We start from the raw sequence: 57671 nt of genomic DNA on the forward strand, positions 1-57671 counted from the left end.
GCTGTGCCTGCGTCCAGCCTCGGTGGTGCCGCGCGTCACGGATGAGCTTGCCGATGCGTACGAGGTAGTCGTCTGCCATGGGGTTGAGGTTATCTCAGATATGAGATGGCGCCTCTTGGGGGGTCCGTTCGGGTGACGTCCCGTCAATCACCCCTGGTCGAGCGGGTGTGGCGCCACCCGAAAGGTCCCGGCAAATCCATGGATGTCGTATTACGTCCGGTACTGCTGTGGGTGTGGCGCGGACCGTGCTTGTCGCCGGTCGTGATGGACCAGGAGTGCCGGTTGATGTTCAGCCGCACGCCGGGCAGGATCCGGAAACTCTTGCGGAACGTGAGCGGCATGTCTGCCTCCTCGATGGTCGCCGGTCTGAGTGCCGCTCAACCCGGATACCCCGTCCTGGCGTACCGATGGGCGAAGAAGACGGCCTCGTCGAAGGCGACCGTCGTCACCGGGTCCGATGCGCCCGCCGGTACGGCCGGTGCGACGGCGTAACGGTGCTGCCCCGTGTCACCCTCCGCGGTCCGCACCTCGAGCACGCCCGGCGCCGGACAGCACCACCGGAACCACGTGACCTCGTCCCCGGCGGCACTGCTCACGGTCCCGGCTCCCTGCCCGTCTCCATGGAACTCCAGCTCGGACACCTCCATGGCGCCGGCGTCGAAGGGGTGGCTGCTCCAGCTGCCGATCAGTGCGGGATCGAGATTCATGCCCGGATCCTCGTTCATGCCCGGGTCCTCGCGCGCCTGGGGCGCGAACAGGGTCCTCCGTCACATGGGGAACGAGAACAGCCGTACCGGCCCTGAGGGCCGGCGGGCGCCGTCGTGCAGGGGCGTCACCATGGTTCGGAGCGGCGTGGTCACCAGGCGGCCTTCGGGTTGTTCGACGAGTACGTCATCGTCGAGCGAGTGCCAGCCGAGACGCTGGTGGAGCGGCACGAGGGCAGGCCGACAGAACAGGAGTGCGTGCTCAGGACCCATCGTGCGGGCCTGCTCCAGGGCGGCGGTGACGACGAGCCGAGCCAGGCCCTGTGAGCCGTTGACGGATCAGTGGACACACGGAGATGCCGGCTCGGGCAGGGGGCGGCTCGGTCGTAGGACACGATCGAGTGCCGCCCGGCCTGCAGGGCCCCAGTGCGGCTTGCCGCCGGGAAGGCCCCGATCGCCGTTCTGCCCCATGAGCATCAGGAAGAGGCTCTTCATGACGGCCAGCCCGCGGGCGCGCCGGATCGCCGCCTCGTCCGCATGCGCGTACACGTCGAAGAAACGTGAGGCCGTGCCCGCGGGCAGCAGCACCCATGCGGCGGCGAGGTCCCAGGCCGGGTCACCGGCGCACAGGGCACCGAAGTCGACGATGCCCGAGAGCGTTCCGTCCGAGACGACGACGTTCGCGGGATGTAGGTCACCGTGCACCCATACCGGCGGGCCCTCCCACTCGGGGGCCGCAACGGCATCGTCCCAGACGGCCCGGACCTCGTCGGCGATGTCGCCGGGGACAACGGCGTCGAAGAAGTGGTCGAAGCCCTTCGTGCACTTCTTGGGGTGAGCGCCGAAGTCCGAACTGATCGGCGCCTCGGCGGGCGCCTCCACGTGGAGGGCCCGGAGGAAGCCCGCGAGCGTGTCGGCCGCGTGGTCGCCGCGGCTGATCGAGCCGTGGTCCAGCGGCTCCCCGGAAACCCACGTCATCACGGTCCAGTACTTGGGGAAGCGCTCGGACGGTTCACCGAACCGCACCGGAGTCGGCACCGGGAGCGGAAGGCGCGGTGCCAGCACGGGTAGCCACCGCCGCTCCTTGAGCTGGAGTTCCGGGGTGGGGTCCATGCGCTGCATGCGCACGGCCAACTCGTCCCCGAGACGCCACATCTGGTTGCCCCAGCCGCCCGCCACCTCGCGGATCGCCAGCCCCGCAAGGTCTGGATGTTGCTCCTCCAACAGGTCGCGGACCAGGTCTGCGGTGATCTCGATCTCGGAGTCGGTCATGCGAAGCCACAGTACTGGGGGTAGGCGGAGCGGCTCTCGCTCGCGTCGAAGAGGCCGGGATCGAAGTCGCCGGGAACGGGATTCCCCGTGGCCTCCCCGGACGGTCACTCGACCTTCACTGCGAGAGATCGGCAGGGCCGGGCATGACCGCCCCACGCCCCATGTACTAGAGTTATCTCGACATCGAGATATCTGCCGAAGGTGCACCGCAGCCGCCAGCTCGGTAAGGGTTACCTAACTTAGCCTTACCTTAGCGGATCGGCCCAGATGCCGAGGCGGCAGGATCGTGGTGGTACGCGCACATCAATGAAGGAGACTGTCGTGTCGGCGAACAGCTTCGACGCCCGCAGCACGCTGCAGGTGGGCGACGAGTCGTACGAGATCTTCCGGCTGGACAAGGTGGAGGGCTCGGCCCGACTGCCGTACAGCCTCAAGGTCCTGCTGGAGAACCTGCTCCGCACGGAGGACGGCGCGAACATCACCGCCGACCACATCCGCGCCCTCGGCGGCTGGGACTCCCAGGCGCAGCCCAGCCAGGAGATCCAGTTCACGCCGGCCCGCGTGATCATGCAGGACTTCACCGGCGTGCCCTGTGTCGTGGACCTCGCCACCATGCGTGAGGCCGTCAAGGAGCTCGGCGGCGACCCGGCGAAGATCAACCCGCTGGCCCCGGCCGAGCTGGTCATCGACCACTCCGTCATCGCCGACAAGTTCGGCACGAACGACGCCTTCAAGGCCAACGTCGAGCTGGAGTACGGCCGCAACAAGGAGCGCTACCAGTTCCTGCGCTGGGGCCAGACCGCCTTCGACGAGTTCAAGGTCGTCCCGCCCGGCACCGGCATCGTCCACCAGGTGAACATCGAGCACCTGGCCCGTACCGTCATGGTCCGGAACGGCCAGGCGTACCCCGACACCCTCGTCGGCACCGACTCGCACACCACCATGGTCAACGGCCTCGGCGTCCTCGGCTGGGGCGTCGGCGGCATCGAGGCCGAGGCCGCGATGCTCGGCCAGCCGGTCTCCATGCTCATCCCGCGCGTCGTCGGCTTCAAGCTCACCGGCGAGCTGCCCGCCGGCACCACCGCCACCGACCTGGTGCTGACCATCACCGAGATGCTCCGCAAGCACGGTGTCGTCGGCAAGTTCGTCGAGTTCTACGGTGAGGGCGTCGCCGCGACCTCCCTCGCCAACCGGGCCACCATCGGCAACATGTCGCCGGAGTTCGGCTCCACCGCCGCGATCTTCCCCGTAGACGACGAGACCCTGAACTACCTGCGTCTGACCGGCCGTTCCGACCAGCAGGTCGCCCTCGTCGAGGCGTACGCCAAGGAGCAGGGCCTCTGGCTGGACCCCAAGGCCGAGCCCGACTTCTCCGAGAAGCTGGAGCTCGACCTGTCGACGGTCGTCCCGTCGATCGCCGGCCCGAAGCGCCCGCAGGACCGCATCGTCCTCGCCGAGGCCGCCCAGCAGTTCGCCAAGGACGTCCTCAACTACGTCGAGGCGCCCGTCGCGCAGACCCCGGCCGCCGCCGCCTCCCCGGTCGACGAGGCCAGCGCCGAGTCCTTCCCCGCCTCCGACGCCCCGGCCTACGGCAGCCAGGAGAACGGCGCGGGCGCCCCGCAGCACGGCCAGGGCACCGGCGCCGTACCGTCCAACCCGGTCCAGGTGACCGCCCCCGACGGCACCACCTACGAGCTGGACCACGGCGCGGTGACCGTCGCCGCCATCACCTCCTGCACCAACACCTCCAACCCGTACGTCATGGTCGCCGCCGCCCTGGTGGCCAAGAAGGCGGTCGAGAAGGGCCTGACCCGCAAGCCGTGGGTCAAGACCACCCTCGCCCCGGGCTCCAAGGTCGTCACCGACTACTTCGACAAGGCGGGCCTCACCCCGTACCTCGACAAGGTCGGCTTCAACCTGGTCGGCTACGGCTGCACCACCTGCATCGGCAACTCCGGCCCGCTGCCGGAGGAGGTCTCCAAGGCCGTCAACGACAACGACCTCGCCGTCACCTCGGTCCTCTCGGGCAACCGGAACTTCGAGGGCCGTATCAACCCCGACGTCAAGATGAACTACCTGGCCTCCCCGCCGCTGGTCGTCGCGTACGCCCTCGCGGGCTCCATGAAGGTGGACATCACGCGGGACGCCCTCGGCACCGACCAGGACGGCAACCCGGTCTTCCTGAAGGACATCTGGCCGTCCGAGTCCGAGGTCAACGACGTCGTCGCCAACGCCATCGGCGAGGACATGTTCAACAAGTCCTACCAGGACGTCTTCGCGGGCGACGCCCAGTGGCAGGCGCTGCCGATCCCGACCGGCAACACCTTCGAGTGGGACGCCGAGTCGACCTACGTCCGCAAGCCCCCGTACTTCGAGGGCATGGAGATGGAGCCGGCCCCGGTCTCCGACATCTCCGGCGCGCGCGTCCTCGCCAAGCTGGGCGACTCCGTGACGACGGACCACATCTCGCCCGCCGGCGCCATCAAGGCCGACACCCCGGCCGGCAAGTACCTCACCGAGCACGGTGTCGAGCGCCGCGACTTCAACAGCTACGGCTCCCGCCGCGGCAACCACGAGGTCATGATCCGCGGTACGTTCGCCAACATCCGCCTGCGCAACCAGATCGCGCCGGGCACCGAGGGCGGCTACACCCGCGACTTCACCCAGGACGGCGGCCCGGTCTCCTTCATCTACGACGCCTCGCGCAACTACATCGAGCAGGGCATCCCGCTGGTCGTCCTGGCCGGCAAGGAGTACGGCTCCGGTTCGTCCCGCGACTGGGCGGCCAAGGGCACCGCGCTGCTCGGCGTCAAGGCCGTCATCGCCGAGTCGTACGAGCGCATCCACCGCTCGAACCTCATCGGCATGGGCGTCCTGCCGCTGCAGTTCCCGGAGGGCCAGAACGCCGAGTCCCTCGGTCTGACCGGCGAGGAGACCTTCTCCTTCGCGGGCGTCGAGGAGCTCAACAACGGCACCACCCCGCGCACGGTCAAGGTCACCACCGACACGGGCGTCGAGTTCGACGCGGTCGTCCGCATCGACACCCCCGGTGAGGCCGACTACTACCGCAACGGCGGCATCATGCAGTACGTGCTGCGCAGCCTGATCCGCAAGTAAGCGGCAGGGCAGGGCAGTCGAGGGCCGCATCCCCGGTGACGGGGGTGCGGCCCTCCGCCGTACCGGACCCGTGCCGGACCTGTACCGGGCCCGCGGCGGAACCCGCGCCAGGTCATCACCGACCCTCAGGCTGAACACAGCGTTCCCCCAGGACACCGGCACAGAATCGATACATGTCTGGCATCCCCGCGTACCGAAGCGGCCTCACCGAGTCTCCGGCGAAGGTGCTGCGCCGGGCCGTGGAGGCCGGGAGATGAGCGCCGAACCGCGCACCCGGCCGCCGGGCCGCTCACCGCGCACCTGGCCGAGGGGCCGCTCACTGCGCACCCGCATGCTGCTCCTCGTCACCGCCGCCCTGGTCGCGGTGTGCGCCGCGATGGCCCTCACCACCGTTTTCGTCCAGCGCGCCGTTCTCATGGGCAATCTGGACAACCGGGTGATCGACGCCGCCGAACACGGCGTGTGCGGCGCCGCGCTCCACCCGGGGCGCACCGCCGACCTGGCCTTCCTCGACGAGAACGGCCACCCGGCCGGCATGCTCGCCGCCCGGCCCGACGCCGGCGGCGCCATCCTCTCCGCCGCGGTCGTCCGCCAGGACGCGGCGCCGCGCCCCCTCGACTCCGCCCAGCGCGCCGCCCTCGAGGACGTCCCGGCCGACGGCTCGACGCACACCCGCACCGTCCCCGGGCTCGGCACGTACCGGGTCACCTCCCTGGACGCGGACGGAATCCGGGTCCTCACCGGCCTGCCCATGGACGACGTACGGGACACCATCGACGGCCTGGTCGAGATCGAGGCCGTGGTCGCCGGCGCGGGACTCGCGGTCGCCGGCTGCGTCTGCGCGGTGGTCATCCGCCGCCAGTTGCGCCCGCTCGGCCGGGTCGCCGCCACGGCCGTGGCGGTCTCCCGCGCACCGCTCGGCCACGGGGAGACGACCGGGCTGACCCGGGTGCCCGAACGGGACGCCGACCCCGGGAGCGAGGCCGGTCAGGTCGGCGCCGCCCTCAACCGCATGATCGACCACGTCGAGGCCTCCCTCGCCGAACGCCGGCGCGGCGAGGAGCGCATGCGGCGCTTCCTGGCCGACGCCAGCCACGAGTTGCGCACACCGCTCGCGTCCATCGCCGGATACGCCGAGCTGATGAACCGCGGCGCCGATCGGATCGAGCCGGTCCTCGCCTGGAGCCGTGTCTCGGCCGAGTCGGCACGGATGACGAGCCTCGTGGAGGACCTCCTCCTGCTCGCCCGCCTGGACGAGGGACGCCCCCTGCACTCCGCCGAGGTGGACCTCGCCGTACTGGTCGCCGAAGCGGTCTGGGACGCGCGGGCCGCGGGCGGCGACCACGTCTGGCAGCTCGAGCTGCGGTTGGACACCCCTGACGCCCCCGACGCCTCCGCCTTGGTCATCGGCGACGAGGCCCGCCTGCGCCAGGTGGTCGCCAACCTGCTCGCCAACGCGCGCGTGCACACACCGGTGGGCACGACGGTGGTGGTCCGCGTCGAGTCCACTGGCACCCACCGCGTCATCAGCGTCCAGGACAACGGCCCCGGCATCCCGCCCGACCTCCTCCCCACGGTCTTCGAACGCTTCACCCGCGCGGACACCGCCCGCACCCGCTCCTTGGCCACCGGCAGCGGGTCCGGACTGGGCCTGGCCGTGGCGGCGGCCATCACCACGGCCCACGGCGGCCACATCGAGGCCACCAGCGTCCCCGGCCGCACGGAGTTCACGCTCGCACTCCCGGCAGCCGCGGCAGGCGCGGAGCTCCGGCCCGAAGGCGAGACGGCCGGGGATTCCGCAGAGGTGCGGGTGCCGGTGCGGGACTAGCCTGGGAAGTACTCGGGCGGCCCGCACACGCCAAGGACCCGCGCAAGGCCGGCGCCCGCATCAGTCTCCTCGTTCTGCCGACCGGGCGCCGCACCGCATCGCTGACGGGCGCCCGCACCAGGCAGGAGAACCAACATGGCTTGGAATATGAACGGTACGTATGTGGAGAGCTGCAACTGCGACACCGTGTGTCCCTGCACCACCTCGGGCCTTACCGCACCCGCCGACAACGAGCGCTGCCAGGTGACCCTCGCGTTCCACGTCGCACGAGGAGAGGTCGACGGCGTGGACGTCTCGGACCACAGCGTCGTCGTCTTCGCCGACACCCCGCAGGTGATGGCCGACGGCGGCTGGCAGGTGGCGCTGTACGTCGACGCCTCGGCCGACGACAGCCAGGCGGACGCGCTGGGCAAGGTGTTCTCCGGGCGGATGGGCGGACCGATGGCGGCACTCGTGCCCCTCATCGGCGAGGTCCTCGGCGTAGAACGCGTCCCCATCGACTTCGGTGACGACGGACGCCGTCACACGGTGCGGGTGGCGGACGCCCTCGACATCGAGATCGAGGACCAGGTGGCCCCGCAGTACGGGGAGGACGGCCCGGTCATGGGACTGACCGGTATGTTCCACCCGGCGAACAGCACACTGACCGTCGCCCGGTCGACGCGGGCCCTCGGCAAGGACGTTCACGGCCGCTCATGGGACTTCACCGGCCGCAACGCGCACTCGGCGCCCTTCTCGTGGTCGGCGTGACGAGAACGACGATCACCGTCCGCCACCGGACGCGCTACACCGGGCTGGTGCTGCTCACGGCGGCTGCCGCCTGGGCCTGGGTGGTACTGCGCCGGGGCGACATGGGATCCGGGACGATGACGGGGGACCTGCTCGCCTTCATGGTCACCTGGACGGTCATGATGACCGCGATGATGCTGCCCGCCACGGCACCGGTCGCCTCCCTGTACGCACGGACGGGCCCCGTGCACGAGGCCCCGCGCATGATCGCGTTCACCGCCGGCTACGTGCTGGTCTGGGCAGCCGCCGGACTGCCGGCGTACGCCCTGGCCGTCGGCGCCGTTCAGGTCACGACCGCACACCCCGCGGCAGGGACGGCGGCGGCCGCCGCCGTCTTCGCCGTCAACGGCGTCTACCAGCTCACCCCGTTCAAGGACTTCTGCCTCACCAAGTGCCGCTCACCGATCGGCCTCCTGCTCCGCTACGCCTCGTACCACGGCCCGTCGCGCCACGTACGCGCCGGAGCGCACCACGGCGCGTTCTGCCTCGGCTGCTGCTGGTCCCTGATGCTGCTGCTCACCGCGTTCGGTGTGATGAACCTCTGGGCCATGGCGGGCCTGGCCACCGTCGTCGCCGCCGAGAAACGCCTGCCGCGGGGTCCGCTTCTCGCCCGCGCCGTCGGCCTGACCTCGCTGGCCCTCGCGATCGCCGTCTTCTGGGCGCCCTTCCTGGCCCCCAACCTCACGGGCGGCGGCATGACCGGGATGCGGGGCCTCCAGCATCTCTGAGGTCCCGACCGGGGCTGGGGGCGGTGCCGGCCCGAGGGCGTCTCCTGCCTCACGTCCGCGCTTGCTTCGGCAGGGTGAGGATCTCGGCTCCGTCGTCGGTGATGGCGATCGTGTGCTCGCTGTGTGCCGTCCGGCAGCCTGTCGCGCTTCGGAGCGTCCACCCGTCGGCATCGGTGACGAGTGTGGCGGTGTCCGCCATGACCCACGGCTCCAGCGCCAGCAGCAGCCCAGGGCGCAGTTTGTATCCCCGGCCGGGTCGTCCGGTGTTCGCGACGTGCGGGTCCTGGTGCATCGTCGATCCGATGCCATGACCGCCGAAATCGGTGTTGATCGGATACCCCGCCTCGCTGAGCACCGTGCCGATGGCGTGGGAGATGTCGCCGATGCGGACCCCAGGCCCCGCGACGGCGATCCCCGCGGCCAGCGCACGCTCGGTCGCACTGATCATCGCGACGCTCTCCGGGGGCTTCGCGTCGCCCACGATGAAGCTGATGGCGGCGTCCGCGGCGACTCCGCCCTTGGAGACGGCGAGGTCGAGCGTCAGCAGATCGCCGTCGGCGAGCGTGTAGTCGTACGGCCGCCCGTGGAGCACGGCGTCGTTGACGGCCGTGCAGATGTAGTGGCCGAACGGACCACGTCCGAAGGACGGCGCGTAGTCGACGTAGCAGGACTGCGCTCCCGCCTCGACGATCATGGCCTTGGTCCACCGGTCGATGTCCAGCAGGTTCGTGCCGACCGTGCTACGGCCCTTCAGCGTCTGCAGGATGTCGGCGACCAGGGCGCCCGTGTCCTTGGCCCGGGCCACCCGGGTGGGGTTCAGGATCTCGATCATGTGGCGACTTTCTCATGCGTCCAATAACTATACCGGCCAACTATACCGGTACGGAATCGGGGCCCCGAGGCGGGGACCGAGGCCCGGGAACTCGCCGCGCGGGTCGATCACGAGAAGGCCACCGGCCGGCCCACCCGCGGGCAGCGGCTCGCGACCGAGGCCGGGAAGGTCCTCGACCATGAAGCTCGGCGGTCCGATCGGGTGATGGCCCGCCCGCGCAGGGTGTCGGCGTTGGCGCGGCCGGGAACGTGGGCCAGTCTTGCCGTGGAAGAGAGGTCCGCCAACGTGAAGTCCCGTCAGGCGACGGCTCCCGGACCCGGCGGCCGCCCGCACCGCACCGCCACCAGCCTGCGCACGGTCGTGCGCGTGCTGGCCCAAGTGGTGACCGCGGCCGCACTGGCCGTGGACGCCTACGTGCACGCCGGCCTCGCCTCTCCGTATGACCGGGTCGGGCAGCAGATCAGCCAGGGAACGTTGTTCCGCCTCGAAGCCGCCGTGGCGTCGCTGGCCGCGCTGCTGGTTCTGCTGCTCGGCCGCCGGCGGCCGGTGTGGGTGTTCACGTTCCTGGTGTCCGTCTCCGCGCTGGGCGCCGTGCTGTTCTATGGGTATGTGAACGTGGGCGCTCTTGGTCCGCTGCCGAACATGTACGAGCCGTTCTGGGGGCCGAAGAGGACCGGCAGTGCGATCGCCGAGGCCGTCGGCGCCGTGACCTCGCTCGTGGGCTTTCTGATCACCGGCCCGCCGCGCTCCGCGTCCACTCGGTCCGACACTCCTCGGGGCGACGAGGCCGATGGCGGGGGCGGCTGATCACGTGCCAGGTGCACACCCTGGCTGCGGGCCCCGCCCGCCAACGCGTCTTGTATCCATGTGTCATATGCGAAAAACTCGGACGTACGGCACATGGTGCGAAGGCAAGCGAGAGGAGTGCCTCATGATCGCCAAGCTGCTCGCCAAGTTGTCCTTCACTCGCAACTACGGTGCGTACGGGGCCCACGACTGGGGCACGCACACCGGCGACGACAGGGTGTGACTGCACGCTCGGCGGGCGCCTCCGGGCTCCCGCCGGCTCCTGGCCACGCTGCCGACGACAACGGCCGGACCGGGACGAGAAGTCAGGGGCGATCCCATGGGCCGAGCGAATGAGCCGCCGCGGTTGCCCGGAGGCAGCTTCGCGGCCTGGAGCCGCGACCGGCTGGCACTCGCACGCCGTGGCGTCGACGAGTGCGGGGACGTGTGGCAGCTGGAGTCGGGCGTCTACGTAGCCTCTACGGCCGGGGTGTGTGAAGCGGTCCTGCGCCGCGCGCAGGACTTCCCCAAACCGTCCTCGCCTCTCTTCCCGCCGTTGAAGCGGACCGGCGGAGCGCCGATGCCCGAGGAACGGGAGCACGCCCGCGCCGCCCGCATGCGCGGACTGCGCCCGCAGGCGGTTGCGGCCCGGATCGGTGAGATCGCGCCCGGGACCGCTCGATTCGCTGATCAGTGGCCCACGGGCCGGGACGTCGAGATTCTGCCCATGGTCCGGCCCGTGCTGGCAGAGATCGGCGTGCGCTACCTCTTCTCCGAGGACGCTCCCGCCCTGCTGCCCTTCGCCTGGCAGCTCTTCGTGGCCCGGGAGGTGCTCGTACGCCCCTCGCGCTGGGTGTGGCCGCGCTGGGTCCCCACACCGGCACGGCGGTTCCGCACACGGCGGCAGGTCGCCTTCACCAACGCTTCGCGGTCCGTCGTCCGCCGGCGCCGTTCATCGGGCCGGCTCGGTGACGACGTGCTGGGACAGATGCTCCGGCCCTCCTCCCGCTACGGCCTGCTGTCGGAAGAAGCCATCCTGGACACTCTCCCCGGAATCACCGTCGCCACCTTCGAGACACCCTCCCGGGCAGCCGGATGGATCTTGCTCCACCTGGCCCGGTACGCCCAGGCCGCGGATCGCGTAGCGGCCGAAGCCGTCCTGCTGCCCGCCGACCCGGCCACGACGACCAGCACCCACCTCGACAACCTGCGGTACACCCAGGCGCTGGTACGCGAAGTGCTCCGACTGCACCCCCCGAGCTGGCTGCTCACCCGGCGCGCCCCGCGACAGACTCAGCTCGCCGACTACACCATCGACGCCGGATCCACCGTTCTCGTCTGCCCCTACACCGCCCACCGCGACGCGCGGGAACACCCCGAACCGGACCGGTTCCGGCCCGAACGCTGGCTCGACGATTCGCGCTCGTCGGCGAAGCCCGGGGTCTTCCTCGGCTTCGGTACCGGGCCGCACGGTTGCGAGGGAGCCGCTCTGGCCATGGCCATGCTCACGCTCATGACCGCGCAGACAGCCCGCCGCTACCACCTGAGCGAGCCGCCCGGCGCGGATCCCGGCTACCGGGTCACCACGTTCGAAGGTCTCGCGACCGCCGGCCTGCACCTGCGCGCCACCCTGCGCGGCTGAGGGCACGCGCTCGGATCACGGCTCATGGTTCGCTCATCGTGTGTCGCCGGTCGAACTCGTTGACGAGCATGCCCATCATGACGAGGTCGTGGTGCCGGCCGGCGAAGAAAACGTGTTCCCGCAAGCGCCCCTCCTCGGTGAAGCCGAGCCCACGGAAAAGTGCCAGCGATGCCTCGTTGTGGGCCAAGACCGCCGCCAGGCATTTGTGGTAGCGCCGCTCGGCGAACATGAAGCGCAGCAGCAGCACCACGGCTTCCGTCGCGTAGCCCTGGCGCCGGTGTGCGGCGCTGATGGTGATGTCGAACTCGAACCAGCCTGAGCGAGGGCCCGTGCGATGTGAGCCGACTGTACCGACCAGCTCTCCCGTGGCCGTCGCTTCGACCGCCAACCGGAAGCGGTCGTCATCGCACTCGGCAACGGCCTGCTCCTTGGCCCAGGCACGATAGCTCTCGGCAGACCTCGGCAGATCCAGCCGGCCCCCTTGCGGCCCGTCGTCCTCGGCGAGGCGCGCGAACGCCGTCCAGTCGTCGGGCTCGACAGCGCGCAGGCGTACCAGATGACCGGTCCAGGACGATGCCATGCCCTATTTGATCACGCTGCTGTGCGCGTGAGGCCGGCAGGCACGCCACATGTTTCCCGTCGAAACGGCAATCCAAAAGAGCGCCGCTTGCGTACCCAGAATGCAGCCACATCAGGGATATGAAGAAGCGCTCATGCACGACCCGAACCCCCACGACGCCTGGCGCGAGCAGGTGTTCCGCGCCGCGGCCGCCTGCCCGGCCCAGGTGATCCTCGTCGACCGGCTGGAGGCGCGGAACGCACCGGAGGAGGCGTCGACGTCATGACCAGCGCCGACGACCTGCAAACGTTCAAGTGTGACGGCCGCATCGTGGTCGTCGGGGCGTCCCTGGCGGGGCTGCGGGCGGCGGAGGCTCTGCGAGAAGAGGGTTTCACCGGATCGCTGACCATGATCGGTGACGAACTGGGCGAGCCCTACGACCGGCCCCCCTTGTCCAAGCAGGTACTCACCGGGTGGGTGCCGGCCGACGGCACCACACTGCCAAGACGTCGTGCCATCAATGCCGAGTGGCTGCTGGGCGTGCCCGCGAGCGGGCTGGACCTCGCGGTGAACCATGTGCGTCTCGCCGACGGACGCGAGGTTCCCTTCGACCGGGTGCTGATCTCCACAGGGGTACGGGCCCGGCCGTGGTTCGTCGAGTCCGAGGCAGCCCTGGACGGCGTGTTCGTCGTGCGGACCCGCGAACATGCCGAGGGCCTGCAGCGGGCCCTCGCCGTCGGACCGTCCCGCGTACTGGTCATCGGCGCGGGATTCACCGGCTCCGAGATCGCCTCCATCTGCCGGGAGCGGGACATCCCGGTGACCGTCGCCGAACTCGCACCGGCCCCGCTGGTCGGGGCGCTCGGCGCCATGATCGGTGAGGTCGCCGCCGACATGCAGCGCGCCCACGGCGTCGATCTGCGCTGCGGCGTCAAGGTCACCCGGCTGGAGGGCGACGCACAGGGGCGCTTTCGCCGTGCCCACTTCGACGACGGCAGCACGATCGACGCCGACGTGGCGGTGGTGGCACTCGGGAGCATCCGCAACACCGAGTGGCTGCAGGAGTCGGGACTGGCGGCGGGCGCGTGGGGAATCACCTGTGACACAGGCTGCCGCGCCCTCGACATCGATGGCCGAGCCCTCGACGACGTCTTCGTCGCGGGAGACGTGGCACGTTGCCCGAACCCCATCTACGAGGACCGGCTCATCGCGCAGGAGCACTGGGCCAACGCCGTGGAGCAGGCCGAGGTCGCGGCACACAACATGGTCAGCGCCCAGGCGGACCGCCGGCCCCACCTGTCCATTCCGCTGTTCTGGTCGATCCAGTTCGGCGTCAACATCAAGTCCGTCGGCGTGCCGACCTTCGCCGACGAGCTGGTCGTCACCCAGGGATCGCTGGACGATCGCCGTTTCGTCACCGCATATGGCTATCGGGGCCGCGTCACGGCTGCCGTGAGCTTCGACAACGGCAAGTGGCTCGACCACTACCGACGGCTGATCGAGACGGCCGCACCTTTCCCGCCTCCCTGCCCGACGCCGGACCAGCCGGCCGACACGAAGCCGGTGCCCGTCGACTTCCCCGGTCCCGTCCTGCTCGCGCAGGGTGCCACGGTGGTCGTCACAGGCTGTGACCCGGGTGAGCGCCGCGCCACGGCAGTCCACCGGCATCGGCAGGAGGAAGGCCGGACGAACACGACCGGGACGTCCGGCATACTGCGCCGGATCTTCGACTACTCCGCGCGGGCCGATCCCTACCCGCTGTATGCCGAATTGCGCCGGACGCCGGTGGCCCAGCAGGAGGACGACAGCTACGTCATCAGCACACATCGCGAGATCACGGACATGCTGAATGACCCGCATCTGAGTTCCGACCTGCGCAATCTGTCGCGTCCGCTGCCCCCTGCCGAGGAAGGGGCCACGTCGTCGTTCATCCACATGGACTCGCCCGAGCACGATCGCCTGCGCCGTATGGCGATGCGTCACTTCGGCCCCCCGCACACCCCTGGACTGGTGACCGGACTTGAAGGCTTCCTGACCGCCACCGTCGGCAGCCTGATCGACGATCTGGCGGGCAGGGAGCAGATCGACGTCGTCGACGATTTCGCCCTCCCGTTCCCCGTAACCGTGACCTGTCGCTTGCTCGGCGTGCCACGCGAGGACGAGCCGAGGTTCCACCTCTGGGTGAACGACATCATGAACTCGATCGACTACGACCCCGAGACCGACCCGAAGGAGAAACTGGACAAGGGCATTCAGGCGCGCCAGGACCTTCGCCAGTACCTCGGCGAGCTGGTCGAAGAGCGCCACGGCCGGCCAGGAGACGACCTGCTGTCACGGTTGGCCAACGACGACGGGCCCGACGGCCGGATGGCCGACGCCGACATCGTCGCCACCGCCAGACTGCTGCTCATCGCCGGCCATGAGACCGTCGTCAACCTCATCACCAACGGCATGCTGACGCTGCTGCGCCACCCGCAGGTGCTCCAGCGGCTGCGCCACGAACCGGACCTCGTCGTGCCGCTGGTCGAGGAACTGCTGCGCTACGAGCCCCCCGTGCACATCATTCCCTGGCGGGCGGCGTACAGCGACATCACCATCGCCGACACCGTCATTCCCAGGGGCTCGCGGATCATGCTCATGCTGGCCTCGGGCAGCCGCGATCCGAAGCGCTTCCACGAACCCGACCGCTTCGACCCCGACCGGCGCGACAACCAGCACCTCGGCTTCGGCAGCGGCATCCACCTGTGCTTCGGAGGCCCGCTGGCCCGGCGGGAGACGCAGATCGCGCTGACGGAGCTGGTACGCCGCCTCGACCGGCCCAGGCTGGCCGCCGACCCGCCCCCGTACCGACGAAGCCCCGTCCTCCGGGGTCCCATCCATCTGGACGTCGAGCAGGGTGACGGTTGACGCGGCAGCCGCCGAACTCGGCATCTCCTGATCGCCGCCGCCCCCGCATTCCCGGACCACGTGTGTGATTGTCTGGCCCCGGCAATCTCACCGAACGACCCGACCCCGCCAGGCCCTGTCGGCAGGAGGACTCCACAGCCATGAACAGCCCCTACGCGTACGAATACAAGGTCGTCACTTTCCGCGAGTCGTTGATCGGCGACGCGCTCGACAGCGACAAACTGGAGAAGGTCCTGAACAAGCATGCCGAGGACGGCTGGGGCCTCAAGGCCATCACCTCTGCCGACGTCAAGGGCCGCATAGGTCCCGGAGCCGTCGAGGGGCTGCTGCTGACCTTCGAGCGTCCGCGCGGATGACGGGACCGCTGTGGCCCCCGGCCGAGGTTGCGCCCGAGCGGACCTCGGCCGGGGGCCGGGCGCCTAACGGGCCGCGAGTTTCGGATGGTCGACGTCGGGGAGCCAGTCGTGCCCGGGCGCGTACTCCAGCCAGCGCCGGGTGCGGCCGGCTTCGGTGAAGCAGCGCAGCAAGGTGTCGAGCAGGGGATGGCGGGACGACTCCCGCCAGGCCAGCGACCACGCGTACAGCGGTGTCGGCTCGACGAGCGGGATACAGCGCAGGCCTGTCTGATCCGGCAGTGGCACGTCGGCGGGGAAGACGGTGAAGCCGTCCGGGTCGCCGCACAAGTGCTGGACGAGACGGTCCAGGCCCAGATTGGGGCCGTCGTGCCGCCGCGTGATCCCGAACTCGTCGGCGAAGCGGCGCAGGAAGTCCAGGCGGTCAAGTTCGGCTGGGCACCACAGGACGCTGTCGCGCAGGTCGGCCGGGCGCAGTGCGTCGGCGTCGGCCAACGGGTGGGACGGGCCGACCACCACGTCGACGGGTTCCAGTCGCACCAGCCGCTGGGTGAGTCCCGCATCCCGGCCGTCGGGCAGCGGGTGCACCCGGCCGAATCCCAGGTCCGTGTCGCCGCGCAGCAGTGCCTGCGCCACTGACGGCCAGTCACGTCCCGCACCTGGCTCCCAGCGCACCGCGCCGAGCTCCAGTACCGCCTCGGCGACGGTGCGCATCGGCGCGTACAGATGACCCCACGTGTCGATCCGTACGACCGGTCCTGCGCCCGTCACCGCCGCGATCGCCCGCTCGCCGGCTGCGAGCGCATCGCGCGCGGCCGGCAGGAACCGCACTCCCGCCTCGCTCAGCCGGATACCGCCCTGGCGTTCGAACAGCCTTGTGCCCAGCGACTCCTCCAGTCGTGCGATGCGCTTGGACAGCGCCTGCTGACTGGTCCTCAGTTCTGCGGCGGCCCGCCCGAAGTGAAGTGTCCCGGCGGTCGCGACGAAGGCGCGGACCAGGGCGAGGTCGAGGTCCATGCCGCTGACCTTATGCGACAACCCCGCGTTGTCGGCATGGCGGCTCGGTTGTTGGCCGGGCCGCCACTCCACACGGTCGGATGGTCTCGACGGCAGGCCAGCGAAGGGATGAGCACGATGAAAGCGTTCGTACCGACCGGAGATCCCGCCGAGCCGGTCGTACTCGCCGACGTCGCCGAGCCGGCGCCGCGCCCCGACGAGGCGCTGGTGAAGGTCGAGGCGTTCTCCGTCAACCGGGGGGAGACGTTCAAGCTGGAGAAGCCCGTCCCCGGCGAGCGCCCCGGCAAGGACATCGCGGGCCTGGTCGTGCAGCCGGCCGCCGACGGCAGCGGACCGTCCGGAATCACGCGGGTCGTCGGCCACCCCATGTCGGGCGGCTGGGCGGAGTACGTGGCGGTGCCGGCCGACGCGCTGGCCGAACTGCCGAACAGCGTCTCCATGGTCCACGGCGCAGCGCTGCCGCTGGCCGGGCTCACCGCGCTGCGGCTGCTGCGCGCCGCCGGACCGGTGCTGGGCCGGCGGGTCCTGCTGACCGGTGCCTCCGGGGGTGTGGGCCACTTCGTCACCGAGCTCGCGGCCGCCGCCGGGGCCCAGGTCACCGCCGTCACCCGGGACGCGGAACGCGGCGCCCGACTTGCCGCACTCGGTGCCGCCGAGATCGTCCACGACGTCAACGACGCCCGAGGTCCGTACGACATCGTGCTGGAGTCGACCGGGGGTCAGGCCCTCCCCCTCGCGCTCACACGGCTCGCCAGGCGCGGCACGCTCATCTGGTTCGGACAGGCCGGCCGCACACCGGTGACGCTCGACTTCTTCGACTTCTTCACCGGGCCCGAGTCAGCTGTCATCCGCCACTTCCACTACCTCGACGCCGACAGCCGCCTCGACGACGATCTGGCGGCACTCGTCCGGCTGACCGCCGAAGGCCGCCTGCACCCGGAGATCGGCCGCGTCACGGACTGGGCCGACACCGCGACCACCCTGACCGACCTGCGCGACCGTCGTATCCGCGGCAAGGCCGTCCTCACCCTTTCCTGAACCACCCCAGTCCTCAACCACCCCTGACCGAAGGAGCAAGAGCGTGACCGTCCCCCACGACCCCAGGGCCGTCGTCATCCGCTACGTCGAGGCCGTACGCGACGGCGACACCGACGTCATCCACGACAGCTTCTGCGAAGACGCGACCTGGCACTACCCGGGCGACCTGCCCGTCTCCCGGGTGTGGCGAGGCCGCGACGAGATCGTCGACGAATTCCTCGGCAGCATGGGAACCGTCTTCGTCCCCGGCACCCTGCAGATCGAACTGCTGGGCACGATCGCCGAGGGCGACCGCGTGGTGGCCGAATGGACCGCCAAGGCCGAGACCGTTCACGGCGGCACCTACGACAACCGCTGCATCGGCATCTACACGGTGCGCGACGGCAAGATCGCCTCCGTCGTCGAATACGCCGACACCCGGCACGTGGCCGCGACCCTCTTCCCGGCCGCCGACACCCACCAGCCCACCGGCACCGAGTGAGCCGCTCCCGTGAACTGCGGCGGTCCTCCGTACGTGTTCGTCAAGGAGTCCACACGCCGAACCACTGCTCGGCGCCCCACGCCTCGAACCGTTCCAGCTCGGTGAACCCCAGCTTCGCCGCGAGGCGCATGGAACTGGCGTTGGCGGTCTGGGTGTAGAGCACCACCGGCTCACCGGGCAGGGCGCCGGCAAACCAGTCGAGCGCCGCTGCGCACGCCTCGGTGGCGTACCCGCGGCCCCACGCCTGAGGTAGGAACAGGTAGCCGAGCTCCGTCTGCCCGGCCTCCAGACGGCCGTTACCCGGATTCTCGGGGGCGTGCTGTCTGAGCTGGACGGTGCCGATCATTGCTCCGTCGAGCTCGACCACGAACCAGCCACGGTGCCGCCCTGGCACAGCGGGCACCGTGCGCTCGAGCTCGGCGCGCGGTCGAGGGCCACCAAGGTAGGTGTTCACCTCCGGCGAGGCGCTCAGCTCGATGACCGCCGCGCGGTCCCGGGCCTCGGACTCACGGAGTACGAGCCGCTCGGTCTTTATCGGGGCAGGTGGCCAGGCCAAGGGTCTGGGGTCAGCCATGCCGGCCAACCTAGCCAGCACGCTCGGAAGCGATCAAGAAGCCCGGACCGATCAAGCCACCGGCCCGGGCCCCGCCCCCACCAACGGCAAGACGTACAACAGCCGCACGATCCGTGCCGGGGTACCGCACGCAATCGACGGCCGATGCGAGCTCCACCCCGCGTCACCGTTTACATATCGCGCCCCAGCGGCTAACTTCCGAAGGAAGTGAGGTGGGAGCGCTCCCATCGTCGGACCGGAACCCGTCGCCGGGTTCGCTCCCGCCTCGCCCAACCCCCCACGCACCAACCGGACCCCGCAGACCCCGCACGACCGTCAACCCAGAGGTAGATGTGTCATGCCTACGACATCCCCACACTCGCCACCGTCCCCGCCGCCCCCCAACGCCCGCGCGGAGCGCCCCCGGTCACCCCACCCCACCCGCCGGGGCGCCCTCTTCCTGGTCCTCCTGGCCCTCCTCACCACCGTCCCCGCCCTCGGTCTCATCCTCGCCGCCGGCGGGCGGGCTCAGGCGCACGGGACGCCGATGAAACCGGGCAGCCGTACCTTCCTGTGCTGGCAGGACGCGCTCACCAGCACCGGTGAGATCAAGCCCGTCAACCCGGCCTGCAAGGCGGCCCAGCAGGTCAGCGGCACCACGCCCTTCTACAACTGGTTCTCGGTGCTGCGCTCGGACGGCGCCGGCCGCACCCGCGGCTTCGTGCCGGACGGCCAACTGTGCAGCGGCGGCAACCCCAACTTCACGGGCTTCAACGCCGCCCGCGCCGACTGGCCGGTCACCCACCTCACCGCGGGCGCGACCGTCGACTTCTCGTACAACGCGTGGGCGGCGCACCCCGGTTGGTTCTACGTCTACGTCACCAAGGACGGCTACGACCCGACCAAGCCGCTCACCTGGAACGATATGGAGGACCAGCCCTTCCTGACCGTGGACCACCCGCCGCTGCACGGCAGCCCGGGCACGGTCGACGCCAACTACTCCTGGACCGGCAAGCTGCCGGCCAACAAGTCGGGACGCCACATCATCTACATGGTGTGGCAGCGCTCGGACAGCGCGGAGACCTTCTACTCCTGCTCCGACGTCGTCTTCGACGGCGGCCACGGCGAGGTCACGGGCATCCACGACCCGGGCAACCCGACCGAGCCCCCGCCCGGTACCTGCACGGCCACCCGCAAGACCACCGGTACCTGGCCCGGCGGTTACCAGTCCGAGGTGACCGTCACCAACAGCGGTGACGTACCGATGCTGGGCTGGATGGTCGACTGGAGCCTGCCCGGCGGCCAGTCGGTGGCCAGCCTGTGGAACGGCAACGCGACGTACAGCGGACAGGACGTGATGGTCCACAACGTCGACTGGAACGGCTCGTTGAGTCCGGGGCAGAGTACGACGTTCGGATACGTCGTCCAGGGCTCCGGCGGTGACAGTACGACGACCCTGCCCTGCCAGGTCGGCTGAACGACCGCTCCGGGCGGCCCCCGAAGGGAGAGGGGCCCGCCCGGACACAGGCGGCTGTGACGCCGACGCGGTCGTGTCGGTCAGGCCAGCAGTTCCACCTCCGCCAGCGTCGACCTCCGGTCGAGCACCAGCCGGTACTTCCGGTACGCGCCCGGCGACGCGATCGTGAACGCCCGGGTCTGGTGGTCCCACCGGAAGGCTTCACGCGAGCGGTGGTCGAGGGTCTTCCAGTGCCTGCCGTCGTCGGAGCCCTGGAGGGTCCAGCCGGCCGGGGCCCTCGTGCGGTCGGCGGACGAGGTCAGGGTGTACTGGAGCGGCTTCACCGAGCCCTCGGTCGGCAGCGCCACCGAGGTGACCGCCGCGTCCGTCGCCGAGGTGTTGTCGAACAGGGCGCCGTCGCCCTTCAGCACGTCCGCGCGGGGAGTGGGGACCTTGTCGTCCCGGGTGATGGAGACCGGGGCCGCGTTCCGGCCGGAACCCCAGGTGGAGGGCTTCGAGCCCATGTGGAAGACCAGGACCCCGCCCTTGGCGATCAGGGAGTGGGGGAGCGAAGTGGAGGACCAGGGGCGGCCGTTGACGGTCAGGCCCTGCACGTAGACGTTCCTGGAACTGTTCCTCGGCGCCCGCACCACCAGGTCCCGGCCGTTCTCCAGGTGGACGGTCGCCTTCGTGAACAGCGGGGAGCCGATGGCGTACTCGCCGCTGCCCATCACCAGCGGGTAGAAGCCGAGCGCGGAGAAGAGGTACCAGGCCGACTGCTCGCCGTTGTCCTCGTCCCCGTGGTAGCCCTGCCCGATCTCGCTGCCCGTGTAGAGGCGGGACAGTGCCTCGCGGACGGCGGCCTGCGCCTTCCAGGGCTGGCCGGCCGCGTCGTACATGTAGATCACGTGGTGCGCGACCTGGTTGGAGTGGCCGTACATGCCCATCCGTACGTCCCGTGCCTCGGTCATCTCGTGGATGACGCCGCCGTAGGAGCCCACGAAGTCGGGGGAGGCCGTCTCCGGGGTGGCGAAGTACTGGTCGAGCTTGTCGGCGAGGGCGTCACGGCCGCCGTACAGGTTGGCCAGGCCCCGGCTGTCCTGCGGGGCGGTGAAGGCGTAGCCCCAGCCGTTGGTCTCGGTGTAGTCGTAGCCCCACACGCGCGGGTCGTACTTCGAGGAGTCGACCCGCCAGTGGCCCTTCTCGTCGCGGCCCTGGAAGAAACCGGCCCTGGTGTCGAAGAGGCCGACGTAGTCCCGGGCGCGGTTGAGGAAGTACTGCGCCTCCTCCTTGTAGTGCCTCTCGCCGGTCTTCCGGTACAGGGCCTCGCCCATCTTCGCGATGCCGTAGTCGTTGACGTATCCCTCCATCGCCCACGACAGGCCCTCGTGCGTGTCGGTGCTGGTGTAGCCGAGGAACGGCGAGGTGCTCATGCCCTTGCGGCCCACGCCCGGCATCGGGGGCACGACGGTCGCGTTCTTCAGGGCCGCGTCGTACGCCGCCTTCGCGTCGAAGTCCACGCCCTTCACGTAGGCGTCGGCGAAGGCCACGTCCGAGGAGGTGCCGGTCATCAGGTCGGCGTACCCGGGGGAGGACCAGCGCGAGGTCCAGCCGCCGTCCTTGTACTGCTGGACGAAGCCGTCGACCATCCTGCCCGCCTGGGACGGTGTCAGCAGGGAGTACGCCGGCCAGGTCGTGCGGTAGGTGTCCCAGAAGCCGTTGTTGACGTACACCGTGCCGTCCACGATCTTCGCGCCGGTGTGCGTCGGGGTGTCCGGGCCAGGCATGGGGGAGAAGGGGGAGGCGTACCTGCTCCTGCCGCCGACCTTCTCGAAGCCGGAGTTGGGGTAGAGGTACAGCCGGTACATACCCGAGTAGAGCGTGGTCAGCTGGTCGGGGTTCGCGCCCTCGACCTCGACCCGGCCGAGCAGCCCGTCCCAGGTCCGCTGGGCGCGCGCCCTGACCGTGTCGAAGGAGGTGCCGTCCGGGATCTCCTGGCGCAGGTTGTCCCTCGCCTGGTCGGTGCTGATCAGCGAGGTCGCCAGGCGCAGGGTGACCGTGCGGTCGGCGCCGGCGTCGAAGCGCAGATAGCCCTTGACCCCGCTCGCGGCGCCGTCCGTGACCGGCTTGTCGAACTCGCCGTACACGAACAGCCGGGTCGCACCCGTCGAGAGGCCCGACTTGACGTCGGAGTAGCCGGTGACGGTCCCGTGCTCCTTGTCCAGGGTGAGTCCCGCCTGCTCGGTGACGTTGTCGAAGAGCACGCTCGCGTCCGCGCCCGGATAGGTGAAGCGCAGCACCGCCGCGTGATCCGTCGGCGTCATCTCCGCCTTCAGCCCGTTCTCGAACCGCACTCCGTAGTAGTACGGCCGCGCCGTCTCGTTCTCGTGCCGGAAGGGCAGCGCGCGTGCCTCGCGGCCGGTCTCCGGGGTGCCCGAGGCGGCGGAGGGCATCAGCTGGAAGGTCTGCCGGTCACCCATCCAGGGGCTCGGCTCGTGGCTCGCGCTGAACGCCTGGATCGTCGGCAGGTTGTCGTCGTCGTTGGCCCGCGCGTACTCGTACAGCCAGCTCAGCGACGATGCGTTGGTCACCGGTGTCCAGAAGTTGAAGCCGTGCGGGAGCGCGGTCGCCGGGAAGTCGTTGCCGCGGGAGAAGCTGCCGCTGGAGTTGGTGCCGCGCGTGGTCAGCGCGTAGTCGGACAGGTGGGCCCGGGGCTTTGCGGGGGCGACCGGCCTGATCGCCACGTCGTCCAGCCAGCCGCGGAACTTCGCCGGCCCGTCCGGGGAGTCGTAGGCAAGCAGTATGCGGTCGACCGTCTTCCCCGCCGCGACCGACCCGATCCGTGAGACCACGTCGTTCCACTGGTTGACGTAGAGCACCTTGGCGGCGCCCTGCCCCCGCGGCGACAGCGGGAAGCCGTGCTGGTCGCTCGCTCCCAGGTCGCTCAGATAGGTGCCGTCGGTGAAGGCGAGGTCCACGGCGACGTTGGTGGCGTCGTAGTCACGGTCGCCGTCGGCCATGGAGGGGAAGAGACGGTACGACAACTGGGTGTCGCGGCCGACCTCCACGTTCACGTCGAAGATCTTGTTGTACGAGTACGCCCGGCCGTCCGCCGTGTGGCGTCCGGCGTAGCGCAGTGCCCGCTTTCCGGTGAACCCGGCACGGGCCTTCGCGGTCGGCGAGCCGCTCGGGCCCCGGTCGACCAGCGAGAGCATGTCCTGCGGGACCGGGCCGCCCCCGCCGCCCGTGGAGAACTGCACGTCGGCGAGCTGCACGATGTCCGGGGCGCCGGCGTTCTCCGTGATCTCCAGCCGGAAGTGCTGGTACTCGGCCGGCTCGGCGAGGTCGTAGGACTTCGTCCGGAACCGTTCGGGGAAGGACTCGCCCGAGCGGGTGTCGACGGTCTTCCAGTCCTTGCCGTCGGCGGAACCCTTCAGGGTCCAGTCCTGCGGGTCCCGTTCGGCGAAGTCATTGGCCGAGGTGAGGGCATACGTCAGCAGTTTTATCGGTTTGTCCAGATCGAACTCGACCCAGCCGGTGTTCTCGAAGGTCAGCCACTTGGTGCCGGGCTCGCCGTCCACCAGGTTCTCCTTCACCTCGCCCGCGCCCGCGTTCTCGCCGCTCGCCCGCACATCGGTGACATGGTCGGTCACATTGCCCGGGATGCCGGTGCTGTAACCGCCGTCGACGCCCGAGGCGCGCTCGGCGCCGTCCGGTCCGGTGTCGACGGTGTTCAGCCAGTCCGGCGCCGGATCAGCGGATTCGAACGAGGATGCGAACTCCCGGTCGGCGGCGGGCGCCTCGGCGGGCAGCGCGACCGCGGCTCCCTGCGGGCCCACCGCCATGACGAAGGCGGCCGTGAGAACGGCCGCCGGACCCCATCTGTACCGAGTTCTCCGCTGCATCTACGGAAACCCTCCCTGCGCTCGGTCATCCGGACAACGTTGTCAACTGCGGGGCGCAGGAACCAGTAGGTAGTCAAGTGACCGGTGATGTCAAGGGTGTTGAGCGTGGCATTCAGGCCTAATGACAGAGGAATTTCCCGCATGGAACACGCAGGAGGCTCATATTTCCGCGAGGTCTCAACTCGGATAAGACCCATGGCCAACCCTGCGTCCGATCTTGCTCCGCCGGTGAGGAGTGGACTATACCTGTCGGCGTTTCCTGCATTACTCGGCGTTTCCTGCACGACCCAGCGCTACCCGACCGCGGTGCCGGGAGGATCCGGTTCACCGCCTGAGTCCTGGAGAAGGCGAGGACTTGAGCATGGGATCCACTTCCGCAGCGAACCACGGTACCGGCGGCGTCGGCCGCCGCGATCTGATCAAGCGGTCGGCCGCACTCGGTCTCATGGGCGTCCCGGCGGCGGGTTTCCTGTCCGCGTGCGCCAGCAGCGGCGGCGGCGGTCAGGACAAGACCAAGACGGGGAAGAAGACCAGCAAGAACCCGCTCGGCGTCAACGACACCGCCCAGCTGGAATTCGTGCTGTTCGACGGCGGTTTCGGCAAGGAATACGCGCAGGACGCCGTGAAGATCTACCAGAAGGACTTCCCGAAGGCGAAGGTGAAGTTCTCCGCGACCCAGGAGATCCAGACCACCCTCCAGCCCCGCTTCAACCAGGGCAACCCGCCCGACCTCATCGACAACTCGGGCGCCAAGCAGATGGACATGGGCGTCCTGGTCGGCAAGAACCAGCTCGCCGACCTCACACCGCTGCTGGACGCCCCGTCCTACGACGACCCGGGCAAGAAGGTCCGCGACACGCTGCGCCCCGGCATCGTGGAGATGGGCCAGTTCGACGGCGAGCCGGTGTGGATCCTGTACTACGCGTACACCGTCTACGGTGTCTGGTACTCCCAGAAGGCCCTGGACTCGCTGGACGAGAAGTACCCCGAGACCTGGGACGAGATGCTCGCGGTGTGCGCCAAGGCCAAGAAGAAGGGCATGGCGGGCTGGACCTACGCGGGCAAGTACCCGTACTACATCCCCTTCTCGCTGTACCCGATGATCGGCAAGGTCGGCGGCCGTGAGGTGCTCGACGCCATCGACAACCTGGAGCCGAACGCCTGGAAGCACCCGGCCGTCAAGGCCTGCTTCGAGGCCTACTACGAGCTCTACAAGAAGGGGTACATCCTGCAGGGCACCCCCGGCCTGGACCACATCCAGTCGCAGACCGCGTGGGCCAAGGGCAAGGCGCTGTTCATCCCGAACGGCTCATGGGTGGAGAACGAGTCGGCGAACGTCATCCCCAAGGACTTCGACCTCGCCGTCTCCGCGCCCACCGGCATCGACTCCTCCGACAAGATGCCCTTCGGCACCATCTGGGCCTCCGGTGGCGAGCCCTTCGTCGTCCCGCAGAAGGCCGCGAACCCGGAGGGGGGCATGGAGCAGCTGCGCATCATGCTCAGTGAGGCCTCCTCGAAGAACTTCACGGCGAAGGTGAAGTCGCTGACCGCCTACAACGGCGGCACCTCCGGGATCACCCTCACCCCTGGCCTGAAATCGGGCGTCGCCGCGCTGGAGAAGGCGGGCGACAATGTGGTGAATCCGCGTATCCAGGACTGGTACGTCCAGTTGCAGAAGGAGCAGATCGGCGTGGCCGGTCTGGGCGAGATGATGGCCGGACGGGCCACCCCGGCCGAGACCATCAAGAAGATCCAGGGCTTCGCCGACGCGGCCGCCAAGGATTCGACGATCAAGCACTACAAGCACCAGTAGCCCGTACGGCCCATACAGCCCGTATTCCATATCGGCACCGGAGTGGCGATGCAGCACGGCAAGTACCGGTTCATCGTGGGGTTCCTGGCGCTCCCCCTCGGACTGTACGCGCTCTTCGTGGTCTGGCCGTTCATCCAGTCCATCTACTACTCGTTCACGGACTGGACCGGTCTCAGCCCCGAATTCAAGATGGTCGGCCTGGACAACTACAAGAGGATGCTCAACGACGAGATCTTCTGGAAGTCCTTGCAGCACAGCTTGATGTTCGCGGTCGTGCTGCCGCTGGTGACGATCAGCCTGGCGCTGTTCTTCGCCTTCATGATCAATGTGGGCGGGCGCAGAAGGAGGGGCGGCCCGGTGATCTCGGGTGTCCGGGGCTCCTCCTTCTACAAAATCGTCTATTTCTTCCCGCAGGTGCTGTCGATCGCGATCGTCTCCCTGCTCTTCGCCTTCGCGTACAACCCCGACAGCGGCGCGCTCAACTCGCTGCTGCGGGGGATCGGCCTCGGCCACGTCCAGCCGCTGTGGCTGGGCGACCCGAAGCTGGCCCTGTGGTGCGTGCTGGCGGTGCTCGTCTGGTCCACGGTCGGCTTCTTCGTGGTGCTGTTCTCGGCGGGCATGGCCTCCATCCCGGCGGACCTGTACGAGGCCGCGCTGCTGGACGGCGCCGGCCGCGCCACCACCTTCTTCCGCATCACCCTGCCGCTGCTGTGGGACACCGTGCAGTCCGGCTGGGTCTACATGGGCATCCTCGCCCTCGGCGCCGAGTCCTTCGCGGTCGTGCAGATCATGACGACCGGGCCGGGCGGCCCCGACTACTCGACCACCGTGCTGGTCCTGTACGTGTACCAGAAGGCGTTCCGGGACGGTCAGGCCGCCTACGCCACCACCATCGGCGTCGCCCTGCTCGTCGTCACGCTGGCCTTCGCCGCGGTCGTGATGCGGCTGGGCCGTCGCGAGCGGCTGGAGTTCTGAGCAGATGAAGACGACGGAATCTCCCGAGACCCCCGGGACCCCCGGGACTCCCGCGGCCCCCGCCCCCGCGCCCGCCGGGTCCGGTGTCCCCGTGGTGAAGGTGGACGTGCCGGCCGGAGCGAGGCCGGGGCGGAGGAGGGAGGGCGGCGTCCTCAACGTCTTCTCGCACGGCATCCTGGTCATCTGGGCGATCATGGTGGTCATGCCCCTGCTGTGGGCGGTGATGACGTCCTTCAAGGACGACGGCTCCATCTTCGGTTCGCCCTGGTCGCTCCCGGACAAGCTGCACTTCGACAACTGGGCGCGGGCCTGGACCGACGCCAACATGAGCGACTACTTCCTCAACACCGTCCTCGTGGTCGGCGGTTCGCTCATCGGCACGCTGGTCCTCGGCTCCATGGCGGCCTACGTCCTGGCCCGCTTCGACTTCCCCGGCAACCGCTTCATCTACTACCTGTTCATCGGCGGCATGAGCTTCCCGGTCATGCTGGCGCTGGTCCCGTTGTTCTACGTCGTGAACAACATGGGCCTGCTGAACACCATCCACGGCCTGATCCTGGTCTACATCGCGTACTCGCTGCCGTTCACGGTGTTCTTCCTGACGGCGTTCTTCCGCACCCTTCCGACCTCGGTGGCGGAGGCGGCCTTCGTCGACGGCGCCTCCCACTCCCGCACGTTCTTCCAGATCATGCTGCCGATGGCCAAGCCCGGTCTGATCAGCGTCGGCATCTTCAACTTCCTGGGCCAGTGGAACCAGTACATGCTCCCCACGGTCCTCAACACCGACCCCGACAAGCACGTCCTCACCCAGGGCCTGGTCCAGCTCGCCGTCAGCCAGGGCTACAAGGGGGACTGGTCCGGCCTGTTCGCGGGCCTGGTGATGGCGATGCTGCCGGTGCTCGCCGCGTACATCGTGTTCCAGCGTCAGCTGGTCGCGGGGCTCACGGCGGGGGCTCTGAAGTAGGGCGCAGGGGGCGGCCCGCCGGTCTCGTACGCACCACGCGACCAGACCCGTCTTCGCAAAAGCAGATTCGCACCGGGCCGCCCGCCCTCGCCTCCGACGGCTCTGGATCATTCCGCGCCTGAACGGTCCCGCCGACTCTCCGGCACCCCGGAAAACCCCGCCCACGGCCCCCGTCACGGCTGCCGTGAACCCGCCTCTCCGCCACTCCCGCCCTGCTCGGGAGTGGCGTGCGCATGCCCGGAAGGTGTCCCGTACGGAACGGAACATGCGAGAGCGATTTCCGTCAAGGACTTGACTGCGGTAACCCGTTCAGCACAGCTTGGAGTTCATAACTTGTAAGTGGCCCGGTTACGCAGATGTGACCTGGGCCACGGGCGGCGCAGGGGCCGCCCGGCCGATGGCGGGAGTGGATGGGTCGATGGAGACTCCGGGGTCGCAGTCGTCGCTGCACCGAGCCAACCTGGAACGGGTCGTACGCGCGGTACGGCTGGCGGGGTCGCTCACGCAGGCCGAGATCGCGCGGACGACCGGCCTGTCCGCCGCGACGGTCTCCAACATCGTGCGGGAACTGAAGGACGGCGGCACGGTGGAGGTCACGCCCACCTCGGCCGGCGGCCGGCGGGCCCGCAGCGTCTCGCTGAGCGGTGACGCCGGCATCGTCATCGGCGTCGACTTCGGGCACACCCACCTGCGCGTCGCGATCGGGAATCTGGCGCACCAGGTACTGGCCGAGGAGTCCGAGCCGCTGGACGTCGACGCCTCCGCGACCCAGGGCTTCGACCGGGCGGAAGTGCTGGTCAACCGCCTGGTCGCGGCGACCGGCGTCGACCGGTCCAAGATCGCCGGAGTCGGCGTCGGCGTGCCCGGTCCGATCGACGTCGAGTCCGGGACGCTCGGCTCGACCGCGATCCTGCCGGGCTGGACCGGCGCCCGTCCGGCCGAGGAGCTCAGGGCCCGCCTCGGCGTCCCCGTGCACGTGGACAACGACGCCAACCTCGGCGCCCTGGGCGAACTGGTCTGGGGCAGCGGGCGGGGCGTACGTGACCTTGCTTACATCAAGGTCGCCAGCGGTGTCGGCGCCGGACTGGTGATCAACGGGAAGATCTACCGCGGCCCGGGCGGCACCGCGGGCGAGATCGGGCACATCACGCTCGACGAGGCCGGACCGGTCTGCCGCTGCGGGAACCGCGGCTGCCTGGAGACCTTCGCCGCCGCGCGTTACGTGCTCCCGCTCCTGTGGTCCAGCCACGGCACCGACCTGACCCTGGAGGGCGTCGTACGGCTGGCGCGGGACGGCGACCCGGGCTGCCGCCGGGTGATCGCCGACGTCGGCCGCCACGTGGGCAGCGGAGTGGCCAACCTCTGCAACCTGCTCAACCCGAGCCGGGTGGTCCTCGGCGGCGATCTGGCAGAGGCCGGAGAACTCGTCCTGGGGCCGATCAGGGAGTCCGTCGGCCGCTACGCCATCCCCAGCGCCGCACGCCAGCTCTCCGTGCTCCCAGGGGCTCTCGGAGGACGTGCGGAGGTGCTCGGGGCACTCGCTCTCGCCCTCAGTGAGATGGGTGATTCAACCCTTTTGGACGGTGCTCCGGCGGTCGCCGCACCCGCCTTCACTTAGAGAACGAATGACGCCGTTGCCATCTCGTTAAGTATTTACTTCTTGACGTCGCACGTACGGCCGAGTTGACTTCCAGCCACCTCGGCCGCAGCGTTGCGGCCCTGTCAGGGAGGCACCCCAAGAATGAACGCAACGATGCGTAGAGTCGTGATCGGGACCGCGGCGGTTTCGATGGCCCTGTCGATGGCCGCCTGTGGCAAGGCCGGCGACAAGAAGGACGACTCCGGCAGCACCAAGAACTCCTCCAGCGGCGGCAAGACCATCGGTCTGCTGCTTCCCGACAGCGTCACCGCGCGCTACGAGAAGTTCGACCACCCGTTCTTCCAGGCGAAGATCAAGTCGCTCTGCTCCGACTGCACGGTCGAGTACGCGAACGCCGCGGGTGACGCTGCCAAGCAGGCCCAGCAGGTGAGCAGCATGATCACCAAGGGTGTCAAGGTCATCGTGATCAGCGCCCAGGACTCCGCCGCCATCAAGTCGTCCATCCAGACCGCGGTCAACAAGGGCATCAAGGTCGTCGCGTACGACCGCCTCGCCCAGGGCCCGGTCTCGGGGTACGTCTCCTTCGACAACGTCAAGGTCGGCGAGCTGCAGGGTCAGGGCCTGCTCGACGCGCTCGGCTCCAAGGCGACCAAGAGCTCCAAGGTCGTCATGATCAACGGTGACGACGCCGACCCGAACGCCGCCCAGTTCAAGCAGGGCGCGCACAAGGTCCTCGACGGAAAGGTGGACATCGCCTACGAGCAGTCCGGCCTGTGGAAGGACTCCGTCGCCGCCCAGAAGATGAAGGCGGCCATCACCCAGCTGGGCGCCAAGAAGATCGCGGGCGTCTACTCGGCCAACGACGACATGGCCGCGGGCATCGCCACCACCCTCAAGGGCGCCGGCATCAGCGGCATCCCGCTGACCGGCCAGGACGCCGAGCTCGCGGGCATCCAGCGCATCCTCGCCGGCACGCAGTCCAGCACGGTCTACAAGCCGTTCAAGCAGGAGGCCGACACCGCCGCGGAGATGGCCTACGACCTGCTCCAGGGCAAGAGCATCTCCTCCCTGGCCACCACGACGCAGACCAGCGCCTCCGGCGACAAGGTGCCCTCCGACCTGCTGACCCCGATCTCGGTCACCAAGTCGAACATCAAGGAAACGGTCCTCAAGGACAAGATCTACACCGTCCAGGAGATCTGCACCGGCGAGTTCGCCAAGGCGTGCAAGTCCGCCGGCCTGCAGTAAGCATCCCAGCGACGCCCGGGTGACGCCCGTACGAGCCATCTTTCCGGCACTCGTACGGGCGTCGACCGGGCACCGGACCGCCCTGCGGTCCCCGCGAACCCCTCCGGCGCCCGCCCCGGCCTTCATACCCCGCTGCCGGGCGGGCGTCGGACGGAACCGTTGCCGAGCGCAGCGTGTTCGCGCATGTTCATCTTGTTAACCACGTGCATTCGCACGTCCCTCCGCGCATGTTCCCCAAGCGCGGCATCCCCGCCGGTCAGGCGGCGAAGGAGATGGTTCACGTGTCCGCTACGCCCGTGCTGGCGTTGCGCGGAGTCTCCAAGCGGTTCGGTGCGGTCCAGGCCCTCACCGACGTCGAGCTGGAGGTCCACGCCGGAGAAGTGGTCGCCCTGGTGGGCGACAACGGCGCAGGAAAGTCCACCCTGGTCAAGACGATCGCGGGTGTCCACCCCATCGACGAGGGCGTCATCGAGTGGGAGGGCAAGCCGGTCACGATCAACAAGCCGCACGACGCTCAGGGACTCGGTGTCGCGACGGTCTACCAGGACCTCGCGCTGTGCGACAACCTCGACGTGGTCGGCAACCTCTTCCTGGGCCGCGAGCTGCTGCACCGGGGCGTCATCGACGAGGTGTCGATGGAGAAGCAGGCCCGCGAGCTGCTGAGCACGCTCTCCATCCGCATCCCGAGCGTCCGCATCCCGATCGCCAGCCTCTCCGGCGGTCAGCGCCAGGTGGTGGCCATCGCCCGCGCCCTGATCGGTGACCCGAAGGTGGTCATCCTCGACGAGCCCACCGCCGCCCTCGGCGTCGAGCAGACCGCGCAGGTCCTCGACCTGGTCGAACGGCTGCGCGAGCGCAACCTCGGCGTCATCCTCATCAGCCACAACATGGCGGACGTCAAGGCCGTCGCGGACACCGTCGCCGTGCTGCGCCTGGGCAAGAACAACGGCTCCTTCTCCGTGAAGGACACCAGCCACGAAGAGATCATCGCCGCGATCACCGGTGCCACGGACAATGCCGTGACCCGTCGTGCGGGGCGTCGCACCGCGGAGGCGGCCAAGTGAGCGAGACGTCGAACACCGTGAAGAAGGACGCTGAGCCCGTGGTGTCCGAGGACGCCGCCGTCGCCTCCGTCGAGGACCCCACGTCCGCCGCCGTTCCCGTCGTCGACCCGCGCCTGCTGGTCCGCGAAGAGGGCTTCAAGGGCTACATCACCGAGTTCAAGCGGAAGATCAAGGGCGGTGAGCTGGGCTCGCTGCCGGTCGTCATCGGTCTGATCATCATCTGGACCATCTTCCAGGCGAAGAACGACCGCTTCCTCAGCGCCGACAACCTGTCCAGCATCAGCTACTTCCTCTCGGCCACCGGCATGCTCGCCATCGGTCTGGTGTTCGTGCTGCTGCTCGGTGAGATCGACCTGTCCGTCGGCTCGGTCAGCGGTCTGGCGTCCACGGTGTTCGCGGTCTTCGTCGTCAACCACGGCATGAACGAGTGGCTGGCGCTCGTCCTCACGATCGTCACCGGTGTCGCCATCGGCGCGCTGCACGGCTGGTTCTTCGCGAAGATAGGCGTGCCCGCGTTCGTCGTGACACTGGCCGGCTTCCTCGGCTGGAACGGTCTGATGCTGTGGCTGCTGGGTGACAGCGGCACGATCAACATCCCGTCCGACTCCGGCCCGGTGCACCTGCTCGGCCAGAGCTCGTTCTTCATGGACCAGGCCATCGTCGGCGCCTACCTGCTGGCGGGCCTCGGTGTCGCGCTGACGCTCGTGGGCTCCTTCAACGAGCAGCGCCGCCGTCGCGCGGCCGGTGTGCCCTACCGGCCCACCAGCGAGATCCTCATCCGCGTCGGTCTGCTCGCCGTCGCGTCCTTCGCCGCCGCGGCCGTGCTGAACGACGCCGAGGGTGTCTCCAACGCCCTGGTGATCTTCCTCGCCGCGCTGGTCGTCGTGGACTTCGTGCTGCGCCGCACGACCTACGGCCGCAAGGTCTTCGCGGTCGGCGGCGGCATCGAGGCGGCCCGGCGCGCCGGTATCAGCGTGCCGATGGTCCGGATCACCGTGTTCGCCATCTCCGGTGGCTTCGCGGCGATCGGCGGCATGTTCTTCGCGGGTCAGACCGCGAGCGCGACGCTGAACGCGGGTGGCGGCAACACGCTGATGCTCGCCATCGCGGCGGCCGTCATCGGCGGTACGAGCCTCTTCGGTGGCCGGGGATCGGTGTGGTCGGCGCTGCTGGGCATGCTGGTGATCCAGTCGATCCAGACGGGTCTGGACCTGCTGAACATGAACACGTCGATCCAGTACATGATCACCGGTGCGGTGCTGCTGGGTGCGGTGGTCATCGACTCGGTGTCGCGTCGTAGCCAGAAGGCCGCGGGGCGTGCGTAAACGGTTCGCCTAGGCGCCGTCGGGGTGCGGTGGTTCTGCGGGTGCCGGTCCGTTGTGGCTGGTCGCGCCCGCGCGGCGGAGCCGCATATCGGCAGAGCCCCGCGCCCCTAGGGCGTGCAGTGGCCGTCGGCCGGGTGTGTCGGTCCGTCGGGTCGCGCCCGCGCGGCGGAGCCGCATATCGGCAGAGTCCCGCGCCCCTTCGGGGCGCTCCGGTTGCCCGGCGTATCGACAGGGCCCCGCGCCCCTTCGGGGCGCTCTTGTTGCCCGGTGCCTTCAAGGTGCCGGGCACTTGCGTGTCTTGGGGGCGTGTCAGATGGGTACCGCCGTCCGCGTGACGCATCACGCACCGCCCGGGCGCCGTCCGCCACGGCGGAACATTAGACTCGACGAGCCCGGCAACAGCTCGATCAGCTTTTACTGCAAGGAGGCACGGGTGCCGCTGCTGACCCGCATCAGGGGACCGCGCGATCTGGACCGGCTCAGCCTGGAGGAGCTGGACCAGCTGGCAGGGGAGATCCGGACCTTCCTCGTCGACGCCGTCTCCAAGACCGGCGGCCACCTGGGCCCCAACCTGGGCGTGGTCGAGCTCACCATCGCCCTGCACCGCGTCTTCGAGTCCCCGAAGGACAAGGTGCTGTGGGACACCGGGCACCAGTCGTACGTGCACAAGCTGCTCACCGGCCGGCAGGACTTCTCCAGGCTGAAGATGAAGGGCGGCCTGTCGGGCTACCCCTCGCAGGCCGAGTCCGAGCACGACGTCATCGAGAACAGCCACGCCTCGACGGTCCTCGGCTGGGCCGACGGCCTGGCGAAGGCCAACCAGCTCCTCGAGCGGGACAGCCATGTCGTGGCGGTCATCGGTGACGGCGCGCTGACCGGCGGCATGGCCTGGGAGGCGCTCAACAACATCGCCGAGGCCAAGGACCGCCCGCTCGTCATCGTCGTCAACGACAACGAGCGGTCGTACGCCCCGACGATCGGCGGTCTCGCCAACCACCTGGCCACGCTGCGCACGACCGACGGGTACGAGCGTTTCCTCGCCAGGACGAAGGAGATCCTCGACCGCACCCCGTACGTCGGGAAGCCGCTGTACGAGACGCTGCACGGCGCCAAGAAGGGGCTCAAGGACTTCATCGCCCCGCAGGGCATGTTCGAGGACCTGGGTCTGAAGTACGTCGGCCCGATCGACGGCCACGACATCGAGGCGCTGGAGTCGGCGCTGGCCCGCGCCAAGCGCTTCGGCGGCCCGGTGATCGTGCACTGCCTCACCGAGAAGGGCCGCGGCTACCAGCCCGCCCTCCAGGACGAGGCCGACCGCTTCCACGCCGTCGGCAAGATCCACCCCGACACCGGTCTGCCCATCGCCAGCTCCGGCGCCGACTGGACCTCGGTCTTCGGCGACGAGATGGTCAGGCTGGGGGAGGAGCGGAAGGACATCGTCGCCATCACGGCCGCGATGCTCCAGCCGGTCGGCCTCGACAGGTTCGCCAAGGCCTTCCCGGAGCGGGTGTACGACGTCGGCATCGCCGAGCAGCACGCCGCCGTGTCCGCCGCGGGCCTGGCCACCGGCGGTCTGCACCCGGTCTTCGCGGTGTACGCCACCTTCCTCAACCGCGCCTTCGACCAGGTCCTGATGGACGTCGCCCTGCACAGGTGCGGGGTGACCTTCGTACTGGACCGGGCCGGTGTCACCGGCACCGACGGCGCCTCGCACAACGGCATGTGGGACATGTCGATCCTGCAGGTCGTGCCGGGGCTCCGGCTGGCCGCGCCGCGCGACGCCGACCAGGTGCGCGCCCAGCTGCGCGAGGCCGTCGAGGTCAAGGACGCGCCGACCGTGGTGCGCTTCTCCAAGGGCGCCGTCGGCCCCGCCGTACCGGCCGTCGGCCGCGTCGGCGGCATGGACGTGCTGCGCGAACCCGGCACGGACCGGCCGGACGTCCTGCTGGTCTCCGTCGGCGCGCTGGCCCCGATGTGCCTGGAGATCGCCGCCCTGCTCGACCAGCAGGGCATCTCCACCACCGTCGTCGACCCGCGCTGGGTCAAGCCCGTCGACGAGGCCATGGCCCCGCTCGCCGACCGGCACCGCGTGGTCGTCACCGTCGAGGACAACAGCCGCGTCGGCGGCGTCGGCTCGGCGATCGCCCAGGCCCTGCGGGACGCCGGCGTCGACGTGCCGCTGCGCGACTTCGGCATCCCGCCGCGCTTCCTCGACCACGCCTCCCGTGCCGAGGTGATGGCCGAGATCGGGCTGACCGCCCCCGACATCGCCCGCCAGGTCACCGGTCTCGTCTCCCGGCTCGACGGACTCCCCCACTCTCGGCTTCGCTCGAGCGGGGGGACCCCCATCGACCGCCCGACGGCCGAGGTCGACTCCGTGGAGACCGCGCGCGACTAGACGCTGTCGTTCCCAGAGCCGGTTCCGCCACGCCTCCCGGTGGCGGAACCGGCTCTTTTGCGTGAACCTGCCTGTGCCGGGGCATACGCATCCCCAGCCCTCTCGATCATGTCGAGCGACGAGCGTGTGGGAGGTAGGCCCGTGAGCAGCACCCTCTTCCGGACGAAGAAGGTCGAACAATCCATCCTCGACACCGAGGAACCCGAGCACGCGCTCAGGAAGTCCCTTTCCGCGCTCGACCTCACCGTCTTCGGCGTCGGCGTCATCATCGGCACCGGCATCTTCGTCCTGACCGGCGCCGCCGCCAAGAACAGCGCCGGCCCCGCCGTCTCCCTGTCCTTCGTCGTGGCCGGTGTCGTCTGCGCGCTCGCCGCCCTCTGCTACGCCGAGTTCGCCTCAACGGTACCGGTGGCGGGCTCCGCGTACACCTTCTCGTACTCCTCGCTCGGCGAGCTGCCCGCCTGGATCATCGGCTGGGACCTGGTGCTGGAACTGGCCCTCGGTACGGCGGTGGTCGCCGTCGGTTGGTCCGGTTACATCCACTCGCTGCTGGACAACGCGGGCTGGCACCTGCCGGCGGCGCTCAGCGGCAGGGACGCCAACTCCGGTTTCGGATTCGACATCCTCGCCGCCGCCCTCGTGCTGGTGCTCACCGCCATCCTCGTCGTCGGCATGAAGCTCTCCGCGCGGGTCACCTCGATCGTCGTCGCCATCAAGGTGGCCGTCGTCCTCGTCGTCATCATCGCGGGCGCCTTCTTCATCCACAGCGGCAACTACCACCCGTTCGTCCCGCCGTCGCAGCCCGTGCCGGCCGGCGGCAACCTCAAGGCCCCGCTCATCCAGCTCATGTTCGGCTGGGCGCCCTCCAACTTCGGTTTCATGGGCATCTTCACCGCGGCGTCCGTCGTCTTCTTCGCGTTCATCGGCTTCGACGTCGTGGCCACCGCCGCCGAGGAGACCCGCAACCCGCAGCGCGACGTGCCGCGCGGCATCCTCGGCTCCCTGATCATCTGCACCGCGCTGTACGTCGCCGTGTCGATCGTCGTGACCGGTATGCAGAAGTACAGCGCGCTGTCCGTGGACGCACCGCTCGCGGACGCGTTCAAGGCCACCGGGCACCCCTGGTTCGCGGGCCTGATCAGCTTCGGTGCGGCCGTCGGACTGACCACCGTCTGCATGATCCTGCTGCTCGGCCAGTCCCGGGTCTTCTTCGCGATGAGCCGCGACGGGCTGCTGCCCCGGTTCTTCTCGCACACCCACCCGAGGTTCCGCACCCCGTACCGGCCGACGATCCTGCTCGGTGTGATCATCGCGGTTGTCGCGGGCTTCACCAGCCTCAGCGAACTCGCCGAACTGGTGAACATCGGCACGCTCTTCGCCTTCGTCGTCGTCGCGATCAGCGTGATCATCCTGCGCCGTACCCGGCCCGACCTGCCGCGCTCCTTCCGGACCCCGCTGGTGCCGCTCGTCCCGATCCTGTCGGTGCTGGCCTCGCTGTGGCTGATGGTGAACCTGCCCGCCGAGACCTGGCTGCGGTTCGCGATCTGGATGGTGATCGGCTTCGTCGTGTACTTCCTCTACGGCCGCTCGCACAGCCGGCTCGCAGGGCGCGAGGCCACCACGCTCGGCGAGGCCGCGCCCCCGAGCGGGAACGTTTCCTGACCGGATGCCGCACCCACCATCCGCGGGGAACCGGCGGAGCACCCGGCTCAGCCGAGCACGGTCTTGGGCCCCGTCACCTCCGCCCCCGACGCGGTGACCCGGTCCCTCAGCTCCCGGTCGGCGGTGACGACCAGCCGGGGTCGGCCGGGCTCCTGGGCGACGAGCTCCACGATCCTGTCGTCACCGCTGCCGGGCGCGGAGTCCACCCGTACGCCGGGCACCGACTCCACGCCACGGGCCGCGCCTTCGACCACCAGCACGATCTCCACCGGATCCGGGCGGCCCGGCAGCCCGTTCTCGGCGAGCCGGTCACGCAGTCGTTCGGCGGCTCCCCTTCGGTCCCGCCACCAGCCGTCGGGCACCGACCCGACCACGTTCGCGGCGTCGATGATCACGAGCAGGGAGACTTCCTCAGGCATGTGACCAGGGTCGCACGGCCCCGGCCCCGGGGCCGGGGCACGGCGGGCGGCCGGGCCCGCGTAAAGTGAACCGGTGAACGGCGACTGGCTCCTGCGCGGCCGCGACGGCCGCCTCAGTGTCTACCTCCCCTCGGACGACGCCGTGCTGTGCCGGGCGGAGCGCGCACCCGGCGGCCCCTGGGGCGCACCGCGCCAGGTGGGCGGCGACCAGAAGCTGCACCCCGTCCTGGCGGTCGGTCAGGGCGCCGACGGCTACGCCCATCTGGTCTCCTGGCGGCCCACGACCAAGGGCGAGTCGGGCCTCGTCCACTCCACGCACTTCCGCCCGCTCCTGGCCGCCCTGGACTGGAACCCGGTCGGCCACCCCGACAAGAAGGGCGAGCGCACCGGCACACCGGCCGTCGCCGTCGACGAGCAGGGCCGCGCCCACCTCTTCGTACGCAACAAGGGCGGCGGGGTGAGCATGCTCGCGCAGAAGGAGAAGGGCGGCTGGGAGTCCTGGCGGGACCTCAAGGGCCGGGACGTCCAGGACGGGCTCGCCGCGGTGACGGGGGAGTCGGGCCGGGTGGAGCTGTACGCACCCGTCCCGGGCGGCATCCTGTACTGGCGCCAGGACGAGCCGGGCGCCGAGCCGGTCCTCCAGGAGACCGTCGAGGCCCCGGTCCGTCCCGGCACCCTGTACGCGCTGGCCACCTCACCCGAGAGCACGACCCTCTACTACACCGACGACGCGGGCGACCTGTGCGCCTGGCGCCCCGGCGGCAAGCCGGTCACCCTGCTCCCGTCGGCCGGTCCCGGCCCGGTGTCCGCGGTGCGCTGCGACCTCGACGGCCACGACTGCACGCTGCTGGCCCAGCGCTCGGCGGGCGGGCGGGTGGCCTTCGCCGCGTATCCCACCCAGGAGGAGTCGGCGGGGGCCTGGTGGGCCGAGTCGGGTCCGCAGCTTCCCGTCGACGCGGTGGTGTCCCTCGCGGTCGACGCCGAGGACCGGGTCGTGGCGGCAACGTTGTCCCCGTCGACCGGCCGCCTCCTCCTCACCCGCCGCAAGGCCGAGCCGGGGCTGGCGCTGGAGGCATGGCGGGAGGTGTGAGCCGCCGGCCGGTCGCGGGCCCGGGGTTCCTCAGGGCGTGCTGCCGCCCCGGGCCGGTGACGTCCGGGCCGACGCCGGGATGGTGCCGTCCGTCCGGAGCGCCCGCCACAGTTGGTTCGCCTGGGGCCGGGCGGCCACGACCCGGTTGGGGTCCTGGGTGTCATAGCGCACCGGGAGCATGATCGTCTCCATGGTCGCCGGGTCGATCCCGTTCACGCTGCGGCCGAACTCGGCGAGCTTGGTCAGGGAGGCGAGCCGGGAGTCGGTGGTCAGGGACGCGGTGAGGGTGTCGGCGATGGTGTACGCCTTGGCGGGGCTGCCCAGCAGGTCCTGGTGCTTGATCTCGGTGAGCAGGGCCGTCAGGAACTTCTGCTGCAGTCCGATGCGCCCGAGGTCGCTGCCGTCCCCGATGCCGTGCCGGGTGCGGACGAACCGCAGTGCCTGGGTGCCGTTCAGCCGGTGGGTGCCGGCCGTGATGTCCAGGCCGCTGGAGGTGTCGTGGATGTCCTGGCCGACGGTGACGGTCACGCCGCCTATCGCGTCGACGAGTTCCTTGAAGCCCGCGAAGTCGATCTCCACGAAGTGGTCCATGCGCACCCCGGACATCTGTTCCACCGTCTTGACGACACAGGCCGGACCGGCGAGCGAGTAGACGGAGTTGAACATCACACGCCTCGCCCCGGCCAGCTTCGTCCCGTCCCGCCCGGTGCACTCGGGGCGGGTCACCAGGGTGTCGCGGGGAATGCTGACCGCCACGGCCCGCTTGCGGCCCTCGGGTATGTGGACGACCAGCGCGGTGTCCGAACGTGCCCCGGACACACGGCCCGTGTGCAGCGAGGCGTTGGCGCCGGCCCGCGAGTCCGAGCCCAGGACCAGCAGGTTCTGACCGGATGTCGGCAGCTTCGGCGGGCGGTCGTCGCCGATGGCCCGGTCGAGGTCGACAGCCTTGATGTTGGAGTCGAGGCCGCTGTACAGCCAGTAGGCGGTCGTGCCCGCGCCCGCGACCAGTACGACGGCACAGCCCGCGATCCAGCGCCGGACGCGCCGACGACGGCGCGGCGGTGTGTCCGACGTGACATCCGCGGCGTCGGATCTCGCTCCGGCGCTGGTGCCCGGCTCCGTCGGGGCATGCGTCATGACGGGTTCCTTCCTCAACTCAACTGTGGTGCGCCTTGGTTCGCACGTGGGGCAGGGCACGAGTGGGGGAGGGGCCGGGCCTGCGCGGCTCTGACGCCGTGGCGTGTGCGAACTATAGACCGGGCGGCGGGGCGCACACAGGTCGCCTGGTCACTGTATGCTCGCCCCTCATTCACATGGCCGCCACATGTACTTTTCGAAATGTGGACGCGTGATTGACAGTCAGGTGAACGCGCGGTGAAGATGTGTGCAGCTTGTGAAAGTTAAACGATTGTCGCATGGAACCGATCGGCTCGTCCGAAGTGTTCCGGCGGTCGCGCGCCCGGGCCTGGGGACGAGGGGGGCGTGCGACCGCGGGTGCTCACCTGTCCTCGACGGGTGGGAGACGAGGGAGGGTGGCCGTGGTCCTGTGCATCCCGGACGGCGGTGTGACGGCCGAGCCCGGTCTGCTGCAGCGTGGGGGACGGTGCGGAAGTCAGGTGAGTGGGAACAATCCCGAGGCGAGCGCGCTCGTTTCGACGTACCGGTCGCTCGTGCCGGTCGGAGCCCGGCGGCAGATCGTCCGCCGGGTGCCGCGCCCGCTGCGCGCCGCGGTGATGCGGTCGCTGGCCGCCGCGGATGCCGCGCGTTCCGCCCTGGTGGTGCGGGCGCTCGGTGACGGACGCGGCGGCGAGGACACCGCCGGTCCGCTGCGGGTCGTCCGCGTGGACGGCAGGCACCGCCGGGCCGTCGAGGTCCCCGGCATCACCGCCTGGGCCGCCCGGGCGCGGAACCTGCACATCCTGGTCACCCTGCTGGAAGAGGCCGGGATCGACTACTTCTGTGTCCGCGGCACCGCGTCACCGAACCCGTGCGTCGCCGTGCCGGAGCGGCTGCGCGCCGAGGTGGAGGACGTCCTGCGGACCGGCTGCGGCCACTACGCGGGCTACGTCGGCGGCGTGGCCCCGGGCCCGGTCCGGCAGGGCGCCTCGACGGCGAGCTGGCGTGCCCTGCGGACGCAGCGCGTGCTGCGCATCGCGTGGAACGTCTGCGACCCCACCGGGAAGCTGGTGTTCGGCCGGGAGTCCGGCTGCGACATCGAGTTCTGGGCCGAGCAGGAGGGCCGGCTCCTCGCGCCCCGCCCGAACCGCGTGACGACCGAGGTCCCGGTGGACGCGGGCCGCTGCCGAGCCGAGCAGAAACGATTCAGCGAAGTGCCGTTCATGTACACCACCGGACAGGCCCGCACCCTGCCGGAGTTCGTCGCCGCCCTGCCCGACGACCACCTCTTCCCGATCGACGTCGTCTACACCTGGGTCGACGACTCCGACCCCGTCTGGCGCGCCCGCAAGGAGGCCACCCGACGCGTGCTCGAACGCAGCACCGACGACGGCACCCTGCACGAGCAGGCGGCCAACGACTCGCGGTACGCCAGCCGCGACGAACTGCGCTACTCGCTGCGGTCGATCCACCAGTACGCGCCCTGGGTGAGGACCATCTACCTCGTCACCGCCGGGCAGGTGCCCTCCTGGCTCGACACCGCCTTCCCCGGGATCAGGGTGGTCGACCACACCGAGATCTTCTCCGAACCGGACGCGCTGCCGACGTTCAACTCCCACGCCATCGAGAGTCAGTTGCACCACATCCCCGAGCTCTCCGAGCACTTCCTCTACCTGAACGACGACGTCTTCCTCGGCCGGCCCGTGCAGCCCGGCACGTTCTTCCACCCCAACGGGCTGTCCAAGTCCTTCCGGTCGAAGGCACTGATCCCCTCGGGACGCGCCGACTTCACGGACCTCCCGGTCAACGCGGCGGGCAAGAACAGCCGGGGACTCATCGCCCAGCAGTTCGGCACCGTCATCTCCCAGAAGATGAAGCACACCCCGCACGCCCTGCGCCGCAGCGTCCTCACCGAGATCGAGCAGGTCTACGCCCACGCGCACCGGGTCACCCAGCACTCCCGCTTCCGCTCGCCGCACGACGTGCCCGTGGTCTCCTCGCTGTACCACTACTACGCGTACCACTCGGCACGCGCGACGGCCGGGGACATCCGGTACCAGTACATCGACCTCGCGGACGACCTGGCCCAGCGCCGTCTCAACACGCTGCTCGCCAGGCGCAACTACGACACCTTCTGCATGAACGACACCGTGGCCGCCGCCGACCCCGAGGCCCAGGACCGCATGGTCGCGGACTTCCTGAACGCCTACTTCCCCGTGCCGAGCCCCTACGAGCGAGCCGCCACCGGCATCCCCGCACCACGGACGGCCCCGGCCGCGGAGCTGGACGGAGCCCGGGCATGACCACCTCCACCGCGACCCCCGCCGCGACGTCCGGCGGGGACACCACCTCGCCGCGCGGACCGCGCGCCCTGCTCGGCCGCTTGCGGCTGTGGCTGATGCTGCGCGTGTTCGTGCCCCTTCGGAAGAACCGCACCGCCCAGCTGCGCTACGCCGCCGTCCTCGACGGCCAGACGGTGAACCTGCACGCCGTGCTGCCCAGCTCCGCCCGGCTGCCCGACCGGGCCGCCGTGGTGGTGCGCCGGCGCCGCAGACGGCACACGGCCGAGGCACGCGTGTACCGCGGCCCGAGTGGTGAACTCCTCATGGACGCCGCGATCCTGATGGGCGCGGAACTCGGCGGCCTACCCGCCGGACCTGGACGGTGGAAGCTCGGGCTGCGGATGTACACCGGGCGCCGGTCGCGTTCGGTGGCGCTGCTGCTCCTGCAGCCGCCGACTCCCTACGAGGGCCCGACCAAGCCCATGGCGGCCTCCCCGGTCACCGGCGCCCGCCACCGCGTCGGACGTACGGTCACCGGCACCGCCCGCATCGTCAGCTCGGCCCCCAGACCGGCCGTCGAGGTGGCCAAGGTGCACATGACCCATGCCGGGATCGCGGTCGACTTCCGGGTGCTGGGCACCCGGGCGGACTCACCGTGGGCCGAGTTCGTCGCCGCCGGACGCCGGATCCGGCAGCCCGTCCACCCCCTGGGGCCGGACACCTACCGGACGGAGGTGCCGCTGGACCGGATGGAGCCGCGCTCCTCCAGACCGGAGCACTGGGACGTCGTACTGTGCCAGGAGGCCGGGCCGTCGCTGCGGCTCGGCAGACGGCTGCACGACGTCCGCAACCCGCGGCGCGTCTTCGCCATGCGCGGCATGGCGATGACCCCGGCAGGCCGCACCCCCATGATCGTCCAACCGCGCTACACCCCAGCAGGCAACCTCCGCGTCACCTGCACGCGCATGCCCGAGGCAGACTGAACCCCCAGAAGTGAAGATCACATTCCTGCTGACCACGGCCGATGCCGTCGGCGGCACAGAACGGGCCGTGTTCAACCAGGCGTCCGAACTCGCCACCCGGCACGAGGTCCGCGTGCTCAGCGTCTTCAAGAGCAAGCCCGCGCAGTTCTTCCAGCCCGACGAACGGGTGCGGGTCGACTACCTGGTCGACCTCACCGGGGCCACCCCCAGGCCGCTGCGGGACGGCACCGTCGACGACACGGTGTGGTCCGGCCTGGCCGACCTGCCGAGCGACATCGTCGACCGGTCCTGGGAGTCCGCCTTCAGCCGGCTCACCGACCTCGAACTCGAACTCGCCCTGCAGCAGACCGACACCGACGTCCTGATCACCACGACGCCCGCGCTGATGGCCCTTGCCGTCCGGCTCGCCCCGGCCCACGTGATCACCGTCCACCAGGAGCACCGGGTCTCCGAACTGCGCGGCACCAGCGGTGAACCGCTGCGGCGGTACGCCGCCCGGCTGGACGCGCTGGCCGTGCTGAGCGAGCGCACCCGGGAGTGGTTCGCCGAGACCCTCGGCGCGACGGCACCCCGCCTGGAGGTGGTGCCCAACGCCCTGCCCAGCGGGTTCCGGCCCCGGTCGACCCTGCAGACCCGGACCGTCGTCATCGCCGGCCGGCTCGTCGCCGAGAAGCAGATCGACCACGCCCTCACCGCCTGGGCGAAGGTGGCAGCGGCCCACCCCGACTGGTGCTTGCGCGTCTTCGGGGACGGGCCGCTCAGCGGCGCCCTGCGCCGCCAGATGGACATGCTCTCCCTGCACGACTGCGTGCAGCTCAACGGCAACTCGCCCTACCTCGCCGAGGAGTGGGCCAAGGCCAGCATCGCCCTGCTCACCTCGCGCAACGAGGCGTTCGGGCTGGTGCTCGCGGAGGCGCACGCGGCGGGCGTCCCCGTCGTCTCCTACGACGCGCCCAACGGCCCGCGCGAAGTGGTGATCGACGGCCACACCGGCTTCCTGGTTCCCCCCGGCGACACCGACGCGCTGGCCTCCGCGCTCCTGCGGCTGATCGAGGATTCCGAGCTGCGCCACCGGATGGGCGCGGCGGCCCTCGCCTCCGTGAGCCGGTTCTCGCCCGCCGTGGTCACCTCCCACTGGGAGCGGCTCTTCCACGAGCTCCTGGCCGAGCGGGACAGCGGGCGCCGCGACCTCGCGAAGACGGAACGCCAGGCGGTGCACGCCTACCTCAGCGGCTCCGACGGCAACCTGCCGGCGGCCGCGCCCGCGCCGCCCGGCTCGGTCCGCACCAGCGGCCAGCGCGCGCTGGAGGAACGCCTGCTGGGGCGGCGAGGCCTGGTCCACGACGGCGGTCAGGTGTGCCGACTGCTGGAATGGGAGTCCCCGTGGGACGTCGTCCAGGCGAACCTCGCGCTGGCCGCGAACGCCCTGGAAGGCGCGGGCATCCCGTACACGGTCGTACGCGACCGCATGGTGCGGCACACCGTCGCCGTGCACGGCGACCACCGGGAGGCCGTCTTCAAGGCGCTCGCCGACCGCTACGCGGACGAGCCCGTCTACGCCTCCGTGCTCAACGAGGGCCAGAAGACGGTCGCCACCGTGCTCGCGGCCCTGGTGGGCGACTACTCCCGCACCCCCGCCTCGGGGATCCGCGTGTACCAGAGCGCCGTCTCCCCGTCCCGAACGCTCCGCCTCGGCGCCGTCTACGGCTGCACCATCACCTTCTGGGACGACACGCCCGAAGACGGCGACCACCTCACGGCCCCGACCCGGACCCTGATCGGCGACCGGATCCCGCACAGCGTCATGCGGCGCAGCACCACCACCCTGGGCGACCGCCGTTACCCCACGCTGGTGGCCTTCAACCAGGCCATCCACGGCGACGTCGACTTCCCCGTGGACGCCGTCTACACCTGGGTGAACGGCGCCGACGTCGACTGGCTGGAGCGCAAGAACGCGGTCCTGGCCGCTCTGGGCATGGCGACCCAGGACGCGGCCACCAGCGCGGCCCGGTTCCGCGACCGAGACGAACTGCGCTACTCCCTCAGGTCCATCGACATGTACGCCCCCTGGATCCGGAACATCTACCTCGTCACCGACCGGCAGGTCCCGGACTGGCTGGACGAGTCCCACCCCCGGGTGCGCGTCGTCGACCACACCGAGATCTTCGGCGACCGGGGAGCGCTGCCCACGTACAACTCGCACGCCATCGAAAGCCAGTTGCACCACATCGAGGGGCTGGCCGAGCACTTCCTCTACTTCAACGACGACGTGTTCCTCGGCCGGACCGTCACCCCCGGCATGTTCTTCCTGGGCAACGGACAGGCCCGGCACTTCATGTCGCCGACGTCCGTGCCGATGTCCCCGCCGTCGGACCACGACGAGCACAACGTCAGCGCCGCGAAGAACAACCGCGCCCTGATCGAGCGGTCCTTCGGGCAGACCCTGGTGCACACGTTCCTGCACGCCCCGCATCCGCTGCGGCGCAGCGTGCTCGCCGACATCGAGCGCGACTACGGGCCCGAGGCGGCGGTCACCGCCGGCAACCAGCTCCGCAGCCACAGTGACGTGTCGATCGCCTCGTCCCTGCACCACTACTACGGCTTCCACACCCTGCGCAGCGTGCCCGGCAGCATCTCCTGCGGATTCGTCAACGTCGGGCTGGCCGAGCACGGCCCCAGGCTGAACCGGATCCTGACGGCGCGTCCCCACGACGTGTTCTGCCTCAACGACTTCCACGACGGCGATGTGCCGGAGGAGGAACAGGACGCGATCCTCGCGGCGTTCCTGCCGAGCTACTTCCCGGTCGCGAGCCAGTACGAGACGGGATCCCCGCGCAACCGGCGCGCCCACGCCGGCTATCTGCCCGGATGGCCGCTGTGACCCACCCCACCCAGACCGAGGAAAGAACCCCGCGCGTGTCCAGCCCCGCCTCCATCCTGCAGATCGTCGCCCACCCGGACGACGACCTGTACTTCATGAACCCCGTGACCTTCCAGGCGATCAAGGCGGGCACGCCCACCACGACCGTCTATCTGACCAGTGGTGACTCGGACGGACGCAACCCCCGCCCCTGGCAGATCGGGTCCCCCGCCGAGGACCGGGAGGCCTACGGGAAGGCGCGGCAGAACGGCCTGCGGGCCGCCTACGGCGCGATGGTTCTCGGCGACCGCACCGCGGCCTGGACACCGTCCACCCTCACCACGGCGGGCGGTGCCGTCGCCGAGGTGTACGCACTGGCCGACGCGCCCCAGGTGAAGCTGGTCTTCCTCAACATCCGGCAGCACGGCACGCCCGACGGACAGCCGCGCAGCTTGCACGTGCTCTGGCAGCAGGAGGTCGAACGGGTCCCCACGCTGGTGGTCAGCGGCGGCCTTGTGGACGAGCGGTCCTGGTACACACGCACCGGCCTGGTGGACACGCTGGTCCAGATCCTCGACCTCGTCCGGCCCACCCTCGTACGCACCATGGATCCGGATCCGGACCGGCTGGTCCACGACGAACGGTTCCCGCAGCACCACGACTTCGGCGACCTGGCCGACCACTGCGACCACACCGCGGCCGGCCTCTTCTCGTGGCTCGCGCTGGAGAGCTACCAGGGGCCCGGCGAGGGCCGCACCTTCGTGGCCGAGGCCTTCCGCGGCTACTCCAACGAACGGTGGCCGCACTCCCTCGGCCCGCGAGCCGTCTCCCTCAAGGAGCACTTCCTCAACATCTACGGCGCGGCCGACGGATACGACTGCGGTGACCCCGCGGGCAGCGGCGACTACGCGGTCGGCTGGAGCGCGCGCACCACGAGCTGGGTACAGAGCACCACTCCGCGCCACCCGCACGGGGCCTGGCTCGGGCGCGACGCGCGCGGCCGCCTCACGGCCTTCGCCGTCGTCAACCAGCAGGCCGCGGTGTGGCTGGAGACCCAGCCGGGCAACGGCCAGTGGCGCGGACCGTTCTTCCTGGGCGGCGGACCGCTCTCACCCGGGCTCGCGGTGAGCCTGACACCGGACGGCCGCTGGCAGGTCCTCGCCCGGCGCATGTCGCACCTGGGGCCGGACCACTCCCAGCGGCGGGAGATCGTCCTGCTCGAACAGGCCGAGCGGGACGGGCGGTTCACCGGGTGGACCATCCTGGGCAACCCCTCCGCGGGGAACCCCGAGCGCGACCGGCATCTGGGCACGCCGGCCGTCACCCGTGACGCGCTGGGACGGCTGCACCTGTTCGTCCGCAACGGGGGACAGGGGCTGCACACCCGCGTCCAGGAGACGGACGGCGTCTGGGGCAGGTGGACGGACCTGCGCGGCCACGAACTCCAGGAGGGCGTCGCGGCGCTGACCGCGCCGAACGGGCGGGTGGAGGTCTTCGCCGCCAGCCGGGAAGGCGTCTTCCACTGGGCGCAGAGCTCCGTCCACCAGCCGCTGCAGCGCGCCCCCCGCTTCCGGCTCACGGCCCCCGCCTCACCCGCCGCGGCCGTCGTCCAGCCGAACGGCCGGGTCATGACGGTCTACCGGCAGCCCGAGACGGGCCGGCTGCTCATGGCCGAGGAGGACGCGCCGGGCGGTCGCTGGACCAGGCCGGCCGAGTCGATCGGCGGACGCGGCGGCTTCGGCGCCGTCGCCTGCGCCCCGGGGCCCGATCCGGAGACCGGAACGCTGGTGGCCACCCTCAGCGATCCCGGCGGCATCGCCTACCGTTTCCTGCCCGGCGACCACCCCTGGCAGGAACTCCCCACCGACACCCTCGGCGGCCCCCCGGCCCACGCCCCCGCCGCGGCCTTCGACGTCCTCGGCCGCGCCACCATCGCGCTGCTGGGCCCGGACGGCCGCCTGGCCGTCGCCCGACAGGCCGGCCGGGGGTCGGTCGGGTTCGGCGCGTGGCAGGTGGTGGGCTGACGGACCAGGGGGTGTCTTGTGGATCAGGCCGGCATGATCCACAAGACACCCCCTGGAGCCGGGGCCGGCCCTGGAGACGTGTCGGGAGACGCGGGTGAGCGATGATGACCACCGTGGACACCGAGACACTCATCGACGCCTGGCGGCGTCTGCTCACCGGCTCCGGCAAGTCATGGGTGCTGTTCGAGCACGGCACCTGCGTGGTGCTCGAACAACCCGCCGCCGATCTCGCCGAGCAGGCCGTCGGCATCCTCCGCGAGTTCGGCCCCGTACACGTCGCCACCTCGGCCGGCGACTTCCGTGTGCTCGAACTCAACACCGGCGAGGGCTGGTTGGTGACGAGTCACCATCCGGACGTCGTCACCTTCGTCCCGCGCGACGATCCCGAGGACCCTTCGCACCTGGCCGTCGGCATCCTGGGCCGCTCCCGCCGGGACCGCGACGGCACGGAACTACGAGCCGTTCATGTCGAGGCGGCACCGCTGCCCTGAAACGGGTCGGAAAAAGGTTCTCCGGAGCACCGAACCTCCCCCGGACATTGCACATCTTCAGATGCGCAGGCGCGCACTGACCTCGCGCGCCGATTCGTAAAAACGAGGGGACCCGAAACATCATGAAGAGCAAGCTGACCGCCGTGGCCCTTGCGGCCGTCGTCGTCGCCGGCACCGCCGCTGCCGCCGTCCCGGCCTCGGCCGCCACCGTCAAGGCCGCGCCGGCCCGCTGCCACACCGCCGACCTGAAGGCCGGCTTCGCCACGGGCGACGACGCGAAGCCGGAGATGGGGCAGACCACGAAGCAGACGCAGGCGTTCATCTGGTTCACCAACCAGAGCAAGCACACCTGCACCCTGTACGGCTTCGCCGGTGTCGACATGATCGGCGGACAGCCGACCGACGGCACCTGGTCGCTGGCGCGCTCCGCCGCGAAGCCCGAGAAGCTGACCCTGGAGCCGGGTGCCACGACGGACTTCAGCATCACCCTGCTCCCGGTGGCCGCGTCCACGCCGCAGAACGAGAAGTTCGTTCCGTCGAAGTTCGTGGTCACCCCGCCGAACGAGACGGAGCACTTCACGCTGAAGTGGCCGTTCGGCGGCCAGATCCTCAAGCAGGACGGCGCCACCCACCCGGCCACCTACCTCAACCCGGTCGGGCTGTAACCAACAGCAGGCGCCGGCCACGACTCGGTGGCCGGCGCCGGTGCGCCGCGGCCCGGCGCTTGTTCAGGCCGTGGTGCGGGACACCGGGATCCACAACTGTGCGTCGGACATCGCCGGGTCGTCCCGCGAGGGGCGGGTGCGCAGGATCTCCGGCCCGGGACGGTACTCGTACGGGTTGGACGGGATCCACTGGGCGGCCACGTCGGCCCACATCTGCTGCAGCGCCTGCGGGAACGGACCGGTGTTGTCGAACACGGCCCAGGTGCCCGCCGGGCAGTCCAGCACGTCGAGGTCCTCGGGCAGCTCGGCGGCCGTGGTCACCACGGCGTGGTAGTAGTCGAGTTCGCTGCCCTCCTCGAAGCCGTCCGAAAGGCGCACGGTCGCCGACACCACGCCCTCCGGATCCTGGTCCGAGAGGCCGGCGATCCGCAGCGTCGTCTCCGGCGAGATGCTCCGGACGTGCTCGGCGATGTGCGGGTTGACGCCCTGGTAGATCAGCGGGACGCGGGCTTTTTTGCCGACGACCCGGAATGCTTCCTTCTCCACGATGCGGTAGCGCATGGTGCTGTTCCCTTCGACGGTGAGGCGGAAGGACAGCCGGGGCTGCGCGTTCAGAGCCGCGCCGGTACGCCGGGCCTCGCCGGGACCGACGCCGTGGACGGCTCGGAACGCCCGGGCGAAGGCCTCCCCGGAGGTGTAGCCGTAGCGGATCGCGATCTCCAGCAAGGCTGGTCGCCCGGCCAGTACCTCGGCCGCCGCCACGGTGAGCCGTCGGCGCCGGATGTACTCCGACAGCGGCATCCCCGCCAGTGACGAGAACAGCCGCCGGAAGTGGTATTCCGACGTGACGGTGATCCGGGCCAGCGCGGACACCTCGATGTGCTGGTCGAGGTGCCCCTCGATGTGCTCCATGGCCTGGTTCAGCCGATCCAGCAACCCCGGCCTCCTTCCCTTTCGTTCACCGACGTTAGGAGGGACCAGGCCTGCCGCACCCGACATTCTGTGCCCGCTCCGGTCGGGTGCGCAGCCAACCGTGCCGGGCCCCTTCCGGATCACCGGCCGTGGCGTTCACGGCCGGGCACGGGCCAAGGGGACCTCGGGGAACAGGCCGTCTCCTTCGGTGCGCCTGGGCTCGGTCATGCTGAAGGCGGGTTGGGCCATGACCCGCGGGCGGGTCCCGTGATTCGGGTTGGAGGAGTGGAACACCAGCGGATGGGCGAGCACCACGTCGCCCTCCTGCGCGACGACCTCGGTCACCCCCGGCCGGCCCTGCTCGCCCAGGATGCGACTCAGGGGTTCGTCGAACCCGTCGGCCTCCAGCCCCTCCGGCTCCGCCTCCCACAGGATGCGGGCGGCCAGGTGATGCGAGCCGTCGACGAGGAGGGTCCCGCCCCCGCCCGGATCCACCGTCGAGAAGCAGAAGAGATTGAGCAGCGCCTGTTGGGGCGACCGGACGTGATGGCGGAACCAGTTTCCCTCGACGTGCCATTCATCCCCGTAGGGAGGATCGTCGAAGGTGGGGAAGGTGACCGGCCACCAGCCCATCTCCCGCGTCATCTCCCAACGGCCGGGCCCCACCAACTGATCCACGGCCGAACGGAACCGCTCGCTCAGAGCGTCCGTGTACGGCGGTTCCGTCAGCATCTCCTGCAGCCAGACCCGGGGCCGGGTCCACTGCTCCGGGCGCTCCAGGTCGATCCCGAGCCGCCCACCGAGGCCCCTGCGCACCGCTTCGGCCACCGTCGGCGCGAAGGCGTTCCGGAGAACGGTCCAGCCTCGTTCGACGAACTCGTCGACCTGACCGTTCGAGAGAGGCCCGGACACCATGGACGGATAGTACGCCGCCGTGCGCGAGCGTCCGGCGCCGCCGACTCCCGCTCAGCCCTGAGCCGTTGCCGCCGCGGGCTGGCCGCGCACCGCGGCCAGGCACTCGTCGTACAGGTCCATGATGTCGCCCTTGCCGTCGTTGCCGACCCACGTCATCGAAGCGGCGTCCAGGCAGGCGAACGCCGTCGCGATCACCGCGCGGGCCCGTGGACCCGCGCTGCCGGTGCCGGCGTCCATGCGCGCCTCGACGAGCGGCAGCAGATCCTCCTGGAACTGCAGCCGCTTTTCGAGCCAACCGGCACGCAGCGACGGGGTGTTGTGCAGGAGGCGGAACCGCTGCAGAGCCTGTTCCCGGCTGTCGTGCAGGGCCAGTACGGCGGCAACGCCTGCGCGCAGGGCCTCCCAGGCGCCGGCTTCGGGGGGCTGTTCGCCGACCGTGTCCGTCAGGACTTGCCCGAACCGGTGCTGGTCGCCGCCGAGGAGGTCCTCCTTGGTGCCGAAGTAGCGGAAGAGGGTGCGCTGGGAGACGCCGGCCTCGCGCGCGATCTGGGCGACGGTCGTCTCGTCGTAGCCCTGCTCGGTGAACAGGCGCAGCGCCGTCTCCAGGATCTCCTGGGAGGCCAGTTGCCGCGTCCGGTCCCACAGCGTGGGTGACGCGCCCGTCGCTGTCTTGGCTTCCTGCTTCATGCCACCAGGCTAGCCGAGCGCTGCCAGGCCGACACTCACGGCATGCTTGGCAGTCGCTGCCAGATTGGCGTACGCTGCCAAAGGTGATCGTCCAGCACGGTCGACCGTGCCGCTCGCGGCCCGAGTCGCGCGCCGATCGCCCCCACCTCGCCGGACTACGCAAAGGAACGCATCATGTCCGCTCCCGCAGCTCTGATCACCGGTGGAACCAGCGGCATCGGCAAGGCGACCGCTGAACTGCTCCACTCCCGCGGCTACCGCGTCATGGTCACCGGCGTCGGCAACGTCGCGGGCGCCGGACTTCCGGAAGACGTCCTGGTCGTCCGGGCCGATGCCCGGTCCCTGCCGGACCTCGATCACGCGATGGACCAGGCACGCCGGCACTTCGGCTCCCTCGACGTGCTCTTCCTCAACGCGGGCGTCTCCCGCCCCGGCCCGATCGAGTCGACCGACGAGGACACCTTCGACGACCTGTTCGACATCAACGTCAAGGGCACCTTCTTCACCCTGCAGAAGGCGCTTCCGCTTCTCAACGAGGGTGCCTCGGTCGTCATCACCGTGGGCGCCGGCGAAGGGCTCGGAGCAGCCGTGACAGCCGCCAAGGGCGCTCTGATGCCCCTCATGCGGTCCCTCGCGCTCGAACTCGCCCCCCGCGGCATCCGCGTCAACGCCGTCAGCCCAGGGCTGGTCGACACGCCTGTCTACAGCAGGATGGGTGTCTCCCGGGAAATGATCGACTCCTGGGGCAAGGACGTGCCGCTCGGCCGCGTCGGCGCTCCCGCCGACATCGCCGAGGCCGTGGCCTTCCTCGCCTCGGCCTCCGCCTCCTACATCACCGGCGACAACCTCATCGTCTCCGGGGGCATCGGAGTGCACGCCCGCGCCTGACGGGCAGGGGGCGGGCGGCCGGCTCTTACGGTATCGGCGTCGGTCCCCTTACCCGTGGGCCCCGGAGGCGAGTCGTCCTGTCAGGGCCGTCCGGGCGGCGCCGTCGCCGACGTGCTCGCCCAAAGGCGCGTGACCAGGCCGACCGCTGTGGCCGCGCGGTCGGCGGCGGCCCCGTCGGCACGCACCTCGGGGACGGACTCGACGTGCAGGAACGGCACGTTCGCGGCGTCGGCGGCCCGGCCCTCGATGTTCAGCCGACCCTCCAGCGGGCAGTTCCGCTCCCAGGCCCGGCACACACGGAAGCCGCGCCTGCCCAGGGCGTCGGCCAGTCTGAGACCGTCCGAGCGGCCCGCCGATCCGGCACCGGTGGAGGCGACCACGTCGTAGCCGGAGGCGGCGGAGGCGGCCATGCCGTGCAGCTGGACGGCGGGCATCCCGCGGCGGACCAGCTCGGCGCAGACGGCGTAGAAGACGGTGTCCTGGCGGTGGGCCACGTCCGCGGCATTACCGCGTCCGGCCGCGCGATGTGCGCCTGCGAGCACCATGACACCGCCGGGGGAGCCGCGCAGGACCCGTACGCCCAGTTGCTCGGTGCCGAGGTCGGCCACCGGGTGCGGGATCTGGACCGACCAGCGCGGAGGGTGGTCCAGATCGACGTAGACCCGGCCCCAGCCGCGCGGGTCCACGGCGGCGTCGGTGCGGTCGGCCACCTCGGTGTAACGGCGGCCGGAGACCCGGTCGAGAACCGTGCGTAGCGTGAAGCCATGCCGGGAGAGCAGCTGTTCCGCCTGTGCCCGGTGGCCGTCCAGGAGCTGCCCGACGCCTTCGGCGACAGCGATGCGGTCCGCCGCGCCGGGTTGCCGGTAACCGTGGCCCGGGCCGAACCGGCTGGTGAAGTCCGCCACCTCCCGCGACAGGTCCACCTGCCGCGCGCCCCCGCCGGGGCGCGCACTCCCGCCGGGGCGGGGGTTCTCGTCCCCGCCCCCGTCGCGGGTGGCGCGGAGCACGGCGGTCAGGACAGCGGCGGTGACCAGCACAATTGTTGCGATCGTGATGATTCGTGGGCGAGTGGCTCTCATGGTCGTATCAAGATATCCGGGTGAGAGAACGCCCTGCCGACCCAGCCCGTTCCGCCGTGTGCGTCAGGCCACTGCCCTGACCGCCGAGCCTGACCGGGCCGGTTCCCGTACGACGCGGCGGGACCGGGTCGGCATCCCGAGCATCGGGTTGGCGACGCTCCAGGCCGCGCCCTTGCAGACCAGTTCCTTGTAGAGGGCGGCGACCCGCCCGGTCAGGGCCGCCCGCACGGCGCGGTCGTCGGCGGTGACGTACTGGATCAGGCCCTCCTTGCGGCCCAGCGAGATGCACTGGTTGAAGTAGCGGAGCGGCGCGTTCGGGAGCTTTCCGCCGGTCAGACGTGCCGCGATGGCGTCGGCGGCCTGCCACGCCATGGGGGTGCCGGAGGCGCACGACATCCGCAGCGGCTTGTCGCCGGCGCCCATCGCCAAGGCCGCGTCGCCGATGGCGTACACGTCCGGGTGCGAGACGGAGCGCATGGTCGCGTCGACCACGATCCGGCCCGTGTCGGTGACCTCCAGGGTGGTGGCCTTCGCGATCGGGTGGACGGCGAAGCCGGTGGTCCACACGGTGACCGCGGCCGGGATGGACGTGCCGTCGGCGGTGGCGACGCGGTCGGCCTCGACGCGGGTGACGGCGGTGTGCTCGTGCACGGTGACGCCGAGCTTGTCGAAGACCTTCCGCACGTGCCGGCGGCCCTTCGGCGAGAGCCAGTCACCGAGGCCGCCCCGGGCGGCGAGGGCGACGTCCAGGTCCGGGCGGGACTCGGCGATCTCGGCCGCGAACTCCAGCCCGGTGAGGCCGCCGCCGACCACGACCACGGGCGCCCCGGCCTGAAGGAGGGCAAGGCGTTCACGCAGCCGCAGGGCTCCGGGACGGCCGGCGATCTCGTGGGCGTACTCGGCGGTGCCGGGGACGCCTTGGTCGTTCCAGCCGCTGCCGAGGGCGTACACGAGGGTGTCGTACGACAGTTCCTCCCGCTCCCTTCCGCCGTCGACGCCGACGACGGAAACGGTCCTGCGGTCGACATCGACACCGGTGACCTTCGCGAGCTTCAGTTCCACGCCGGTGCCCGCGAACATCTCGCCGAAGGGCCGCGGCTCGAGATCCTGGCCGGCCGCGAGCTGGTGCATCCGGACGCGCTCGACGAAGTCGGGCTCGGCGTTGACGAGGGTGATGGCTACGTCCTCCCGGCGCAGCCGCTTGGCGAGGCGCCCGGCGGCGACGGCTCCGGCGTATCCGGCCCCGAGGACGACGATGCGGTGCTGCATGTCCCTGCTCCTGTCTTGAGCTCTTCAGCGGATTCGCCACTTGAACCGGGCGCCCGGCCGTTTCCTGACAGGAGTGCGGTGTGAAGCACCTCACACACACGCGGGCACGGGTCAGAAGGCGTTGAGCAGCGGCTCCCCGTGGGCCTCGGCCGCCCACCGCCGGGTCGCGCGTTCGAGCTTGTCGGGGTTGACCTGGCTCCGGAACGCGGTGATGCCGTCAGGGGTGATCTCCAGGCACATGACGCCGACGACCCGGCCGTCGACGACCGCCACGACGGCGGGGCCACCGTTGGCGGTCGTGGCGTGGACCTCGGGTGAGCCGCCGACGTAGGCCTGCTTGGCCTTGCTCGGCCTGAACAGGTTCCGCAGGAATGTGGCGACCGCGACCGCGCCCTCGAACGCCTTGGCGCGGGCCGGGATCTTGCCCCCGCCGTCCCCGATCGCGACGGCGTCCTGGGTGAGCAGCCGGACGAGCGGCTCGGTCCGGCCGCTGGTGGCGGCCGCGAGGAACTCCTCGACGATCCGCCGGGCGGCGGCCTCGTCGATCTCGGTGCGTGCCCTGCCGTCCGCGACGTGCTTCTTGGCACGGTGGAGGATCTGCTGGCTGGCGGCCTCGGTGATGTCGAGGATCTCGGCGATCTCCCGGTGCGGGTAGTCGAAGGCCTCCCGCAGCACGTACACCGCCCGCTCATTGGGGGAGAGGCGCTCCAGCAGGACGAGGACCGCGTACGAGACCGATTCACGCTGCTCGGCGGTGTCGGCCGGGCCGAGCATCGGGTCCCCGGCCAGCAGCGGCTCGGGAAGCCACTGGCCCACGTACGTCTCGCGCCGCGCGCGGGCCGAGGTGAGCTGGTTGAGGCACAGGTTGGTCAGCACCTTCGTCAGCCATGCCTCGGGCACCTCGACACGGTCGACGTCGGCGCCCTGCCAGCGCAGGAACGTCTCCTGCACGGCGTCCTCCGCCTCGCTCGCGGATCCCAGGAGCCGGTAGGCGATCGCCTCCAGACGGGCCCTGGAAGCCTCGAACCGCTCCACGTCGTCCACGGTCAGCGCCATGCCCCGGATCGTAGCCCGAACGCCGCGTGCCGGGCGCCGCACCCCGCACCCCGCACCCCGCACGCCGCGTCCCGGACACGCCGATGCCCGGCACACCAGTCGGTGCGCCGGGCATCGTGCGTCCGTACGGCGGCGGCTACGCCGGGACGCTCGCCACGCCCGGGGCCAGGAACGGCTTGCCGTTCACGCGTTCCGAGACGCCCTCGCGGTCCAGGTACGGCGTGATGCCGCCCAGGTGGAAGGGCCAGCCGGCGCCGGTGATGAGGCAGAGGTCGATGTCCTGGGCCTCGGCGACGACGCCCTCGTCGAGCATCAGGCCGATCTCCTGGGCCACCGCGTCGAGGACGCGGGCGCGGACCTGCTCCTCGGTCAGGACGGTGTCGCCCTGCTTGAGCAGCGCGGCGACCTCCGGGTCCAGCTCGGGCTTGCCGCTGTCGTAGACGTAGAAGCCGCGCTTGCCCGCCTTGACGACGGCGGCGAGGTTCTCGGAGACCGTGAAGCGGTCCGGGAAGGCCCGGTTGAGGGTCTCCGAGACGTGCAGGCCGATCGCCGGGCCGACCAGCTCCAGGAGGACCAGCGGGGACATCGGCAGGCCCAGGGGCTCCACAGCCTTCTCCGCGACCTCGACCGGCGTGCCCTCGTCGATGACGTTCTGGATCTCGCCCATGAAGCGGGTCAGGATGCGGTTCACGACGAACGCCGGGGCGTCCTTCACCAGCACCGCGGTCTTCTTCAGCTTCTTGGCCACCGCGAAGGCGGTCGCGAGCGACGCGTCGTCGGTCTTCTCGCCGCGGACGATCTCCAGCAGGGGGAGGATCGCCACCGGGTTGAAGAAGTGGAAACCGACGACCCGCTCGGGGTGCTGCAGCTTCGACGCCATCTCCGTCACCGAGAGGGAGGAGGTGTTCGTCGCCAGGATCGCGTGCGCCGGGGCGACCGCCTCGACCTCGGCGAACACCTGCTGCTTGACGCCGATCTCCTCGAAGACCGCTTCGATGATGAAGTCGGCGTCCGCGAAGCCCTCGGCCTTGTCCAGCACACCGGTGACCAGGGCCTTCAGCCTGTTCGCCTTGTCCTGGTTGATGCGGCCCTTGCCCAGCAGCTTGTCGATCTCGGCGTGGACGTAGCCCACACCCTTGTCGACGCGCTCCTGGTCGATGTCCGTGAGGACGACCGGGACCTCCAGGCGGCGCAGGAACAGCAGGGCGAGCTGCGAGGCCATCAGGCCCGCACCGACCACGCCGACCTTCGTCACCGGACGCGCCAGGTTCTTGTCCGGGGCACCCGCCGGGCGCTTGCCGCGCTTCTGCACCAGGTTGAAGGCGTAGATGCCGGCGCGCAGCTCGCCGCCCATGATGAGGTCGGCCAGCGCCTGGTCCTCGGCGTCGTAGCCCTGCTGCAGGTCGCCGTTCTTGGCGGCGGCGATGATGTCGAGGGCGCGGTAGGCGGCCGGGGCCGCGCCGTGCACCTTGGAGTCGGCGATGAAGCGGCCCTTGGCGACGGCCTGGTCCCAGCCCTCACCGCGGTCGATCGCCGGGCGCTCGACGGCGATCTCGCCCTTGAGGACGGCCGCCGTCCAGATCAGCGACTGCTCCAGGAAGTCGGCACCCTCGAAGATGGCGTCGGCGATCCCGAGCTCGTAGACCTGCTTGCCCCCCAGCTGCTTGTTCTGGTTGAGGCTGTTCTCGATGATGACCGAGACGGCCTTGTCGGCGCCGATCAGGTTCGGCAGCAGCGTGCAGCCGCCCCAGCCGGGGACCAGGCCGAGGAAGACCTCGGGGAGGGAGAAGGCGGGGAGGGCCGCGGACACCGTGCGGTAGGTGCAGTGCAGGCCGACCTCGACGCCGCCGCCCATCGCCGCGCCGTTGTAGTACGCGAAGGTGGGGACCGCGAGGCCGGACAGCCGCTTGAAGACCTCG

General features: G+C 70.3%; 47 protein-coding genes and 2 pseudogenes (2 of these 49 running past the window's edge). 30 read left to right on the plus strand and 19 right to left on the minus strand.

The genetic code is table 11. The features are described 5' to 3' along the window. From ACFYZQ_RS20235 to ACFYZQ_RS20255, 5 genes and pseudogenes are all read right to left on the minus strand, one after another. On the minus strand, positions 1 to 79 hold the beginning of the coding sequence (locus tag ACFYZQ_RS20235; RefSeq protein ID WP_389149290.1) for a helix-turn-helix domain-containing protein. It extends 1451 nt beyond the left edge of the window; the window shows 79 of its 1530 coding nt (coding positions 1-79); it begins with the start codon at positions 77 to 79; the stop codon falls past the left edge of the window. Between the two features lie 64 nt (positions 80 to 143). After that, on the minus strand, positions 144 to 341 hold the full coding sequence (locus ACFYZQ_RS20240; RefSeq protein ID WP_389149293.1) for a DUF4236 domain-containing protein: 198 nt from the start codon (positions 339 to 341) through the stop codon (positions 144 to 146). A 36-nt stretch (positions 342 to 377) separates the two neighbouring features. Beyond that, a complete protein-coding gene (locus tag ACFYZQ_RS20245; RefSeq protein ID WP_389149296.1) occupies positions 378 to 725 on the minus strand; it encodes a hypothetical protein in 348 nt (115 codons plus the stop codon). Between the two features lie 42 nt (positions 726 to 767). Further along, positions 768 to 1028 (minus strand): annotated as a pseudogene (locus ACFYZQ_RS20250) (GNAT family N-acetyltransferase); the annotation flags it as partial. A gap of 15 nt (positions 1029 to 1043) precedes the next feature. Next, positions 1044 to 1976, minus strand: a complete 933-nt coding sequence (locus ACFYZQ_RS20255; RefSeq protein ID WP_389149299.1) for an aminoglycoside phosphotransferase family protein — start codon at positions 1974 to 1976, stop codon at positions 1044 to 1046. A gap of 321 nt (positions 1977 to 2297) precedes the next feature. Between ACFYZQ_RS20255 and ACFYZQ_RS20260 the strand changes: the two genes are divergently transcribed. From ACFYZQ_RS20260 to ACFYZQ_RS20275, 4 genes are all read left to right on the plus strand, one after another. Further along, positions 2298 to 5093, plus strand: a complete 2796-nt coding sequence (locus ACFYZQ_RS20260) for an aconitate hydratase (RefSeq protein ID WP_389149302.1) — start codon at positions 2298 to 2300, stop codon at positions 5091 to 5093. Positions 5094 to 5346: 253 nt separating this feature from the next. Further along, positions 5347 to 6921: an ATP-binding protein gene (locus ACFYZQ_RS20265; protein ID WP_389149305.1), complete on the plus strand. Its 1575-nt coding sequence runs from the start codon at positions 5347 to 5349 to the stop codon at positions 6919 to 6921. A gap of 135 nt (positions 6922 to 7056) precedes the next feature. Continuing rightward, positions 7057 to 7671, plus strand: a complete 615-nt coding sequence (locus ACFYZQ_RS20270; RefSeq protein WP_389149308.1) for a DUF1326 domain-containing protein — start codon at positions 7057 to 7059, stop codon at positions 7669 to 7671. Next, positions 7668 to 8438, plus strand: a complete 771-nt coding sequence (locus tag ACFYZQ_RS20275) for a DUF2182 domain-containing protein (protein ID WP_389149311.1) — start codon at positions 7668 to 7670, stop codon at positions 8436 to 8438. The genes ACFYZQ_RS20270 and ACFYZQ_RS20275 overlap by 4 nt, the downstream gene beginning before the upstream one ends. 49 nt (positions 8439 to 8487) lie before the next feature. On the opposite strand, the gene map is transcribed toward ACFYZQ_RS20275, so the two are convergent. After that, positions 8488 to 9270, minus strand: coding sequence for a type I methionyl aminopeptidase (gene map, locus ACFYZQ_RS20280; protein ID WP_389149314.1), 783 nt, complete (start codon positions 9268 to 9270; stop codon positions 8488 to 8490). A gap of 285 nt (positions 9271 to 9555) precedes the next feature. Here map and ACFYZQ_RS20285 point away from each other — a divergent pair, with 285 nt between their 5' ends. Both ACFYZQ_RS20285 and ACFYZQ_RS20290 read left to right on the plus strand, forming a co-directional pair. Further along, positions 9556 to 10077, plus strand: a complete 522-nt coding sequence (locus ACFYZQ_RS20285) for a hypothetical protein (RefSeq protein ID WP_389149317.1) — start codon at positions 9556 to 9558, stop codon at positions 10075 to 10077. Positions 10078 to 10396: 319 nt separating this feature from the next. Continuing rightward, positions 10397 to 11698: a cytochrome P450 gene (locus tag ACFYZQ_RS20290; protein ID WP_389149320.1), complete on the plus strand. Its 1302-nt coding sequence runs from the start codon at positions 10397 to 10399 to the stop codon at positions 11696 to 11698. 22 nt (positions 11699 to 11720) lie between these two features. On the opposite strand, the gene ACFYZQ_RS20295 is transcribed toward ACFYZQ_RS20290, so the two are convergent. Beyond that, positions 11721 to 12278 (minus strand): GNAT family N-acetyltransferase, encoded by a 558-nt coding sequence (locus ACFYZQ_RS20295; protein ID WP_389149323.1) that lies wholly within the window; start codon positions 12276 to 12278, stop codon positions 11721 to 11723. A gap of 133 nt (positions 12279 to 12411) precedes the next feature. Between ACFYZQ_RS20295 and ACFYZQ_RS20300 the strand changes: the two genes are divergently transcribed. The 4 genes and pseudogenes from ACFYZQ_RS20300 to ACFYZQ_RS20315 all read left to right on the plus strand — a co-directional run bounded on the left by ACFYZQ_RS20300 (position 12412) and on the right by ACFYZQ_RS20315 (position 15520). Further along, positions 12412 to 12543, plus strand: a complete 132-nt coding sequence (locus tag ACFYZQ_RS20300; protein ID WP_389149326.1) for a ferredoxin reductase — start codon at positions 12412 to 12414, stop codon at positions 12541 to 12543. Continuing rightward, a pseudogene (locus ACFYZQ_RS20305) lies at positions 12540 to 13916 on the plus strand (NAD(P)/FAD-dependent oxidoreductase); the annotation flags it as partial. The gene ACFYZQ_RS20300 and the pseudogene ACFYZQ_RS20305, both read left to right, overlap by 4 nt. A gap of 126 nt (positions 13917 to 14042) precedes the next feature. Beyond that, positions 14043 to 15164 (plus strand): cytochrome P450, encoded by a 1122-nt coding sequence (locus tag ACFYZQ_RS20310; RefSeq protein WP_389149474.1) that lies wholly within the window; start codon positions 14043 to 14045, stop codon positions 15162 to 15164. A 140-nt stretch (positions 15165 to 15304) separates the two neighbouring features. Continuing rightward, positions 15305 to 15520, plus strand: a complete 216-nt coding sequence (locus ACFYZQ_RS20315; protein WP_389149329.1) for a DUF4177 domain-containing protein — start codon at positions 15305 to 15307, stop codon at positions 15518 to 15520. Positions 15521 to 15583: 63 nt separating this feature from the next. Here the strand turns inward: ACFYZQ_RS20315 and ACFYZQ_RS20320 are convergent, their stop codons facing one another. Then, the gene (locus ACFYZQ_RS20320) at positions 15584 to 16534 is read right to left on the minus strand and encodes a LysR family transcriptional regulator (protein ID WP_389149332.1); all 951 of its coding nucleotides are present in this window, start codon (positions 16532 to 16534) and stop codon (positions 15584 to 15586) included. A 117-nt stretch (positions 16535 to 16651) separates the two neighbouring features. Between ACFYZQ_RS20320 and ACFYZQ_RS20325 the strand changes: the two genes are divergently transcribed. Both ACFYZQ_RS20325 and ACFYZQ_RS20330 read left to right on the plus strand, forming a co-directional pair. Then, entirely contained in the window at positions 16652 to 17572 is a 921-nt protein-coding gene (locus ACFYZQ_RS20325) for a zinc-binding dehydrogenase (protein WP_389149335.1), read from the plus strand. 43 nt (positions 17573 to 17615) lie between these two features. Next, positions 17616 to 18053 carry a nuclear transport factor 2 family protein gene (locus ACFYZQ_RS20330; RefSeq protein ID WP_389149338.1) on the plus strand — a complete coding sequence of 146 codons (438 nt, stop codon included), beginning with the start codon at positions 17616 to 17618 and terminating at the stop codon, positions 18051 to 18053. A 40-nt stretch (positions 18054 to 18093) separates the two neighbouring features. On the opposite strand, the gene ACFYZQ_RS20335 is transcribed toward ACFYZQ_RS20330, so the two are convergent. Beyond that, positions 18094 to 18627: a GNAT family N-acetyltransferase gene (locus ACFYZQ_RS20335; RefSeq protein WP_389149341.1), complete on the minus strand. Its 534-nt coding sequence runs from the start codon at positions 18625 to 18627 to the stop codon at positions 18094 to 18096. 337 nt (positions 18628 to 18964) lie between these two features. Between ACFYZQ_RS20335 and ACFYZQ_RS20340 the strand changes: the two genes are divergently transcribed. Continuing rightward, positions 18965 to 20083 carry a lytic polysaccharide monooxygenase gene (locus tag ACFYZQ_RS20340; RefSeq protein ID WP_389149344.1) on the plus strand — a complete coding sequence of 373 codons (1119 nt, stop codon included), beginning with the start codon at positions 18965 to 18967 and terminating at the stop codon, positions 20081 to 20083. A gap of 80 nt (positions 20084 to 20163) precedes the next feature. Here ACFYZQ_RS20340 and ACFYZQ_RS20345 read toward each other — a convergent pair whose 3' ends face one another. Beyond that, on the minus strand, positions 20164 to 23967 hold the full coding sequence (locus ACFYZQ_RS20345; protein ID WP_389149347.1) for a GH92 family glycosyl hydrolase: 3804 nt from the start codon (positions 23965 to 23967) through the stop codon (positions 20164 to 20166). 361 nt (positions 23968 to 24328) lie between these two features. On the opposite strand from ACFYZQ_RS20345, the gene ngcE reads away from it, so the two are divergent. The 9 genes from ngcE (at position 24329) to ACFYZQ_RS20390 (ending at position 37016) form a co-directional block, all read left to right on the plus strand. Then, positions 24329 to 25780, plus strand: a complete 1452-nt coding sequence (gene ngcE / locus ACFYZQ_RS20350; protein ID WP_389149350.1) for an N-acetylglucosamine/diacetylchitobiose ABC transporter substrate-binding protein — start codon at positions 24329 to 24331, stop codon at positions 25778 to 25780. 48 nt (positions 25781 to 25828) lie between these two features. Continuing rightward, positions 25829 to 26755: a carbohydrate ABC transporter permease gene (locus ACFYZQ_RS20355; RefSeq protein ID WP_389149353.1), complete on the plus strand. Its 927-nt coding sequence runs from the start codon at positions 25829 to 25831 to the stop codon at positions 26753 to 26755. A 4-nt stretch (positions 26756 to 26759) separates the two neighbouring features. Then, positions 26760 to 27719: a carbohydrate ABC transporter permease gene (locus ACFYZQ_RS20360; protein ID WP_389149356.1), complete on the plus strand. Its 960-nt coding sequence runs from the start codon at positions 26760 to 26762 to the stop codon at positions 27717 to 27719. A gap of 418 nt (positions 27720 to 28137) precedes the next feature. Next, positions 28138 to 29337, plus strand: a complete 1200-nt coding sequence (locus ACFYZQ_RS20365; RefSeq protein ID WP_389149359.1) for an ROK family protein — start codon at positions 28138 to 28140, stop codon at positions 29335 to 29337. A gap of 123 nt (positions 29338 to 29460) precedes the next feature. Next, complete coding sequence (locus ACFYZQ_RS20370; RefSeq protein WP_389149362.1) at positions 29461 to 30567, plus strand: sugar ABC transporter substrate-binding protein; 1107 nt, start codon at positions 29461 to 29463, stop codon at positions 30565 to 30567. Between the two features lie 272 nt (positions 30568 to 30839). Then, positions 30840 to 31631: an ATP-binding cassette domain-containing protein gene (locus tag ACFYZQ_RS20375; protein WP_388800396.1), complete on the plus strand. Its 792-nt coding sequence runs from the start codon at positions 30840 to 30842 to the stop codon at positions 31629 to 31631. Beyond that, the gene (locus ACFYZQ_RS20380) at positions 31628 to 32956 is read left to right on the plus strand and encodes a sugar ABC transporter permease (protein WP_389149365.1); all 1329 of its coding nucleotides are present in this window, start codon (positions 31628 to 31630) and stop codon (positions 32954 to 32956) included. The genes ACFYZQ_RS20375 and ACFYZQ_RS20380 overlap by 4 nt, the downstream gene beginning before the upstream one ends. Before the next feature lie 433 nt (positions 32957 to 33389). Further along, positions 33390 to 35354, plus strand: a complete 1965-nt coding sequence (gene dxs, locus ACFYZQ_RS20385) for a 1-deoxy-D-xylulose-5-phosphate synthase (protein WP_389149368.1) — start codon at positions 33390 to 33392, stop codon at positions 35352 to 35354. A gap of 141 nt (positions 35355 to 35495) precedes the next feature. Beyond that, positions 35496 to 37016 carry an amino acid permease gene (locus tag ACFYZQ_RS20390; RefSeq protein WP_389149370.1) on the plus strand — a complete coding sequence of 507 codons (1521 nt, stop codon included), beginning with the start codon at positions 35496 to 35498 and terminating at the stop codon, positions 37014 to 37016. A 47-nt stretch (positions 37017 to 37063) separates the two neighbouring features. Here ACFYZQ_RS20390 and ACFYZQ_RS20395 read toward each other — a convergent pair whose 3' ends face one another. Next, a complete protein-coding gene (locus ACFYZQ_RS20395; RefSeq protein ID WP_389149373.1) occupies positions 37064 to 37435 on the minus strand; it encodes an NTP pyrophosphohydrolase in 372 nt (123 codons plus the stop codon). Positions 37436 to 37508: 73 nt separating this feature from the next. Here ACFYZQ_RS20395 and ACFYZQ_RS20400 point away from each other — a divergent pair, with 73 nt between their 5' ends. After that, the gene (locus ACFYZQ_RS20400; protein ID WP_389149376.1) at positions 37509 to 38525 is read left to right on the plus strand and encodes a hypothetical protein; all 1017 of its coding nucleotides are present in this window, start codon (positions 37509 to 37511) and stop codon (positions 38523 to 38525) included. A 30-nt stretch (positions 38526 to 38555) separates the two neighbouring features. On the opposite strand, the gene ACFYZQ_RS20405 is transcribed toward ACFYZQ_RS20400, so the two are convergent. After that, positions 38556 to 39662 carry an LCP family protein gene (locus ACFYZQ_RS20405; RefSeq protein WP_389149379.1) on the minus strand — a complete coding sequence of 369 codons (1107 nt, stop codon included), beginning with the start codon at positions 39660 to 39662 and terminating at the stop codon, positions 38556 to 38558. 596 nt (positions 39663 to 40258) lie between these two features. Between ACFYZQ_RS20405 and ACFYZQ_RS20410 the strand changes: the two genes are divergently transcribed. The 6 genes from ACFYZQ_RS20410 to ACFYZQ_RS20435 all read left to right on the plus strand — a co-directional run bounded on the left by ACFYZQ_RS20410 (position 40259) and on the right by ACFYZQ_RS20435 (position 48946). Then, positions 40259 to 41944 carry a stealth family protein gene (locus ACFYZQ_RS20410; RefSeq protein ID WP_389149478.1) on the plus strand — a complete coding sequence of 562 codons (1686 nt, stop codon included), beginning with the start codon at positions 40259 to 40261 and terminating at the stop codon, positions 41942 to 41944. Further along, positions 41941 to 42906: a hypothetical protein gene (locus tag ACFYZQ_RS20415; RefSeq protein WP_389149382.1), complete on the plus strand. Its 966-nt coding sequence runs from the start codon at positions 41941 to 41943 to the stop codon at positions 42904 to 42906. Before ACFYZQ_RS20410 ends, ACFYZQ_RS20415 begins: the two co-directional genes overlap by 4 nt. Before the next feature lie 10 nt (positions 42907 to 42916). Then, positions 42917 to 45787, plus strand: coding sequence for a stealth conserved region 3 domain-containing protein (locus ACFYZQ_RS20420; protein ID WP_389149385.1), 2871 nt, complete (start codon positions 42917 to 42919; stop codon positions 45785 to 45787). Beyond that, positions 45775 to 47790, plus strand: a complete 2016-nt coding sequence (locus ACFYZQ_RS20425; protein ID WP_389149388.1) for a PIG-L family deacetylase — start codon at positions 45775 to 45777, stop codon at positions 47788 to 47790. The genes ACFYZQ_RS20420 and ACFYZQ_RS20425 overlap by 13 nt, the downstream gene beginning before the upstream one ends. 104 nt (positions 47791 to 47894) lie before the next feature. Then, positions 47895 to 48281, plus strand: coding sequence for a hypothetical protein (locus ACFYZQ_RS20430; protein WP_389149480.1), 387 nt, complete (start codon positions 47895 to 47897; stop codon positions 48279 to 48281). A 122-nt stretch (positions 48282 to 48403) separates the two neighbouring features. Then, entirely contained in the window at positions 48404 to 48946 is a 543-nt protein-coding gene (locus ACFYZQ_RS20435; protein WP_389149391.1) for a DUF4232 domain-containing protein, read from the plus strand. 63 nt (positions 48947 to 49009) lie between these two features. Here the strand turns inward: ACFYZQ_RS20435 and ACFYZQ_RS20440 are convergent, their stop codons facing one another. From ACFYZQ_RS20440 to ACFYZQ_RS20450, 3 genes are all read right to left on the minus strand, one after another. Then, the gene (locus tag ACFYZQ_RS20440) at positions 49010 to 49882 is read right to left on the minus strand and encodes a GyrI-like domain-containing protein (protein ID WP_389149394.1); all 873 of its coding nucleotides are present in this window, start codon (positions 49880 to 49882) and stop codon (positions 49010 to 49012) included. A 132-nt stretch (positions 49883 to 50014) separates the two neighbouring features. After that, on the minus strand, positions 50015 to 50773 hold the full coding sequence (locus ACFYZQ_RS20445; RefSeq protein WP_389149397.1) for a phytanoyl-CoA dioxygenase family protein: 759 nt from the start codon (positions 50771 to 50773) through the stop codon (positions 50015 to 50017). A gap of 51 nt (positions 50774 to 50824) precedes the next feature. Then, entirely contained in the window at positions 50825 to 51460 is a 636-nt protein-coding gene (locus ACFYZQ_RS20450) for a TetR/AcrR family transcriptional regulator (RefSeq protein WP_389149400.1), read from the minus strand. 174 nt (positions 51461 to 51634) lie between these two features. Between ACFYZQ_RS20450 and ACFYZQ_RS20455 the strand changes: the two genes are divergently transcribed. After that, positions 51635 to 52348 carry an SDR family oxidoreductase gene (locus tag ACFYZQ_RS20455; RefSeq protein ID WP_389149402.1) on the plus strand — a complete coding sequence of 238 codons (714 nt, stop codon included), beginning with the start codon at positions 51635 to 51637 and terminating at the stop codon, positions 52346 to 52348. Between the two features lie 80 nt (positions 52349 to 52428). On the opposite strand, the gene ACFYZQ_RS20460 is transcribed toward ACFYZQ_RS20455, so the two are convergent. The 4 genes from ACFYZQ_RS20460 to ACFYZQ_RS20475 all read right to left on the minus strand — a co-directional run. Next, positions 52429 to 53427 (minus strand): hypothetical protein, encoded by a 999-nt coding sequence (locus tag ACFYZQ_RS20460; RefSeq protein WP_389149405.1) that lies wholly within the window; start codon positions 53425 to 53427, stop codon positions 52429 to 52431. Positions 53428 to 53490: 63 nt separating this feature from the next. Further along, positions 53491 to 54696, minus strand: a complete 1206-nt coding sequence (locus tag ACFYZQ_RS20465) for an NAD(P)/FAD-dependent oxidoreductase (RefSeq protein ID WP_389149408.1) — start codon at positions 54694 to 54696, stop codon at positions 53491 to 53493. Positions 54697 to 54807: 111 nt separating this feature from the next. Continuing rightward, the gene (locus ACFYZQ_RS20470; protein ID WP_389149411.1) at positions 54808 to 55752 is read right to left on the minus strand and encodes an RNA polymerase sigma-70 factor; all 945 of its coding nucleotides are present in this window, start codon (positions 55750 to 55752) and stop codon (positions 54808 to 54810) included. Between the two features lie 136 nt (positions 55753 to 55888). Then, positions 55889 to 57671: the 3' portion of a 3-hydroxyacyl-CoA dehydrogenase NAD-binding domain-containing protein gene (locus ACFYZQ_RS20475; protein WP_389149413.1), read on the minus strand. The gene runs 347 nt beyond the window's last position; 1783 of the gene's 2130 nt are visible here — the last part of the coding sequence; its start codon lies beyond the right edge, outside the window; it ends in the stop codon at positions 55889 to 55891.

Source organism: Streptomyces sp. NPDC001843 (genome assembly GCF_042891955.1).
Classification (GTDB): Bacteria; Actinomycetota; Actinomycetes; order Streptomycetales; family Streptomycetaceae; genus Streptomyces.

Coding starts and splice junctions, on each gene's coding strand:
- ACFYZQ_RS20240 (WP_389149293.1), bottom strand. CDS start 341: ATGCCGCTCACGTTCCGCAAGAGTTTCCGGATCCTGCCCGGCGTGCGG.
- ACFYZQ_RS20245 (WP_389149296.1), bottom strand. CDS start 725: ATGAACGAGGATCCGGGCATGAATCTCGATCCCGCACTGATCGGCAGC.
- ACFYZQ_RS20255 (WP_389149299.1), bottom strand. CDS start 1,976: ATGACCGACTCCGAGATCGAGATCACCGCAGACCTGGTCCGCGACCTG.
- ACFYZQ_RS20265 (WP_389149305.1), top strand. CDS start 5,347: ATGAGCGCCGAACCGCGCACCCGGCCGCCGGGCCGCTCACCGCGCACC.
- ACFYZQ_RS20270 (WP_389149308.1), top strand. CDS start 7,057: ATGGCTTGGAATATGAACGGTACGTATGTGGAGAGCTGCAACTGCGAC.
- map (WP_389149314.1), bottom strand. CDS start 9,270: ATGATCGAGATCCTGAACCCCACCCGGGTGGCCCGGGCCAAGGACACG.
- ACFYZQ_RS20290 (WP_389149320.1), top strand. CDS start 10,397: ATGGGCCGAGCGAATGAGCCGCCGCGGTTGCCCGGAGGCAGCTTCGCG.
- ACFYZQ_RS20295 (WP_389149323.1), bottom strand. CDS start 12,278: ATGGCATCGTCCTGGACCGGTCATCTGGTACGCCTGCGCGCTGTCGAG.
- ACFYZQ_RS20300 (WP_389149326.1), top strand. CDS start 12,412: ATGCACGACCCGAACCCCCACGACGCCTGGCGCGAGCAGGTGTTCCGC.
- ACFYZQ_RS20315 (WP_389149329.1), top strand. CDS start 15,305: ATGAACAGCCCCTACGCGTACGAATACAAGGTCGTCACTTTCCGCGAG.
- ACFYZQ_RS20320 (WP_389149332.1), bottom strand. CDS start 16,534: ATGGACCTCGACCTCGCCCTGGTCCGCGCCTTCGTCGCGACCGCCGGG.
- ACFYZQ_RS20325 (WP_389149335.1), top strand. CDS start 16,652: ATGAAAGCGTTCGTACCGACCGGAGATCCCGCCGAGCCGGTCGTACTC.
- ACFYZQ_RS20335 (WP_389149341.1), bottom strand. CDS start 18,627: ATGGCTGACCCCAGACCCTTGGCCTGGCCACCTGCCCCGATAAAGACC.
- ACFYZQ_RS20340 (WP_389149344.1), top strand. CDS start 18,965: ATGCCTACGACATCCCCACACTCGCCACCGTCCCCGCCGCCCCCCAAC.
- ACFYZQ_RS20345 (WP_389149347.1), bottom strand. CDS start 23,967: ATGCAGCGGAGAACTCGGTACAGATGGGGTCCGGCGGCCGTTCTCACG.
- ngcE (WP_389149350.1), top strand. CDS start 24,329: ATGGGATCCACTTCCGCAGCGAACCACGGTACCGGCGGCGTCGGCCGC.
- ACFYZQ_RS20355 (WP_389149353.1), top strand. CDS start 25,829: ATGCAGCACGGCAAGTACCGGTTCATCGTGGGGTTCCTGGCGCTCCCC.
- ACFYZQ_RS20360 (WP_389149356.1), top strand. CDS start 26,760: ATGAAGACGACGGAATCTCCCGAGACCCCCGGGACCCCCGGGACTCCC.
- ACFYZQ_RS20365 (WP_389149359.1), top strand. CDS start 28,138: ATGGAGACTCCGGGGTCGCAGTCGTCGCTGCACCGAGCCAACCTGGAA.
- ACFYZQ_RS20370 (WP_389149362.1), top strand. CDS start 29,461: ATGAACGCAACGATGCGTAGAGTCGTGATCGGGACCGCGGCGGTTTCG.
- ACFYZQ_RS20375 (WP_388800396.1), top strand. CDS start 30,840: ATGGTTCACGTGTCCGCTACGCCCGTGCTGGCGTTGCGCGGAGTCTCC.
- ACFYZQ_RS20395 (WP_389149373.1), bottom strand. CDS start 37,435: ATGCCTGAGGAAGTCTCCCTGCTCGTGATCATCGACGCCGCGAACGTG.
- ACFYZQ_RS20405 (WP_389149379.1), bottom strand. CDS start 39,662: ATGACGCATGCCCCGACGGAGCCGGGCACCAGCGCCGGAGCGAGATCC.
- ACFYZQ_RS20410 (WP_389149478.1), top strand. CDS start 40,259: ATGCGGTCGCTGGCCGCCGCGGATGCCGCGCGTTCCGCCCTGGTGGTG.
- ACFYZQ_RS20415 (WP_389149382.1), top strand. CDS start 41,941: ATGACCACCTCCACCGCGACCCCCGCCGCGACGTCCGGCGGGGACACC.
- ACFYZQ_RS20425 (WP_389149388.1), top strand. CDS start 45,775: ATGGCCGCTGTGACCCACCCCACCCAGACCGAGGAAAGAACCCCGCGC.
- ACFYZQ_RS20430 (WP_389149480.1), top strand. CDS start 47,895: ATGACCACCGTGGACACCGAGACACTCATCGACGCCTGGCGGCGTCTG.
- ACFYZQ_RS20435 (WP_389149391.1), top strand. CDS start 48,404: ATGAAGAGCAAGCTGACCGCCGTGGCCCTTGCGGCCGTCGTCGTCGCC.
- ACFYZQ_RS20445 (WP_389149397.1), bottom strand. CDS start 50,773: ATGGTGTCCGGGCCTCTCTCGAACGGTCAGGTCGACGAGTTCGTCGAA.
- ACFYZQ_RS20450 (WP_389149400.1), bottom strand. CDS start 51,460: ATGAAGCAGGAAGCCAAGACAGCGACGGGCGCGTCACCCACGCTGTGG.
- ACFYZQ_RS20455 (WP_389149402.1), top strand. CDS start 51,635: ATGTCCGCTCCCGCAGCTCTGATCACCGGTGGAACCAGCGGCATCGGC.
- ACFYZQ_RS20460 (WP_389149405.1), bottom strand. CDS start 53,427: ATGAGAGCCACTCGCCCACGAATCATCACGATCGCAACAATTGTGCTG.
- ACFYZQ_RS20465 (WP_389149408.1), bottom strand. CDS start 54,696: ATGCAGCACCGCATCGTCGTCCTCGGGGCCGGATACGCCGGAGCCGTC.
- ACFYZQ_RS20470 (WP_389149411.1), bottom strand. CDS start 55,752: ATGGCGCTGACCGTGGACGACGTGGAGCGGTTCGAGGCTTCCAGGGCC.